The following is a 57,671-nucleotide window of genomic DNA, read 5'->3' as shown; positions in this document are numbered from 1 at the left end:
CGCCCGGTCGCCGTGTCGGTCAGGGTGATCCCGCCGCCGGTGGCGGTCGCCTGGAAGGCGAGCGTCGGCGTCGGGCGGGCGGCGCCGAGGGAGATGGTCCCGTCGGGCTGGAGCGTCAGGTACGGACCGTCGGTCACGCTGCGCAGCCCGAACGCTTCGGGTGGCACGACGTCGGAACCTTCAGCGGACTCCACCGCGACGTAGTCGAACGTGGCCTGGTGGCTGGTCGCGTCTGCCGCCGCGAGGGCGTACACCCCGACCTGGGTGACGGGGAACGAGACGGTCTGGGAGGACGCCTCGACCCATGCGCCGTCGACGACGTAGCTCGTCGTGATGACGTCCCCCACCCGCTGGATGCGCAGGGTCTCCGACGTCGAGCCGGTTCGGGGGACGAACGAGGATCCATAGACGGCGCCGGTCTCGATCCCGGTCTCCACCACGACCGGCCCGCCGGCGGCGAAGCTGACGTGGGAGAGGCCGAGGCGGACGTAGTTGTCGATGTCCTGCCACGCGATGAGACCCGCGCCCTGGAAGTCCTTGCTGACCGGCGCCCTCACCTGCGTGACGACGGCGAAGTCACCGACCGGGACGTCGACGAGCACGATGTTGCGGGCGGTGTTGCTGCCCTGCCAGGTGTCACCGGCCAGCGACGCGATGGTCAGCGCACTGTCTCCCAGCGTGACGTTCTCCGGGACGGCGTCGCGCACGGTCCAGCGGGAGTCGAGCTCGGTCCCGTCGAACTCGTCGACCCACGCGCCCGCGGGCAGCAGCTCGGGCTGCGCGGCAGCGCTCGCCGGCGGCGCCGTCGCGGGGACGGATACCGCGACGACGGTGCCGACGAGCGCGAGGGCGAGCGTCGAGGCCAGCGCACGTCCTCGCCGGTGTCGGGTGGTCTGTTCAGTGGTTCGCATGGGGCTCCTGCCACAGTCGAGAGGGGTGCTGCCGAAAACGATCTACATCGATGTAGATCGTGGGCACGACAAAAAACGTCGCCGTGCCTGGAGTGTGGAGCCGGCGCTACCTGCGCCGGAGGATGAGGGCTCGCTGGAGGACCACGAAGCCGAGGAGGACGACGCCGATGAAGACGCGGGTCCACCACGAGTCGAGGCCCTCACGAGCGATGAGCACCTGGATGAGTCCGTAGACCAGGACACCCGCACCGGTCCCGAGGACGTAGCCACCACCGCCGGTGAGGATCGTGCCGCCGATGACGACGGCCGCGATCGCGTCGAGCTCCATGCCGATGCCCGTGAGGTTGAACCCGGACTTCGTGTAGAAGGCGAAGAGGATCCCGGCGATGCCGGCGCAGGTGCCGCTTATCACGTACACCCACACCTGGGTGCGGGCACTCTTGAGCCCCATGAGCTCGATGGCGTTGCCGCCGTCGCCCACCCCGATGCCGTAGACGGACCGGCCGAACCGGGTGTAGTGCAGCATGTAGAAGGCGACCAGCAGCACGAGGAGCGCGACGACCATGGAGAGGTTGATCTTCCAGATGTCGCGCCCCTCGCCGAACTTCAGGCTCCACGAGGCCAGACCCGCGAACTTCTCGTCCTTGATCGCCAACGACTGCACGCTGACGACGTTGCACAGGCCCCGGGCGAGGAACATCGCCGCCAGGGAGGCGATGAACGGCTGTATCGCGAAGTACTGGACCATCACCCCGATGAGCAGGCCGAAGGCCGATCCGATGAGCACCCCGACCACGAGGACGACCGACAGCGGCAGGCCGAGCGGCAGGAGGGTCGCGATGACCAGTCCGACCAGCGCGACGACCGCCCCCACCGAGAGGTCGATGCCACCGGTCAGGATGACGAAGGTCATCCCGACGGCGAGCACCAGGAGATAGGAGTTGTCCACCAGGAGGTTGGAGAAGAGCTTGACGGAGATGAAGTGACGTTCGCCGCCGTAGCGCGCCTCCCCCACCGCGAGCATGATGACGAGGGTGAGGAGGGTCCCCACGACCGGCAGGAACCGGCGGTCGAGGACCCTGGAGAACAGCGCCGAGGTGGCCTTCTTGGCCCGCTCGGACGGGGTGGGCGAACCGGCGCCGGTCGGTGCCTTGGGCACTGTGGTCACGGACATCAGACGGTCTCCTCCACGGTCTTGCGTCCAGCCACCGAGGGCAGCCGGACGGAGCCGATCATCTCTCGCAGCTTGGGCGACTGGGCGACGCACACCGCGATGATCACGATGGCCTTGAACAACGGGGTGATCTGGGACGGGATGTGGAAGATGACCACGGCGCGCTCGATCGTGCTGAGGATCAGCGCCCCGACGACCGTTCCGCCGAGGTAGAACTTCCCGCCCGCCAAGGTCGTGCCACCGAGCACGACGCACATGATGGCGTCCATCTCCTTCATCAGGCCGATGTTGTTGGCGTCCGCCGCCATCGTCGGCGCTCCGTAGACCAGGCCGGCCAGGCCTGCGAGCAGCCCGCACAGGATGTAGACGAACCACGTGATGTTCCGCGAGGGGACGCCGGCCAGGCGGGAGGCCTCGCGGTTGATGCCGATGCTCTCGAGCAGCATGCCCAGCGCCGAGCGCCGGACGAGGAGGGCCACGAGCACGAACACGACCGCGGCGATGACGACCGGGGTGGGCACCCCGAGGATGAAGCCGGAACCGATGAACTTGAACGGGGCGCTCGTGACCGTGGTGATCTGGCCCTGGGTGATGAGCATCGCGATCCCGCGACCGGCGACCATGAGGATCATCGTCGCGATGAAGGGTTGGATGCCCAGGACCGAGACGAGGAAGCCGTTGAAGGCACCGAACAGGAGCGCGACCGCCAGCCCGATCGTCACCGCGACGAGGACCGTCGAGACGCTCCCGGCGGTCGGAGAGCTGTCGAGGTAGGTCAGGGACACCGCCAGCGAGATCGCCATGACGGCGCCCACCGACAGGTCGATCCCGCCCGTGGCGATGACCAGGGCCATCCCCAGTGCGAGCAGCAGCGGGGTCGCGCTGAACCGCAGGATGTCGATGATCTGGCCGAAGAGGTGACCGTCCTGTACGGTGATGCTCAGGAAGCCGGGGCTGCGGACACCGCAGGCCAGCAGCAGCGCGATGAGCGCGACGACCGGCCAGAACAGCCGGTGGTGGACCACCTGCTGCAGGCGGGCGCGCCCTGCGCTCGTGACACGGACCTGCACGTCGTTGCTCACGCCGCGCTCCCTTCGTTGGCTGCGATGCTGGTGAGGATCGTGTCGGGGGTGACGTCGGTACCGTTCTGGATCTGCTCGACCATCACCCGGTCACGCAGGATCCCGATCCGTTGGCTCACCCGCAGCACCTCTTCGAACTCGGAGGAGATGAAGACGACGGACATGCCGTCGGCCGCCAGGTCGGCGACGAGCTTCTGGATCTCCGCCTTGGCACCGACGTCGATGCCGCGGGTGGGCTCGTCCAGGACGAGGATCCGCGGCGACGTCGCGAGCCACCGGGCAAGGAGCACCTTCTGCTGGTTGCCGCCGGAGAGGTTCTTGATGAGCATGTTGGGGTTGGCGGGATAGATGTTCAGCGCGGTCATGTACTTCTCCACGAGCGCGTCGAGCTCTCGCTTGGGCACCGGCCGCCACATGCCGCGGATCGTCTGGACGGCGATGGCGATGTTCTCGCGCACCGTCAGGTCACCGATGATGCCTTCCTTCTTGCGGTCCTCGGAGGAGAAGGCGATGCCGTGCTTGAGGGCAACGAGGGGATCGGACAGCTTGACGGGCTTTCCGTCCAGCTGGATCTCTCCCTCGTCCGGCTTGTCAGCACCGACGAGCAGCCGAGCCGCCTCGGTCCGGCCCGAGCCGAGCAGGCCGGCGAGACCGACGATCTCGCCGGGGTAGAGCGCGAGGTCGTAGGGCGTGATCTGACCGTGCTTGCCGACTCCGACGGCGGCGATGGCGTGCACCTCACCGTCGTTGTGCACGCGGGCACCGGAGCGTGCACCTTCTTCGATGCTGGCCAGCTCCTCCCCCGTCCGCCCGATCATCTTCGAGATGAGCTCGAAGCGCGGCATCTCGGCGGTCAGGTAGCTCCCGACCAGCCGGCCGTTGCGCAGGACCGTCAGCCGGTCGGAGATCTCGTAGATCTGGTCGAGGAAGTGCGAGACGAAGAGCACCGCCACGCCCTTGGCGCGCAGGCTGCGGATCACCGCGAAGAGCTCGTCGACCTCGGCCTTCTGCAGGCTCGAGGTCGGCTCGTCCAGGATGAGGACCTTCGCCTCGACGACCGTGGACCGGGCGATCGCGCAGAGCTGCTGGACGGCGATCGAGTGGGCGGAGAGGGTCGAGGCGGGATCGATGTCGAGCCCGAGGTGCTGGAGGTAGCCGGCCGCCTCGGCACGCATCTTCCGCCAGCTGATGAAGGGACCGGTCCTCGGCTCGTGCCCGAGCATGACGTTCTCGGCGACGGAGAGATTCGCGCACAGGTTGACCTCTTGGTAGACCGTGCTGATGCCGGCCTTCTGGGCTTCGCTCGGTCCGCTGAAAGACTGTGGTGTCCCAGCGACGAGGATGCGACCAGAGTCGATCGGGTACACCCCGGTCAGCGCCTTGATGAGGGTCGACTTGCCCGCACCGTTCTCTCCCATGAGGGCGTGCACCTCGCCCGGGTAGAGCGTGAAGTCGACTCCGTCGAGGGCCTTGACCCCAGGGAAGGCGATCGTGATGCCGGTCATCTCGACGGCGGGGGGCGCTGCTGACACTGATGTCTCGGACATCGTTGTCCCTTCTCCTGCTATCTGCTGGACGCGCCGTGCGCGCACGCGGGTGTGACGAACAGCGTCGATCGATCCGTGGGCGGGCCCGCAGGCCCGCCCACGTGGTGCTCGGTCTGGCTCAGCGACGCTGAGACTCAGAAGGAACGACCGTCGATGACTTCCTGCGTGATGGTCTGGTCGAAGGCCTGGTCCGTCACGATCGTGGACTTCTCGACCGTCTCGCCCGCTGCGACCTGCTGGATCAGCTCGAGGAGCTGGTCGCCGAAGGCCGGGTTGCACTCGACGACGAAGTTGAACTTGCCCTCGAGGAGCGCGACGAGCCCGTCGTGGACGCCGTCGACCGTGACGATCTTGATGTCGACGCCGGGAACCTTGCCCGCAGCCTCGATGGCCTCGATCGCGCCGAGTCCCATGTCGTCGTTGTGCGCGAAGATGAGGTCCAGGTCGGGGTAGGCCTGGAGCGCCGCCTCGACGGCCGCCTTGCCCTCGGTACGGGTGAAGTTGCCCGACGCCTCGCCGATGACGTTGTCACCGACGACCGAGCGGAAGCCTTCCTGACGGTTGGCCTGCGCACCGGAACCCATGGTTCCCTGGAGCTCGAAGATCTTGGCGTCGGGGTGGTTCTCCTTGACCCACTCGCCGGCGGTCACGCCCTCGGCCGTGAAGTCGGCACCGATCCAGGTGACGAAGGGGTCCTCGACCGTGGTGTCGACCGTGCGGTCGACGAGGACCACGGGGATTCCCGCGTCCTTGATGTCCTGGAGGACCTCGTCCCAGCCGGTCTCGATGACCGGGGAGAAGGCGATGACGTCGACGTCCTGGTCGATGAAGTCGCGCAGCGCCTTGATCTGGTTCTCCTGCTTCTGCTGGGCGTCGACGAAGGTGAGGTCGATCCCGTTCTCGGCCGTGAGGTTCGCCTTGACGGACTCGGTGTTGGCGGTGCGCCATCCGCTCTCCGCGCCCAGCTGGGAGAAGCCGACCTTGATCGAGTCGCCTCCCCCGGTTCCGGCGTCAGCCGTGTCGTCGTCGGCCCCACAGGCTGCCAGCGACAGCAGGGAGAGGGCGGCAATGGCACCGACAACTCCGCGTGTGAATGACTTGGTCATGTCTCCTCCTTGAGAACAGCCTGATCATCGATGATCGATCAAGCGTGGGTCGGCGGCCGTCGTTGGCCTCGCTTGCTTGAATGTTAGCGCTCACACTTGCTCGAATGCACCAGGAGTGGGTAACTCTTTCGTAACGGAAGTCTGGCGTCGATCCAGGACGTCCTCACCCGTCCCGGTCATTGCCCTCGCCAGGGGCGGGAGCGCCCGCTGCTGACAAGTGGGACACGAGCCGGTCCCTCTCCTCGCTCGAGATCGCGGTGATCGAGCCGTGACGCGGGCTGGCGGGCAGCTGGACCCCCGCGCACAGGGTCCACGGACCGGCGGCCAGGTCCGTCGTCTCGAAGGGGAGGTAGCCCCGCTCGCCGTACTCGTCGATGAACAGGTACCAGCGCTCCTCGGTCAACGACTTCACGATGCAGGGCCCCTCGCCGCGGCTGATCCCCACCGCGGGGTCCGGGTGGATGCCGATCGCCCCGGCCAGGTACTCCCACCGGGTGCTCAGCAGGTCGGTGCTGCGCTCGAGCAGGACGGACTTGCCGTCAAGCCCGCCCCCGCCGGCCCCGCCGACGTCCCGCTCGTCCTTGGTGAACCGGTAGAAGGCGCCGTCGTGGGCGATCACCGTCGAGTCGATCACGGAGTGCCCCGGATCGATCCAGACCCGGGCCGGGGTGAACGAGCGGAAGTCCGTCGTCGTGGCGAGCAGCATCCGGTTGTAGCTCGTTCCCGCGTGCTCGGCGTCGCCCGGGGGATAGAGCATCGAGGCCCAGTACACCGCGAAGGCGCCCGACTCCTCGTGCCAGGTGACCTCGGGGGCCCACACGTTGCCGGCCTCCGGTCCGGCGACCTCGGCCAGCCACGGCTCGCTCCAGCTGACCAGGTCCGGGGACTCCCACACGACGATCGACCGGCTGCCCGTGCGCTGGCACGTCATCCAGTCGTCGCCGGGGTGGATGCGCAGGTCGGTCGCGATGAGGAAGAACCGGTCCCCGGCCGGGTCACGGACCAGGAACGGGTCACGGACACCGCCCTGCCCGATCGTCGAGGTGAGCACCGGCCGGCCACCGTTGAGCTCGTCCCAGGTGAGCGGGCTCTCCCCGCGGCTGACGGCGAAACGCACCTGCTCGCCGTCGGGCAGGTGCTCGCCGGTGAAGTAGGTGAGGAGGAAGGCGGCATGGTCGCTCATGGTGGTCCTGTCGTGAGAAGGGTGCGGCAGATGGCAACGGCGGGGCCGCAGCTCGCGCTGCGTCCCCGCCGTCGTGGCTGCGCCCCCGGGCGCAGCGGTCTCAAGAGCCCTGCTGTGTCAGAAGCCCTGTGCCAGGCGGTAGTAGGCCTGGTTCCAGCGCAGCTCCTGGGCGAACTGGCGGGCCTCGGTCTTGTCGTTGATCGTCACGAGCTCGGTGCGAGCCATGTCGGAGAAGTCCTGGAAGGCCTCCAGGCCCACAGCCGTGCTCATCACCGTGTGGTGCGCGGCGCCGGCCAGCAGCCAGGCCTGGGCGGACGTGGCGAAGTCGGGCTGCGGCTTCCACACGGCGCGGGCCACGGGCAGGTTCGGCAGCTCGTGCGCCGGCTCGATGACGTCGACGACGTTCACCGTGAGGCGGAAGCGCTCGCGCATGTCCGACATCGCCACGACGACGGCGGGGCCTGCGTCGGTGTTGAAGACCAGGCGGACCGGGTCCTCCTTGCCGCCGATGCCGAGCTCGTGGATCTCCAGGCTGGGCTTGGACGTGGTCAGCGAGGGGCAGACCTCGAGCATGTGCGCGCCGAGGATCTTCTCGTCGCCGGGGGTGAGGTCGTAGGTGTAGTCCTCCATGAGGGAGGCGCCACCGGGAAGGCCGTGCCCCATGACCTTGGCGACGCGGACGAGGACGGCGGTCTTCCAGTCACCCTCGGCGCCGAAGCCGTAGCCCTCGGCCATGAGCCGCTGCACAGCGAGGCCGGGCAGCTGACGCAGGTCGCCCAGGTCCTCGAAGTTCGTCGTGAAGGCCCCGAAGCCTCCGGCCTCGAGGAAGGAGCGCAGGCCTGCCTCCTGGCGGGCGCCGTAGCGCAGCGACTCGTGGCGGTCCCCGCCGGCGCGCAGCTCGGGTGCGACGTCGTACAGCTCGTCGTACTCGGCGACGAGGGCGTCGATGACGGACTCCTCGACGGCGTCGACCGCGGCGACGAGCTCGTTGACGCTCCAGGTGTTGACCGAGACGCCGAGGCTGATCTCGGCCTCGGTCTTGTCGCCCTCGGTGACCGCGACGTTGCGCATGTTGTCACCGAAACGGGCCACGCGGAGGTTGCGGACGGCGTCGAAGCCGGCGGCCGCGCGCGACCAGGTGCCGATGCTCGCGATGACTGCCGGGTTGGACACGTGCCCGACGACGGTCTTGCGCACCGCACCCATGCGCGTCTGGATGTACCCGAACTCGCGGTCGCCGTGGGCGGCCTGGTTGAGGTTCATGAAGTCCATGTTGATGTCTGCCCACGGCAGCTCGACGTTGGCCTGGGTGTGCAGGTGCAGCAGCGGGGTGTCGAGGGCGTCGAGGCCGCGGATCCACATCTTGGCCGGGGAGAACGTGTGCATCCAGGCGATGAGGCCGATGCAGTTCTCGTCCGCGTTGGCGGCCAGCGCAAGCGCCTTGATCGAGTCGGAGTCCTTGAGGACGGGCTTCCAGACGACCTTGACCGGGACCTCGTCCGCGGCGCCGATCGCGTCGGCGATGGTCCGGGACTGGCTCGCGACCTGGAGGAGGGTCTCCTCGCCGTAGAGGCCCTGCGATCCGGTCAGGAACCAGATCTCTTTTCCTTCGAGCGGGTTCTTCATGGTGTGTCCTTTGCTGGCGGGTGGGCCCCTGAGGGCAGGTGCTGGTCGTGCGAAGCGAGTGCGCTACTTGCCGTAGACGTTCTGGTAGCGGTCGTAGAGCGAGTCGATCTGCTCCTGGGGGATGCGGGTGGGCTCACCGAGCTGGCGGGAGATGTGCACGGTGCGCGCCACCTCCTCGACCATGACGGCCGCCTTCACGGCTGACTTGGCGTCCTTGCCGATCGTGAACGGGCCGTGGTTGCGCATGAGGACCGCCGGGGAGCGGCTCGTCGAGAGCGTGTCGACGATCCCCTTGCCGATCGAGTCGTCGCCGATCAGCGCGAACGGACCCACGGGCACGTCGCCACCGAACTCGTCGGCCATCATCGTCAGCACGCACGGGACCGGCTCGGCCCGCGCGGCCCACGCCGTGGCGTAGGTGGAGTGGGTGTGCACGACGCCGCCCACCCGGTCCATGTTCCGGTAGACGTAGGCGTGGGCAGCGGTGTCCGAGGACGGGTTGCGGGTCCCGTCGACGAGGTTGCCGTCCAGGTCGCAGACCACCATCGACTCCGCGGTGAGCTCGTCGTAGGTGACGCCCGAGGGCTTGATGACGAACAGGTCCGCCGACTTCAGGCGCTGGGACACGTTGCCCGCGGTCCACACCACGAGCTCCCACCGGGGCAGCTCGGCGTGCAGGCGCGCCACGATCTCACGGACCTCGGCGACCTCGGCCTGGACCTCGGCGGGGTAGCCGGCGAGCCCGGAGGCGGTCATGCCTGGGCTCCGGTCGTGACGGCGCTGGTCTTGACGGCGCGGCGGATGCCCTTGAGGCGGTGCATGACCTCGTTGGCCCCGCGTCCGAAGTAGTCGTGCAGCAGCGTGTACTCGGCGAAGAGCGCGTCGTAGCGGACCGCGTTCTCCTCGATCGGGGTGTACGCGGCGACGGTGCGCTTGCCCATGACCTTGGCGGCCTCGCGGACGTCGGCGTAGGCGCCGGCGGCGACCGCTGCGTGGATCGCGGAGCCCAGGGCGGGGCCCTGGTCGGAGGCGATCGTGGAGAGGGAGAGCCGGGTGACGTCCGAGTAGATCTGCATGAGCAGCGCATTCTTGAGCAGTCCGCCGGCCACGACGAGCTCGGTCACCGGCACGCCGGAGGTGTTGAACGCCTCCACGATCGTGCGCGTCCCGAAGGCGGTCGCCTCCAGGAGCGCCCGGTAGGTGTCCTCCGGCTTGGTCGCGAGCGTCTGCCCGACGACGATCCCGGACAGCTCATGGTCGACGAGGACCGAGCGGTTGCCCGAGTGCCAGTCGAGGGCGACCAGACCGTGCTCGCCGATCTGCTGCCGGCTGGCCAGGTCAGTCAGGTGCTGGTGGACCGAGATGCCCGCCGCGGCGGCCGCGTCGACATAGGCCGGCGGCACGCAGGAGTTGACGAACCAGCCGAAGATGTCACCGACGCCGGACTGGCCGGCTTCGTAGCCCCACAGGCCCTCGACGATGCCGCCGTCGACGACCCCGCACATCCCGGGGACCTCGTGGAGCTCCTCGCCGTTCATCACGTGGCAGGTCGAGGTGCCCATGATCGCGGTCATCTGACCGGGCTCGACGGCGTTCGCGGCCGGGGCGGTCACGTGCGCGTCGACGTTGCCGACGGCCACGGCGATGCCCTGGGGCAGTCCGGTCCAGGCGGCGGCCTCGGCGGTCAGACGGCCCGCGACGGCGCCGAGCTGGCCGATCTCGTGGTCGACCTTGTCCTCGACGAAGGAGGCGAAGTCGGGGTTGAGCGCTCCGAGGAAGTCGGCGGAGGGGTACTCGCCGTCCTGGTAGATGCCCTTGTAGCCGGCCGTGCAGGCGTTGCGCACGTAGGCGCCGCCGAGCTGCCAGACGATCCAGTCGGCCGCCTCGACCCAGTGGTCGATACGGTCGTAGACCTCACGGTCCTCCTCGAGGATCTGCAGGCCCTTGGCGAACTCCCACTCGGAGGAGATGAGGCCGCCGTAGCGGGAGATCCACGTCTCCCCGCGGGCGTGAGCCAGCTCGTTGATGCGGTCCGCCTGCCCCTGGGCGGCGTGGTGCTTCCACAGCTTGACGTAGGCGTGCGGGCGGTCGGCGAATCCGTCGAGCTCGCACAGCGGCGTGCCGTCGGTGGTCGTGGGCACCATGGTGCAGGCGGTGAAGTCGGTGCCGATGCCGATGATGTCGTTCACGTCGATGCCGTGCTCGGACTGCGCCTGCGCGATCGCGGCAGGCACAGCGATCTTGAGCACGTCGACGTAGTCGGCCGGGACCTGCAGGGCCCACTCCGGCGCCAGGGCGACGGGCGACCCGGAGGCTGACGCGGGGCCGGCGGTCAGGACGTGGTCCATGACGGCGTGCGGGTACTCGTGCACCCCCGTGCCGAGCTCGGCACCGTCGTGCACACGCACGATCACCGCGCGGCCGGAGAGTGTTCCATAGTCGACGCCGACGACGAGGGCGCGCTGCGGGTCAGTCATTCGAAGCCCCATTGCTACTAGGTCCTGCTGTGAACTGTGGACTGCCATACCTCATGGTCGATGACCACCGGCGAGCACGCCCGGCATGGAGGCCGTCGCGTCCGCCGAGCTTGGGCGACGACGAACGCGACGACAGCCCAATGTTAACGTTCACAACCCCCAGAAGCAACACCCCACCCCACCCCCGCCCACCCCCGCCCTCCCCCTCCCCTGTCAACCCTCCCGCTGAGTGCTGGGTTGTCCGGGGAAACGCCGGGGCAAAGTCAAGTAGTCAGGACAACGGGGTGGGCTATGCCGCCAGCAGCAGGTCGTTGAGGCGGTTGGCGGGGGTGTCGAGGTTGAGGGTGGGGCGGGGCCGGCGGTTGAGCTTGGCGGCGACCTGGCGGAGGTCGTCGGGGGTGTGAACGGACAGGTCTGAGCCTTTCTCGAACCAGAACCGCAGGAGCCGGTTGGTGTTCTCGTTGGTGCCCCGCTGCCAGGGCGAGTGGGGGTTGCAGAAGTACAGCTGCAGGTCCAGGGCCGTCTGGATCTGGGCGTACTGGGCCAGCTCGGTTCCGCGGTCCCAGGTGATCGAGCGGCGCAGGTGGTCAGGGAGGTCCTTCATCTCCTCGATCATCGCAGCCGCGACCGTCTCGGCGGTGTGGTCACCGGGCAGGTGCAGCAGGATCGTGAACCGCGTGGCCCGCTCCACCAGGGTCCCGATCGCGGTCCCGTCGCACCCGATGATCAGGTCCCCTTCCCAGTGCCCCGGGACCGCCCGGTCCTGGACCTCGGCGGGCCGGTCACTGATCTTCAACGCGTCCTTGTAGGGGCTGTTGTTGGGCCGGGTGTCGATGTTGGGGACGCGTCTGCGGCGCTTCAACGACAGCTTCTGGGCCAGGTCCGCCCGCAGACCCCCGCGGGTCTGGACGTAGAGGGCCTGGTAGATCGTCTCGTGACTCACCTGCATAGTCTCGTCGCCGGCGAAGTAGAACTCCAGCATCGACGAGATGAGCTTCGGGCTCCAGCCGTCGTCCATCCAGACCGCGATCAAGTCGCACAACGGCGCGTTGTCGACGAGCTTGAGCGCCTTGGGGCGCCGGCGCTCCTGGAACGCCGTGCGATGGGCGACCGAGGCGTAGTAGACGCCGTCGGGGCTGGTGTTGCGCTTGACCTCCCGCCAGATCACCGACTTGTTGCGACCCGCGAGCCGGGCGATCTTGGCGTAGCTCCAGCCGTCATGCAGGCCCGCCTGGATCATGCCGCGCTCGGCCAGCGTCACCTCCCGGCCCCCAGGCTCAGCAGGAGGAACCGGACCAGCCAAACCACCAGTGGCACCACGCGAGATCTCCATGCCACCAGACTGAGCCCACCACCTCGAGCCACTGGCCGGATGAGCCCCGACACGCTGAGCAGCGACCTGAACGGACACCCCCGAACACACCAGATCCACGAACTTCGTCCGAGTCCCAGCAGGGAACAACTTGACCATCACACGCTCCATTCAGACGAGCGTTGCTCTGACCATATGACTTTGCCCCGGCGTGTCTGCGGAGGATCCCGCACTCAACGGTGTTGGGGCGGGCTGGGGTCGGACGGCAGCCGGAGAGGGGAGGTGGGGTCGGCGGTTTGTGTCCGGGGACGACGAAAGCCCACCCCCGAAGGGGTGGGCTTTCGTTGAAAGGTTGTCCGGCAGCGACCTACTCTCCCACACAGTCACCCGTGCAGTACCATCGGCGCAGTGAGGCTTAGCTTCCGGGTTCGGAATGGGACCGGGCGTTTCCCTCACGCTATGACTGCCGTAACTCTATTAGGTTATCAGACCGGGAACTCACGGCCGTACCCTAAGAACTGCACAGTGGACGCGTAGCACACAAAATTTGAGTGTTATCAAGTTATCGGCTTATTAGTACCGGTCAGCTCCGAAGGTCTTTCGTCCCTTCTTCCACATCCGGCCTATCTACCCAGTGGTCTTCTGGGAGCCTCTCGGGACGAATCCCGTGGAAACCTCATCTTGAAGCAAGCTTCCCGCTTAGATGCTTTCAGCGGTTATCTCTTCCGAACGTAGCCAACCAGCCGTGCTCCTGGCGGAACAACTGGCACACCAGAGGTTCGTCCGTCCCGGTCCTCTCGTACTAGGGACAGCCCTTCTCAAGTTTCCTGCGCGCGCAGCGGATAGGGACCGAACTGTCTCACGACGTTCTAAACCCAGCTCGCGTACCGCTTTAATGGGCGAACAGCCCAACCCTTGGGACCTACTCCAGCCCCAGGATGCGACGAGCCGACATCGAGGTGCCAAACCATGCCGTCGATATGGACTCTTGGGCAAGATCAGCCTGTTATCCCCGGGGTACCTTTTATCCGTTGAGCGACGGCGCTTCCACAAGCCACCGCCGGATCACTAGTTCCGACTTTCGTCCCTGCTCGACTTGTCAGTCTCACAGTCAAGCTCCCTTGTGCACTTGCACTCGACACCTGATTGCCAACCAGGCTGAGGGAACCTTTGAGCGCCTCCGTTACATTTTAGGAGGCAACCGCCCCAGTTAAACTACCCATCAGGCACTGTCCCTGATCCGGATTACGGACCGAGGTTAGATATCCAGAGCGACCAGAGTGGTATTTCAACGTTGACTCCACACACACTGGCGTGCATGCTTCATAGTCTCCCACCTATCCTACACAAGCCGCACCGAACACCAATACCAAACTATAGTAAAGGTCCCGGGGTCTTTCCGTCCTGCTGCGCGTAACGAGCATCTTTACTCGTAGTGCAATTTCGCCGAGTTCACGGTTGAGACAGCGGAGAAGTCGTTACGCCATTCGTGCAGGTCGGAACTTACCCGACAAGGAATTTCGCTACCTTAGGATGGTTATAGTTACCACCGCCGTTTACTGGGGCTTAAATTCTGAGCTTCGCACAAGTGCTAACCCGTCCTCTTAACCTTCCAGCACCGGGCAGGCGTCAGTCCGTATACATCGTCTTGCGACTTCGCACGGACCTGTGTTTTTAGTAAACAGTCGCTTCTCCCTGGTCTCTGCGGCCCTTGCACGCTTCCCCAGCAAGTGGGTACACGCTCCGGGCCCCCCTTCTCCCGAAGTTACGGGGGCATTTTGCCGAGTTCCTTAACCATGATTCTCTCGATCGCCTTAGTATTCTCTACCTGATCACCTGAGTCGGTTTAGGGTACGGGCGGCTAGAACCTCGCGCCGAGGCTTTTCTTGGCAGCATAGGATCACCCAATCATCGTCCATACGGACTCACCATCAGTTCTCAGGATATGTGAACAGCGGATTTGCCTACTGTTCTCCCTACAACCTTGGACGTGGACAACCATCGCCACGCTGGGCTACCTTCCTGCGTCACCCCTGTTAATGCGCTTACCTACTACCAGCTCGGGTCGTGCGCTCCCCTGAGTCCTCGGCCCCGAAGGGCGTGCGGACCAGGCTTGGGCACTTAGCATCACCAGATTCGGTATGGGCGGTTCTTCGCCGGTAGGAGAATATCAACTCCTTGTCCATCGACTACGCCTGTCGGCCTCGCCTTAGGTCCCGACTTACCCAGGGCGGATTAGCCTGGCCCTGGAACCCTTGATCATTCGGCGGACGGGTTTCTCACCCGTCATTCGCTACTCATGCCTGCATTCTCACTCGTGTAGCCTCCACCGCTGGGTTCCCCCGCGACTTCACTGGCCACACGACGCTCCCCTACCCATCCACACACCTGGACCACGAAGGCCTGGTTATTATGTGAATGCCACAGCTTCGGCGGTATACTTGAGCCCCGCTACATTGTCGGCGCGGAATCACTTGACCAGTGAGCTATTACGCACTCTTTCAAGGGTGGCTGCTTCTAAGCCAACCTCCTGGTTGTCTGTGCAACTCCACATCCTTTCCCACTTAGCATACGCTTAGGGGCCTTAGCTGGTGGTCTGGGCTGTTTCCCTCTCGACTATGGAGCTTATCCCCCACAGTCTCACTGCCACGCTCTCACTTACCGGCATTCGGAGTTTGGCTGGCGTCAGTAACCTTTTGGGGCCCATCGGCCATCCAGTAGCTCTACCTCCGGCAAGAAACACGTGACGCTGCACCTAAATGCATTTCGGGGAGAACCAGCTATCACGAAGTTTGATTGGCCTTTCACCCCTACCCACAGGTCATCCCCCCAGTTTTCAACCTAGGTGGGTTCGGTCCTCCACGCGGTCTTACCCGCGCTTCAACCTGCCCATGGGTAGATCACTTCGCTTCGGGTCTAGACCCAGCGACTCATTCGCCCTATTAAGACTCGCTTTCGCTACGGCTTCCCCACACGGGTTAACCTCGCCACTGAGCACTAACTCGCAGGCTCATTCTTCAAAAGGCACGCTGTCACCCCTGCTAGGGAGGCTCCAACGGATTGTAGGCACACGGTTTCAGGTACTATTTCACTCCCCTCCCGGGGTACTTTTCACCTTTCCCTCACGGTACTTGTCCGCTATCGGTCACTAGGTAGTATTTAGGCTTATGAAGTGGTCTTCACGGATTCACACGGGATTTCTCGGGCCCCGTGCTACTTGGGATCCCCTTCGGGAGGCCACGTCATTTCGTCTACGGGGGTCACACCCTCTACGCCGGGCCTTTCAATGCCCTTCGACTATAACGCGGCTTTCTGACTCCCTGAAAGTTCGGCAGAACAATCTGAAAGGTCCCACAACCCCGCCCATGCAACCCCTGCCGGGTATCACACATGAACGGTTTGGCCTCATCCGCTTTCGCTCGCCACTACTCACGGAATATCTCTTCCTGTCGGTACTGAGATGTTTCACTTCCCGACGTTCCCTCCACACACCCTATATATTCAGATGCGGGTAACTGGACATAACTCCAGCTGGGTTTCCCCATTCGGAAATCCTCGGATCACGGTTCGTTTGCCAACTCCCCGAGGCTTATCGCAGGCTACTACGTCCTTCATCGGCTCCTAGTGCCAAGGCATCCACCCTGTGCCCTTAAAAACTTAATATCACTAAATTGCAGAACAAAGACTCGTAAGTCCTTGATCGCAAAGATGCTCGCGTCCACTGTGCAGTTCTCAAGCTACGGACGATCCCACCGAACACCACCGCCTACACACCCCAGGGGCATGCGGTTCGGATGGATCACGGTGACCCGCGTGCAGCAACCCCGGTCGATGAGACCAGGGCTGCCTGAAGTTCGTTCGCCTTTCGGCGCCCGTACCTTCAGGACCCAACAGTGTGCTTGCGTCCACCCACCTCACTGGCCACAGGTTCCACCCGCTCCCCGAAGGGGGCGACGTACTTCCATGACCGGCGCTGCCGGCATCCATAGTCAATGTTCCACCCGTGAGCAACCACCCACCCCCTCATTCGGAGAGTGGACGTGGCCACCTGACCACTTCCGGGGTAGTCCCCGAACAGCGCCAGCATGTAGCTCCTTAGAAAGGAGGTGATCCAGCCGCACCTTCCGGTACGGCTACCTTGTTACGACTTAGTCCCAATCGCCAATCCCACCTTCGACGGCTCCATCCCACAAGGGGTTAGGCCACCGGCTTCGGGTGTTACCGACTTTCGTGACTTGACGGGCGGTGTGTACAAGGCCCGGGAACGTATTCACCGCAGCGTTGCTGATCTGCGATTACTAGCGACTCCGACTTCATGGGGTCGAGTTGCAGACCCCAATCCGAACTGAGACCGGCTTTTTGGGATTCGCTCCACCTCGCGGTATCGCAGCCCTTTGTACCGGCCATTGTAGCATGCGTGAAGCCCAAGACATAAGGGGCATGATGATTTGACGTCATCCCCACCTTCCTCCGAGTTGACCCCGGCAGTCTCCTATGAGTCCCCACCATAACGTGCTGGCAACATAGGACGAGGGTTGCGCTCGTTGCGGGACTTAACCCAACATCTCACGACACGAGCTGACGACAACCATGCACCACCTGTACACCAGTCCGAAGACGCACACATCTCTGCATGATTCCGGTGTATGTCAAGCCTTGGTAAGGTTCTTCGCGTTGCATCGAATTAATCCGCATGCTCCGCCGCTTGTGCGGGCCCCCGTCAATTCCTTTGAGTTTTAGCCTTGCGGCCGTACTCCCCAGGCGGGGCACTTAATGCGTTAGCTGCGGCGCGGAACTCGTGGAATGAGCCCCACACCTAGTGCCCAACGTTTACGGCATGGACTACCAGGGTATCTAATCCTGTTCGCTCCCCATGCTTTCGCTCCTCAGCGTCAGTAGTGGCCCAGTGACCTGCCTTCGCCATCGGTGTTCCTCCTGATATCTGCGCATTCCACCGCTACACCAGGAATTCCAGTCACCCCTACCACACTCTAGTCTGCCCGTACCCGATGCAAGCTCAAGGTTGAGCCTTGAGTTTTCACACCAGACGCGACAAACCGCCTACGAGCTCTTTACGCCCAATAATTCCGGACAACGCTTGCACCCTACGTATTACCGCGGCTGCTGGCACGTAGTTAGCCGGTGCTTCTTCTGCAGGTACCGTCACTTTCGCTTCTTCCCTACTGAAAGAGGTTTACAACCCGAAGGCCTTCATCCCTCACGCGGCGTCGCTGCATCAGGCTTTCGCCCATTGTGCAATATTCCCCACTGCTGCCTCCCGTAGGAGTCTGGGCCGTGTCTCAGTCCCAGTGTGGCCGGTCGCCCTCTCAGGCCGGCTACCCGTCGACGCCTTGGTGAGCCATTACCTCACCAACAAGCTGATAGGCCGCGAGTCCATCCTTGACCGAAAAACTTTCCAGACACAGACCATGCGGTCGCATCTCATATCCGGTATTAGACGTCGTTTCCAACGCTTATCCCAGAGTCAAGGGCAGGTTACTCACGTGTTACTCACCCGTTCGCCACTGATCAAGAAGAGCAAGCTCCCCCATCACCGTTCGACTTGCATGTGTTAAGCACGCCGCCAGCGTTCGTCCTGAGCCAGGATCAAACTCTCCGTAAATGTTTGATATCAACCCCTCCGAAGAGAAGTTAACAACCATACGAAGCAAGCACCCCTGCAAAGAGGCACCTGATTAATCAAGGCTACAAACCGAAAACTTGCGTTTTCAATTCATACCAAATAAACCTTGCTGCGAATCAGCCACCAGATCGAAGACCCGGCAACCAACACCAGACAAGGGGTCTTGGCATTGACTATTTAAGCACACTGTTGAGTTCTCAAGGAGCGGACGCGCACCACTTCCAGACCATTCGGTCCTTCTCTTGGGGCAACCGTTCAAACTTACCCGACTCCGCTCGCCCTGTCCAATCCGCCGTTCCCGGCGCACCACAACAACACAAACTGAAAAGCTAGGATTTTCAACCCTCGGGACCAGCCACTTCGCGGCGGCTCTCACGAGCTTCGCAGTGGTGTCTGTGTCTCCCTGTCGGGCTGACTTCGTAAACACTACGTTACGCAGAGGTGTCTTGACCAATCGCTCCCCCGCTCACGCGCGCGGGGGCCCCGTGCTCGCTCGGACCACCAGCTCTGGGTCGAGCACAGCCGGTCCCATCGCCTGCCCGTCCAGCACCGCGAGCAGCGTCTCGATGATCCGTGTGCCGAGGGCGTCGAAGCCCGGCCGGACCGTGGTGAGCGGCGGGATGAAGTTGTCTGCGCCGGTGATGTCGTCGAACCCGGCGACGGAGACGTCCTCGGGGACACGCAGGCCGGCCTCGTGGAAGGCCCGCAGCAGACCGAGGGCAAGCTGGTCGTTCGCGGCGAACACCGCGGTGGGAGGTCCGGAGCGGGCAAGCTCCCGGCCGACCTCGTAGCCCCTGCTCGCCGACCAGTCCCCCTTGATCGGCGCACTCACCGGGAAGCCGAGGCGTGTGCACTCGTCGGCCCAGGCGGAGGACCGCGCGTCCGCGTCGAGCCAGTCGTGGGGTCCGGCAAGGTGGACGACCTCGCGGTGGCCGAGGTCGGCGAAGTGGCGCACCACCAGTCGCGCCCCCATCCGCTGGTCCACCGACACGGTGGTCACGGACTCGGGCGGGTCGGGGATCGCGGCGACCACGACCATCGGGAGCCGGTCGTGGAAGGCGCGCACGGCGTCGACCACCTCGGCGTGGGGGGCGATCACCACGATGCCCTCGACCGCCTGGTCCATGAGGTGCTCGAGCACCATGTTCATGGACGAGGAGTCGACCGTCCGCAGGGTCGCGACGGAGATGTAGTAGCCGGCCTCGCGGGCGGCCTCCTCGATCGCGACGAGCGTGCGCGAGGGGCCGAACTGGAGGGACCCGGTGGTCACGACGCCGAGCGACCCCGAGCGCCGGGTGACCAGGGCTCGTGCGGCGCTGTTGCGCCGGTACCCGAGCTGGGCGATCGCCTCGAGCACCCGGTCGCGGGTCTCCTCGCGCACGTTGGGGTGGTCGTTGAGCACCCGCGAGACCGTCTGGTGCGAGACGCCAGCCGCCTGGGCGACGTCGTTCATCCCCGGGAGCCGCCGGCGTGGGGGGGTCACAGGCTGTAGGCGAGGTAGACGTTGCGGATGTCGGCCGCGGGGCCGCTGGCGTGCAGGACGAGGGTCCCGTTGGTCCACACGGCGTGGGCGGGCTCAGTCGTGGAGTCGCCCTCGCCGAAGAGGGAGAACGCGCCGGTGACCGTGCCGGCCACGAGCACCTCACCCGTGGACGACGCCGTCCCGAGGGTGGCGCTCAGCGCCGCGGCGGCCGCGGCCGCCTCCTCGGGAGTCGCCCACTGCACGACCTGGACGGTGTAGGTCGCGTCGACGTCGGCCAGGGCACCGGCATAGGTGAGGTCGTAGGCCTCGAGCGCGCCCACCTGGGCGGCCAGGTCCCCGGGGGTGATGGCGGTCAGCACGTACTGCCGCACGGTGTCGGGGAGGGTGGCGAAGAGCACCGTTCCCTCGCCGCGGGCGATCGGGTCGGTCGTCGCGGTCGGCGCGGGAAGCGTGCGGGTGACGGTCGGAGCGGGAGCCGCACCTGGGGTGGGGTCGTCGCCGCGGAGCAGCAGGAAGGCCGTCACGGCCACCGCCACCAGGACGACGCCCCCCACGACCGACCAGAGCAGCACCGGGTTCTGGGTGATCCGGCGTCCGCTCGTCCCCCGCGCGGAGGACCGTGAGGGGGCCGCGGGCGACGGCTTGGCCCCGCCGTGCCCGGCGTCGGCGTCGGCGTCGGCGTCGGCCGAAGCGTCGGCAGCGTCGGCAGGCCCCGTCCCTGGCCAACGGTTCTCGTGCTCGCTCATGTCTCTCCCTCGTGCGTGCGCAGCTCGCGCGTCTGATCGGGCGAGCCTGCGCCAGCCTACGACGCGCGACGGTGCCGGGACACGTGCCACGTCGATGTGTCCCACCATCCGTTCCGATGCGAAGTGGGAGAGATGTTCCGGGCCACCTTCACAGATCACGTCGAGGTCGGTTGGTACACGAACCTCTCCAGGTGGGCGGTCGTCGTCGTCGGGCGCCCGTTGCTGGTGGCGTACGCGCCGATCCACAGCCCCAGGAAGCCACCGGTCGAGATGGAGTCGAGCGTCCGCCCGTCGACCACGGCGACCGTCACCGGCTCGCTGCAAGCCTCCCCGTAGCCCCCGAGACACGCGAGGAAGGCGTAGTCCTGCCCGCGGGCGCGCAGGCTCAGAAGCACGGGCACCTCGTCCCCGTCCGCGTCCAACGTCACCTCGCCGAGCGTCGTCTCGACCGCGTCCTCACGGTGCACCACGACCACCCGGCGTCCCCGAGCGGCGCCGGGACCGGCGACGAACATCCGGACGTGGTGGTCCTCGGACTGGCGGACCGCGAGACCAGCCTCTTCGCCCTCGGAGAGCTCGACGCGGATGGCGATGCGCACGTCGACGTCCTGGTGCTGCTGGCGCACGCCGAGGAACGCCGGGGTCGCCGGGTCGCTCAACCTGCTCGGGCGCAGCTGCAGGTCCCAGCCCTCTCCCCGGGGTGATGCGAACTGGGCAGCAGGCCCGCGCAGCGAGGTCCACCGCAGGTCACCGGGACGTATCACCCCCGAGACGGCAGGACCGGGTCGGGCCGGCGCGGCGAATGGAACCTCAACCTCGGCAGGGACGCAGCCCATCCCCGGCGCGAACACCGGCCATCCGTCCTCCCAGACCACCGGGACGAGGAAGGTCTCGCGGCCGAGGTTGTAGTGACCGCCGTAGGGCCGCATGCCCAGCACCGTCGCCCACCAGGTGCCGTCAGCCGCCTGCACGAGATCGCCGTGCCCGACGCCGACGACGTCTGCCGATCCGCCCAGGTGGCGGTGGGTGAGGACCGGGTTCTTCGGGTTGCCCACGTACGGCCCGGTGACGGAACGGGCCCGGGCGACCGAGACCGCGTGGTTCGCCTCGGTGCCGCCTTCCGCTGCCAGGAGGTAGTACGTCCCATCCACCTTGTACAGGTGCGGGCCCTCCGCCCACACCACGTCCCGCAGCGCCCCGGTCCAGACCACGTGCTCGGTCCCGACGAGCTCCCTCGACACTGGGTCGAGCTCACGTACCCACACCTCGGTCTGGTCGTGCCACTGCGGCTCGGCGACCAACCGGGTTCCGTGCATCCACACGCGTGAGTCGTCGTCGAAGAAGATCGACGGGTCGATGCCGCCCACGTCCAGCCAGACCGGGTCGGACCATGGACCGGCAGGGTCGGTCGCCGTCATGAGGAAGTTCCCGCCACGACTGTCGTCCTGCTGGTCCACCAACGTGCAGACGAGCCAGAACAGACCGTCGTGGTGGCGCAACGTCGGCGCGTAGAGCCCACCCGAGGACGCGATGCCGTCGTAGTCGAGCTGGCCGGCCCGGTGGACCACGTGACCGATCTGATCCCAGGTCACCAGGTCGGTGCTGTGGAACACCGGCAGCCCAGGGAAGTACTCGAACGTCGAGGTGACGAGGTAGTAGTCGGCGCCCACGCGGCAGATCGTGGGGTCGGGGTAGCACCCCGTCAGGATCGGGTTCGTCGCCAGGCTCATCCGGCGGACACCGCGGCCACCGGGTCCTCCTCGTCCACAACCACGCTCGAAATGGCCGACACCGTCGTGCGCGCCCATCGCGGGTCGGCGGTCGTGACCACGTGGACGGCTCCGGTCACCGCGATCACGGACCGACGGGTCGCCGACCCAGGGATCTCCCGCCGCGTCGTCGCCTTGTCGTTGGAGATGGCGCCACCGGTGAGCTCCTCCGTGCTCGCGCCGGTCCGGGAGGCCTCGGCATGCGACCCGACCCACACCTCGACGTCACCCGGCTCGACGATCTTCATCATCCGCCGGTCGGTGAAGGCGAGCCTCGTGGTGGGAACCGTGAACGTCACGCGACTGGACTCACCGGGGCCGAGCGTGGTCCGGGCGTAGGCGATGAGCTGGACCACCGGGCGCGCGATCGTGCCCAGCACGTCGTGGGCGTACAGCTGGACCGTGTCGGACCCTGAGAGCGCACCGGTGTTGGTCACCGTGACTCCGGCGGTGAAGGTCCCGCCTGCCTCGACGGCAGCGTCCACCACGAGGTCGGAGTAGGCGAAACTGGTGTAGGACAGGCCGAACCCGAAGGGACGCAGCGGGGTCGAGTCGCTCGACGTCACGTCGGAGGGCCCACCGAGGACCGGCTGGAGATAGGAGTAGGGCTGCGCGCCCGTGGAGCGCGGCAGGGACACCGGAAGGCGACCCGAGGGGTTGACGGACCCGACCAGCACATCGGCGATCGCGAGCCCGCCCCCTTCCCCCGGGAAGAACGCCTGCAGGACTGCGTCCGGCGCATGGCCGGAGGCGGCTAGCGCCCAGTCGATCGCATAGGGGCGGCCGGTCAGCAGGACCAGGACCACCGGCGTGCCGGTGGCCAGAACCTCCTCGACGAGCCGCCGCTGGACCCCGGGCAGCTCGAGCGACTCGACATCGTTGCCCTCTCCCACGGTCCCGCGACCGAACAGGCCAGCCTGGTCGCCCACGACGACGATCGCGACCTCAGCACTCGCGGCCGCGGCGACGGCCTCGCCGAAGCCTGAGGTGTCCTCCCCCTCGGCTGTGCACCCCTGGGCGAACACGAGTTCCGGCTGGTCCATCCCGGCCGCCGCGAACGCTGAACCCAGCGCGTCGAGCACGGTCGGGATCTCGAAGCCGACGGGGACCTCAGGGTGGTGGGCCAGGACGTGGTTGGCGAAGGAGTAGCAGCCCATGAGCGCCTCGGCTCGGTGTGCGTTGGGACCGATGACCGCGATCCGCGCCGGAGGGCGGTCCCACCGGTTCAGCGGCAGCACGCCGTCGTTGGTCAGCAGCATCACCGACTCCTCCGCCAGCTGGCGGGCCAGCTTCTGGTGCCGGGGCGAGTCGAGCTGGATATCGGTCGGAGGTTCACCCTCGTAGGCGTCAGCGTCCAGCAGACCCAGGTCCTCCTTCTGCTGCAGCGCCCGCAGGACGGCACGGTCGACATAGGCCTCGTCCAGCTGGCCGCGTCGCACGCGCTCGGCCAACGGCTCCAGGTACGCGTCGCCGGTGGGCAGCTCGACGTCGACGCCCGCTACGAGCGCCAGCGCAGCCGCCTCGCCGCGATCGGCCGCCACCCCGTGCATGACCTCGAGGAACGCGACCGCGAAGTAGTCGGCGACCACCACACCGTCGAAGCCCCACGTCTCACGCAGCAACGTTGTCAGGTGCTCGTCGCTCGACGCCATCGGCACACCGTCGACGTCGGTGTAGGAGTTCATCACCGAACGGGCGCCAGCATCGAGGATCGCCATCTCGAAGGGCGGGAGAAAGACGTCAGCCAGCTCGCGTGGCCCCACCCTGACCGGGGCATGGTTGCGTCCCGACGTCGACCCGGAGTATCCGACGAAGTGCTTGAGCGTCGCATGCACTCCTGCATCTTGGAGGCCTCGCACATAGGCGGACCCGATGGTCCCGACCAGGTAGGGGTCCTCCCCGATGCACTCATCGACCCGACCCCAGCGAGGGTCGCGGATGACGTCGAGCACCGGGGCCAGGCCCTGGTGGATTCCGAGCTCCCGCATGGAGTCGCCGATGGCCCGCGCCGCTTCGGCGACGAGACCAGGGTCGAAGGACGCCCCCCAGGCCAGCGGTGTGGGGTACGTCGCGGCCTGCCAGGCGGCCAGCCCGGTCAGGCACTCCTCGTGGACGAGTGCAGGGATGCCCAGCCGGGTCTCGCGCTTGAGTCGGCGCTGCTCCGCCCACAACCAGGCAGCACGCTCGACCGGGTCAACGGGGCGGGTGCCGTACACCCGCGTGTAGTGCCCGATCCCGTGCCGGGTGATCTCGTTCAGCTTGCTGGCATCCTGCTGACCGGCGGCCATCTCGGACTGCATCGGCGCGACCGTGCCGTTCTGGTCGAGCCAGTAGCCCACGATCTGGGCCAGCTTCTCCTCGAGGGTCATCCGCGCGTGGAGCGCGCGGACGCGCTCGCTCACCGCGGGCATGGCAGGGACGACGTGGGACACGGGGCACGCTCCTTCGTTCTGACGTATGTGTGCGGTGACCGTGGTGCTGTCTGATGCATGGTCACCTTCGGTCGCCCGGTCTGCACCTCACGGTGCGCCGGGACAGCCCGACGACGGCGCGCGCCACCGCCGTCGGGCATGATGCTCAGCCCTTGACCGCTCCGGTGAGCCCGCCGACGATCCGCCGCTCGAAGAGCGAGAAGAAGATCAGCGCAGGGATCATCGACAGCGAGGTGAAGGCGAGGACCGCCGCGGTGTCGACGGAGTACTGCGAGGCGAACGACTGGACTCCGAGCGGCACGGTGTACATGTCCGAGTCGTTGAGGATGAACAGCGGCAGCATGTAGCTGTTCCAGCTCGCGACGAAGGCAAGGATGCCGACGGTGACCACTCCGGGCAGGGACAGGGGGATGACCATGCGGAAGAAGAACCCCAGCCGGCTCGCCCCGTCGATCGACGCGGCCTCCTCGAGCTCCATCGGGATGGCCCGAAGGAAGGGCACGAGGATGATGATGGTCACCGGGAGCGAGAAGGCGATCTGCGGCAGGATGATGCCCCAGTGGGTGTTCATCAGGCCGAGCTCACGCACGAGGATGTACAGCGGCGTGATCGCCACCGTCATCGGGAACATCAACCCTGCGGCGAACAGCGAGTACATCGCGCCGCTGGCACTGAACTTGTATCGCGCGACGACGTAGCTCGCCATGACACCCAGGACGACGACGCCTATGGTCGTGAGGATTCCGACGAATGCCGAGTTCCCCATCTGTCGCCAGAAGGTCGGGTTGGTCAGCACGTCTGCATAGTTGACCAGCTCCCACGGGCTGGGGAAGCCCGAGGGGTCCGTGATGATCTGCGAGTTCGACCGGAATCCGCCGAGGACGATGTACAGCACCGGTGCGATGCAGACGCCGACGAACACGTAGGCGACGAGGTAGGTGTACCAGCGGGCGTTGCTGAGCGCCGAGCCCTTCTTCTTCGTGGGCTTGACGGGCACCTTGGTGGCTGGCGGAGAGACCGCGATCGTTGCCATCACTTCTTCCCTTCGGTGAGTGCGCCGGCCATGTCGCGGCGGAGCACGAAGCGCTGGTAGACGAGCGCGATGACGAGAGAGATGAGGAACAGCACGACCGCGACGGCGTTTCCGTAGCCGTAGTTCCCCGACATGCGGCCCTCGCTCACCATGTAGATGGCCATCGTCGACACCCCGGCTGTGGCCGAGACGTACTGGCCCCAGATGATGTAGACGAGGTCGAACAGCTGGAGCGAGCCGATGATGGACAGGAACGCCCAGATGCGGATCGTCGGGCCGAGCAGCGGGAGCGTGATGCTCTTCTGCATGTTCCAGTAGGACGCGCCGTCGATGGCCGCAGCCTCGAACAGCTCCTCGGGGATGCTCTGCAGACCGGCGAGGAAGAGGATCACGGCGAAGCCGATGTACTTCCACGAGATGATGAGCATGAGCGACCAGATGGCCACGTCAGGGTCGGACAGCCACTCGACGGTGCTGTCCGCCAAGCCCATCTTGATGAGCAGGTCGTTGACCGCGCCGGTGGTCTGGAGCATGAGGCCCCAGCCGGTCCCGACGATCACCTCGGAGATGACGTACGGGACGAAGATGAGGACGCGGATGATCGACCGCCCGCGCATCTTCTGATTGATGAGCAGCGCGAGCCCGATGGCCACCGGTCCCTGGATCACCAAGGACGCGACGACGATGAAGCCGTTGTTGAGGACCGCCTCGTGGAAGGCCGAGTCCTTGAAGATGATGAGGTAGTTGTCGAGGCCGACGAAGTCGGTGGGAGGTCCGATGCCCTTCCACTTGAAGAAGCCGTAGTAGGCCGCCATCACCACCGGGAAGATGACGAACGCGAGGAAGACGACGATGGCAGGGCCCGAGAGGAGTGCGATCTCGAAGTGCTTGCGCCAGTCCGTCTTCCTGCGGCGCCGCGGCGCCGCGGCGGGGGTCGGTGCCTTGTCTGCACCGTCCCCCGCCACCGCGCGCTCCCCAGGCGGGAGGGTCAGTGGTGCTGTTGAGTTCTCGCCCGAGGAGTCGCTCATGGTTGTCGACTATCCCTTGGCGGCGGCGTCGTTGATCGCCGTGACGATGCCGGCGGCGTCGCCGTCACCAGCGAGCATCTCGACGACTGCTGCGTTGAGCGCGTTGCCGACGTTCTGACCGAGTGCGGAGTCGAGCCACAGGGCGACGTAGGGCGCCTCGTTGTAGGCCTCGAGGACCGAGACGAGAGCCGGGTCCTCGACGACGCCCTGCGCCGCACTGTTGGCGGGCACGGTGTGGAACGCGGTGGCGTAGCCCTCCTGAGCCTCCTTCGACATGGAGAAGTTGAGGAAGTCGGCGCACTCCTTCGGCGCGTCCACGAAGCAGGAGTAGCCGTCGATCCCACCCATGAGGGCTGCGGGGTCACCCTTGCCACCGGTGACCTCGGGGAACGGGAACCACTTGAGGTCGGGGAGCGGCTTCTTGTCCGGCGTGAGGTCCGCGGTCACGCCGATGTTCCAGGCACCCATGAGCTCCATGCCAGCCTGGTAGTTGGCGAGGAGTCCCGCCGACGAGCCGGCGCTGCCCTGTGCGGACGTCGTGAGGAAACCGTCGTTGAAGGGCTCGGTCTCGGCGAAGGCCTGGAGGTCCTCGCCAGCCTTCAGCCAGCACTCGTCCGAGAAGTCGAGCTCGTCGGCTGCCTCGAAGACAGCCTGCGGGCACTCCCGCAGAGCGAAGAAGTAGTACCAGTGCGCAGCGGGCCAGGCGTCCTTGCCGCCGAGCGCGATGGGCTGGATCCCCGCTGCGTCGAGGGAGTCGGTGACCGTGACCAGCTCGTCGATCGTGGTCGGGGTCGCGGTGACACCCGCCGTGTCGAACAGGGACTGGGTGTAGTACATGCCGCCGGGCAGGATCGCCATGGGCATGCCGTAGATCTTGTCATCGATCGTGAAGGCGGAGAACGCCGGCTCGGGGACCTCGGCTGCAACGTCGTCGGAGACGAGGTCCGTGATGTCCATGACCTGTCCGGCCTCGACGACGTCCTTGAGCTTGCCGCCACCGCGCGCCATGAAGATGTCCGGTGCGTCGCCCGAGTTGAGCGCGGTCTGGAGCTTTCCGTCCATCTCTTCGTTCTGGATGGCCTGGATCTTGATCGTGACGCCGGGGTTGGCCTTCTCGAAGTCTGCGGCCGTCTTCTCCCAGTACTCCTTGCCCGGACCGGTCGTGGAGTTGTGCCAGAAGGTCATCGACACGTCGCCGTCGCCGCCGGACCCGCCGGACCCGCCGTCGCTGCTGCTGCAGGCGCTCAGTCCCGCGGTGGCCATCATCATGACGGCAGAGACCGCCAGGATCTTCTTTGCGTTCATTGATCTGTCCTCTTTCGTAGAGCGATACAGAGGTGGAGAGATCGCCGGTGACGGCGACCGGGGAGGTGCGGGTAGGTCAACCCGCAGCCGGCTGGTGCTGTTCGGTGCCCCGGCTTCGGTGCCGGCGCGTCCCGTGCTGCGGGGTGTTCCCCACCGCGAGGACGGTGGTCGTGCGTGGATCAGGTCTCATCGTTGAGCACTCCTAGTCGTCGTCGACAGCAGGTACGAACAGAACTATCGCAGCGCTCCCACGAGCGTGTCAATCGTTATCGATAACGTTTTACAAACGGTATGGTCGAGACATGAACCGACGGGTCACCATCACGGATGTCGCAGACGCCGCAGGCGTGTCCGTCGCGACCGTGTCCAAGGTCATCAACTCCCGGTACGGCGTAGCCGCCGCGACCGCCGCCCGCGTGCAGGAGGTGATCGACCAGCTCGGCTACGAATCGAGCCTCGTCGCCCGAAGCATGCGCTCGCACCGCACGAACGTGATCGGCATCCTGGTGGCCGAGTTCGAGCCGTTCAGCACCGAGATCCTCAAGGGCGCCGGGTCGGCCCTCGCCAAGACCGGCTACGAGCTGCTCGCCTACACCGGGGCCAGCCAGAGCGGTGGCCCGGGCTGGGAGCGTCGCTATCTGTCTCGTCTGAGCGGCACGCTCATCGACGGTGCGCTCATCGTCACCCCGACCGTCGTCGACGCGAGCGTCGGCATCCCCGTCGTGGCCATCGACCCGCACGAGGGCCCGCTCGGTCCGCCGACCGTCGACTCCGACAACCTCACCGGCGCCCTCCTGGCGACCCGGCACCTTGCCGAGCTCGGGCACAGGCGGATCGCCTTCATCTCCGGTCGTGAGGACCTCGCGTCGTCCGCGCTGCGCGAGGCCGGCTACCGCCAGGCGCTCGACGAGGCATCCATCCCCTACGACCCGACCCTCGTCCGCTCCGGCGACTACCGCCTGGATCCTTCCCGCACCTCCGCCACCGAGCTGTTGAGCCTCCGTGACCGCCCGACCGCCCTCTTCGCCGCCAACGACATCTCCGCGATCGGCGCGATGGAGGTGGCCAAGAGCATGGGGATCGACGTGCCCGGCGACCTGTCGATCGTCGGCTTCGACGACATCCCCGAGTCGATGGCCACGACTCCCCAGCTCACCACGATCCACCAGCCGATCCAGGCGATGGGTGCCGCCGGGATCGCCATGCTCCTGGAGCTGCTGGACGAGCAGCTCCTGGCGACCACCCACGTGCGCCTGCCCACCTCTCTCGTGGTGCGCGGGACGACGCGGGCGATCTAGGCACCTGCCCCCTCTGTCAGTGCCACCCGATACCGTTCCCTCATGGCTTCCACCCCTCGCACCCCGGGCGCATCGTCCCGCGCCGCCCGCCCCGGCTACCGCTGCACCGAGTGCGGCTGGACCACGTCCAAGTGGGTGGGCCGGTGCGGGGAGTGCCAGGAGTGGGGCAGCGTCACCGAGACCGCCGCCGCGTCCTCCGGCCCCAAGACGACGGCCTCCGCGCCGACCCGCGGGTACGCCAAGCCGATCGGTGAGATCGACGTCGACGCCGCCCAGGCCACCCCCACCGGGATCAGCGAGTTCGACCGCGTGCTCGGCGGCGGGATCGTCCCGGGCGCCGTGGTCCTGCTGGCAGGCGAGCCGGGCGTGGGCAAGTCGACCCTGCTCCTCGACGTCGCCGCCGCGGCCGCACGCGGCGGGAAGCGCGTCCTCTACATCACCGGCGAGGAGTCGGCCGGTCAGGTCAGGCTGCGCGCGGAGCGGATCGGCGCCCTCGCGCCCCGGCTGCTGCTCGCCGCGGAGACCGACCTGGGACTCGTGCTCGGGCAGATCGAGGCCACCGAGCCGGACATGCTCATCGTCGACTCGGTCCAGACGATCGCATCCGCCCAGGTCGACGGCTCTCCCGGCGGCGTGAGCCAGGTCCGGGAGGTCGCGGCGTCCCTCATCGCGGTCGCGAAGGAACGCAACATGCCCGTCATCCTCGTGGGGCACGTGACCAAGGACGGCTCCGTGGCGGGGCCGCGCACCCTCGAGCACCTGGTCGACGTCGTGTGCCAGTTCGAGGGTGACCGGCACTCCCGGCTGCGCATGGTGCGCGCGGTGAAGAACCGCTACGGCCCGACCGACGAGGTCGGCTGCTTCGAGCTCACCGAGACCGGTATCACCGGGCTGGTGGACCCGAGCGGTCTCTTCCTGTCCCACATCAACCTCGCGGTCCCGGGCACCTGCATCACCGTCACCCTCGAAGGACGACGGCCGCTCGCCCTCGAGATCCAGTCCCTCGTCGTCGCGACCACCCTCGCCAACCCGCGCCGCACGACCGCCGGGATCGACTCGAGCCGGCTCGCGATGATCCTCGCCGTCGTCCACCGCCACGTGAACGTGCCGCTGCACAACCAGGACGTCTACGTCTCGACGATCGGCGGCGCGCGGGTCACCGAGCCTGCGGCCGACCTCGCGATCGCGCTGGCTGCCCTGAGCGCGATCGCGGACACGCCGGTCCCGGTCGGCACCATCGCGATCGGCGAGATCGGCCTCGCCGGCGAGCTGCGGTCGGTGACCGGGATCTCGCGCCGTCTGAGCGAGGCGGCACGGCTCGGCTTCACCCGCGCCATCGTGCCGATCGGGACCGACGTCAAGGCTCCCGACGGGCTCACGCTGCTGCCGGCCGCGAACCTCAGCGAGGCGGTCCAGCTCAGTCAGCCGGCCGTCCGCGTCCTGACGCCCGTCGACGCGTAGGATCACCCCGTGGCCAACTCCCCCGCACACATCGACGAGCTCCTCCGCGAGACCCTGGCGGCAGTCGCACCAGGGACCGAGCTTCGCGACGGCCTCGAACGGATCCTGCGCGGCCGGACCGGGGCTCTCATCGTGCTCGGGTTCGACAACACCGTCGAGACGATCAGCTCAGGCGGGTTCGTGCTCGACGTCGAGTTCTCCTCCACCCGCCTGCGCGAGCTGGCCAAGATGGACGGCGCGATCGTCATGGACCGCGACGCCAACCACATCCTGCGCGCAGCCGTCCAGCTCCTCCCCGACCCCACGATCGAGACGACCGAGTCGGGGACCCGGCACCGCACGGCCGAGCGCGTGGCGAAGCAGACCGGCTTCCCGGTGATCTCGGTCAGCCAGTCGATGCGGATCGTCGCGCTGTACGTCGGCGGGTCCCGCTACGTCCTGGAGGACCCGGACACGATCCTGTCCCGCGCCAACCAGGCCCTGGCCACGCTCGAGCGCTACCGTGCCCGCCTCGACGAGGTCAGCGGGACGCTCTCCGCCCTGGAGATCGAGGACCTCGTCACGGTGCGCGACGTGTGCGCCGTGGTGCAGCGCCTGGAGATGGTCGGGCGGATCTCGGAGGAGATCGCCGGATACGTCGTGGAGCTCGGGACCGAGGGGCGCCTCCTCGCGCTGCAGCTCGACGAGCTCATCGGCGGGCTCGGGTCCGACCGGGAGTTCGTCATCCGTGACTACGTCGAGGTGGGCCGCAAGGACCGCTCCGTCCAGGACGTGCTGGCTGCTCTCGCCGTCCTCGACTCGACCGAGCTGCTCGACTTCGGCCTGATCGGCCGGGTGCTCGGGCTGCCCGGCGGCGGGGAAGCCCTCGACGCCGCGGTCGCACCGCACGGGTACCGGCTGCTGTCGAAGGTGCCGCGCCTGCCCGGGACCATCGTGAGCCGCCTGGTGATCCACTTCGGCGGGCTGCAGAAGCTCCTCGCGGCCACGATCGAGGACCTCACCGCCGTCGACGGCGTCGGCGAGCAGCGCGCACGCGCGGTCCGTGAAGGACTGTCCCGCCTCGCCGAGTCGAGCATCCTGGAGCGCTACGTCTGAGCAGCACACCCGCACCGGGCGACGTCAGCCGATCGTGAAGGCGATCGGCGCGGAGCTCACGGTCCCGGCCGTGACGACCGCCTGGTAGCTGCCGGCCGCCGGGGCAGGCAGGTCCGCGGGGCAGCCGGGGGCCGAACGGTTCGTCGCCCAGGCCACGCTGCCCGGGTACTGGTCCCCCGGGGCGAGCAGCAGCGGCGTCGACCCGGAGTCGCAGTCCCCGCTCGAGAAGATCCGGTCCTCGCCCGAGGTGATGACCAGCTGACGTCCGGCGTTCCCGGCGTCGATCGTGCACGGGAGCGTGCCGATGTGGGTGATGCCGATGTCGAAGGTCGCCGTGCGCCCCAGCCGGTAGGAGGACGAGTCGGCCGTGAGGGTGATCTGCACCTCGGCGCTGGTGCAGGCGACCGGGCGCAGCGGTCCGGTGTCGGTGGGGGTCGGCGTGCTCGCTGCCGTCGCGGCGTTCGAGATCGCCTCACCGACGGTGCTGAACAGGGCCTTGAGGCCGATGACCGCCCCGACGAGGACCGCCCCGACCACGGTCAGCAGGACGAACCAGCGGATGACGAGCTGACCGCGGGTGGGACGGGGACGCCGGTGCGGGCGTCCCCGGTTCGCGGTGGAGGGTCGCCGGTTGGCGGCGCCACGCTGCGAGCCCGACGGCGCGGATGCACCGCGAGGGCGACCCGAGCGCTCGCGTTCCATGCCTGACCGTCCTGTCGTGGATGCACCGGCCCGACCCGGTGGCACCTTCACGGTACGTGGCCCGCCGATCCCCCCGGCGAAGACACGCGAGAATGGACCGGTGACCTCCACACCACCCGCCCACCTCCACCACGCGCAGTCCGTCCCGGACGCCCGCCCGCCCGAGGGCGCTCACCCGGACCTCACCGGAGCCCTCGCGGAGTGGTTCCTGGCCACCGCCCGCCCGCTGCCGTGGCGCTCACCCGACCGCACCGCGTGGGGCGTGCTGGTCAGCGAGGTCATGTCACAGCAGACCCCGGTCGCCCGGGTGGCCCCGATCTGGCTGGACTGGATGGACCGCTGGCCGACCCCCACGGCCTTCGCCGACGCACCCACCGCGGCGGTGCTGCGCGCCTGGGGCTCGCTCGGGTACCCGCGCCGGGCGCTGCGCCTGCAGGAGTGCGCCCGGGTGATCGTCGACCGGCACGGCGGGGAGGTTCCCGCCGACGAACCGGCCCTCCGGGAGCTGCCCGGGATCGGGACGTACACCGCGGCCGCGGTGATGGCCTTCGCCTTCGGCCGCCGCTCCGTCGTCGTGGACACGAACGTCCGACGGGTGCTGGCTCGCACGGTGGGCGGGGAGGCGCTGCCGTCCCCCGCGCTCACCGCCGCCGAGATGTCCCGGGCGGCGACCCTCGTCCCGGCCGACGACGCCGGGGCCGCGCTGTGGGCGGCGTCGTCCATGGAGCTCGGCGCGGTGGTCTGCACCGCGCGCGCCCCGCGCTGCACAGACTGCCCGGTCACCGCCCTGTGCGCCTGGCGCGCTGCGGACTATCCGGCCGACCCCCACGCTGCCCGACGCCGCTCGCAGGCCTGGGCGGGCACCGACCGGCAGGTGCGCGGCAAGGTCATGGCTGCGCTGCGCGCAGCCCACGAACCCGTGCCCGCCGCGGTCATCGACCTCGTGTGGCCCGATGGCACCCAGCTGAACCGGTGCATCGCCGGGCTGGTCACCGACGGCTTGATCGCACGGACCGGGCAGGACTACCACCTGCCGGTCGAGCTGGCGTAGCAGGGCGGGGTGGGCTGCCCTAGAACTCGATGAGCATCCGGGAGTTGCCCAGCGTGTTGGGCTTCACCCGGGCGAGGTCGAGGAACTCCGCGACGCCGTCGTCGTGCGAGCGCAGCAGCTCGGCATAGACGTCCGGGTCCACCGGGGTCCCCTCGATCTCGTGGAATCCGTGCCTGGTGAAGAAGTCGACCTCGAAGGTCAGGCAGAACACCCGGCGCAACCCCATGTCCCGGGCCCGCTCGAGCAGCCGCTCGACGATCGCATGGCCCAGCCCGGTGCCCAGGACGTCCTTGGAGACGGCGAGGGTGCGGATCTCCGCGAGGTCCTCCCACATGACGTGCAGCGCGCCGCAGCCCACGACCACCGGCGCCTCCAGGGTGCCCTCGTCGACGACCAGGAACTCCTGGACGGACTCGTAGTAGGCGACCATCTCCTTCGCGATGAGGATCCTGCGGTCGGCATAGGGCTCGACGAGCGCCCGGATGGCGCGGACATCGCCCGGGCGCGCCGGCCGGATCCGGGGCGCTGTCGGGCTGTCGGTCTGCGCATGCACGGTCATCTGGACAACCTACTCCAATACTCATTCCGCCGTATACATTCCCACTCTGGTTCAGGCGCCCCCGGAGCGCGACGACCGCTCCACCAGGCGCGTCACCCCTCGACGAGCAGCCTCGTCGCCGTGACCTCGTCGATCACCAGGTGCGTAACGACCCGTGCGCGCAGCGCGGCACGCAGCGGAGCGACCTTGTTGTCCCCAGCCACCGCGCACACCCGGCGGGGGATGTTGCGCAGCTCGTGCGGCATCGGCCCGGTGGCCCGGGCGTTGAGCTCGACGTCCCGGTAGGTGCCGTCCTCACGCAGGAACACGGTGCACACGTCCCCCACCACGCCTTCCCGGTCGAGCTCGGCGACGTCGTCGGCCTCGAGGTAGCCCGCCGAGTACACGTGGCTGGGCAGCCCGCCCGCGAGCGCACCCACCGAGAACAGGGCGATGTCGGCCATGCGCTGGAGCTCCAGGACCCGGCGCACCGACCGCTCGCGCCACATGGCCTCGCGGGTGCGGGCGTAGTCGAAGAAGGCGGGCACTGGGAAATAGTGCACCCGCGCCTCGAAAGCCTGCCCGAAGCCCGCGATGAGGTCCCCTGCATACTCGACCCCGCTGGTCCGGGTGTTGGCCGCCCCGTTGAGCTGGACGACGGCGCTGCCCCGGGTGGTCTTGCGGCTCAGGTGCGGTGCGATCGCGCTCAGCGTGGTGCCCCACGCCAGCGCCAGGATCATGTTCGAGTCGAACCAGTTGCCGACGAGTCGGGCGGTCGTGAGCGCCACCTGGTCGAGCCGTTCGATCTCGGTGCAGCCGTCCGGCACGGCGACCACGTAGGCCTCGATCCCATAGATCTCGCTGATGCGTTGGCCCAGCCCAGGCGCATTGGAGCGAGTAGGGCGAAGATTGATCTCAACGAGCCCGGTCTCACGGGCGAGCTTGACCATCCGCGAGACCGTCGACCGCGAGGTGCCCAGGTGCTTGGCGATCGTCTCCATCTTCATGTCTTGGAGGTAGTACATCGAAGCGGCCCTGAGAACGTCCTGGTCTCGCATACCCATACCGCACCTTCCCTCTGGTCAACGTCGACCGACGGCGCTTTGCACATACGTGCAAACGGCTTGCGCAAACGTTCTGACAGTGTGACCTTAGTCCCCTGACACCTAGCGAGTCGAAAGGTCAAGCATGCCAACCTCCGGTACGTCATCCAAGCTCACCCCCCAGTCCCGCGAGCGCTCTCTGGACGCTCTCCGCGGGACCGTCCAGGGCGACCCTCTCGACGTGCTGGTCATCGGCGGCGGCGTGACCGGCGCCGGGATCGCTCTCGACGCGGTGACCCGCGGGCTGACGACGTCGATCGTGGAGTCCCAGGACTGGGCCTCGGGCACGTCGAGCCGGTCGAGCAAGCTGGTCCACGGCGGGCTCCGCTACCTGCAGATGCTCGACTTCCACCTCGTCCACGAGGCGTTGACCGAGCGCGACCTCCTCCTCACCAAGCTCGCGCCGCACCTGGTCCGTCCCGTGTCCTTCCTCTACCCCCTGGAGCACCGGGTGTGGGAGCGCGGATACGTCGGAGCCGGCGTCATGCTCTACGACACCCTCGCCAGCCTCGCCCCCGGCAAGCGCCCGCTGCCCTTCCACAAGCACGTGACCCGCAAGGGCATGGAACGCCTCTTCCCCGACCTGCGCCACGACGCCGCAGTCGGCGCGGTGCGCTACTGGGACGGATCCGTCGACGACGCCCGCCTGGTGAGCACCCTGATCCGCACCGCGGCCTCCTACGGCGCCGGCGCGGCGAGCCGCACCCAGGTGGTCAAGCTCACCAAGGACGTGAGCGGCCGGATCGACGGCGCCGAGCTGGTCGACCTGGAGACCGGGGACCGCTTCCCCGTCAAGGCACGCCACGTCATCAACGCCACCGGCGTGTGGACCGAGGAGACCGAGGCGCTCGCCGGCGGCACAGGTGGCCTGAAGGTCCTGGCGTCCAAGGGTGTGCACATCGTCGTCCCCCGCGAGCGCATCAAGGGCAAGGTCGGCCTGATCCTGCAGACCGAGAAGAGCGTGCTCTTCGTCATCCCGTGGTCGCGGTACTGGGTGATCGGCACGACCGACACCCCGTGGACCCAGGAGCTCCAGCACCCGGTGGCCACCTCCGCGGACATCGACTACGTGCTCGAGCACGCCAACGCCGTGCTGGCCGACCCGCTCACCCGGGACGACATCATCGGCACCTGGGCCGGCCTGCGCCCGCTGCTGCAGCCCGGGACCAAGGAAGGCACGTCGTCGGCCAAGGTCTCTCGCGAGCACACCGTCGCCTCACCGGCGCCCGGACTGACGGTGATCGCCGGCGGCAAGCTCACCACCTACCGGGTGATGGCCGAGGACGCGGTCGACTTCGCCCTCGGGGAGGGCGCCAAGTCCCGCCCCTCGATCACCTCCAAGGTGCCGCTGCTCGGCGCCGTCGGGCTCGCCGTCCAGCAGAACTGGGGCCGGCGTCACGCGGCCACCTACGGCTGGACGCCCGCGCTCGTCGACCACCTGCTGCACCGCTACGGCGGGCTGCTCACCGACATCGTCGCCCTCTGCGAGGAGGACCCGTCGATGGCCAGGCCGCTCGAGCACGCACCGGCCTACCTGCGGGCGGAGATCGCCTACGCCGTGAGCCACGAGGGAGTTCTGCACCTCGAGGACATCCTGTTGCACCGGACCCGGCTCAACTACGAGATCCTCGACCGCGGCCTGGCCGCCCTCGAGGAGATCTCCCAGATCGCCGCCGCCGGCCTCGGCTGGGACGAGGAGACCCGGCTCGCCGAGGTCGCCGCGTACACCGCGCGCGCCGAGGCGGAGGCAGCCGCACAGGACCAGCCCGACGACGCGTTGGCGGAGCACGTGCGCCTCGCAGCCCAGGACGTCAGCCCGCTGATCGACCTCACCACGAGCAGCTGACCATCAGGGACAGCTGACACCGAACCTGCCAACCACAAAAGAACGCCGATGTGCCTCGCAGCAGAGCCGCTGCGAGGAGGTGACAACGAAGTCCACCAAGAAAGTGAGCCTGTGATGGATTCCATTCTAGTAAACGCCTTCTGGTCGGAGGTCCTCGGGACCGCCACCCTGCTCCTCCTCGGAGGAGGTGTCGTCGCGACGGCTCTGCTGCCCAAGTCCAAAGGGTTCAACGGTGGTTGGCTCCTCATCAACTGGGGATGGGGCCTCGCGGTCTTCACCGCCGTGTACGTCGCCTACAAGTCGGGCGCCCACATCAACCCGGCCGTGACCCTCGGCCTGTTCGCGGCCGACCTTCCGTTCGCGAATCTGACTGGCCCGGAGGGCATGGTCACCGCGACCATCGAACCGACAGTGTCGAACATGTTCATGTACTTCGGCGCGCAGATGCTCGGTGCGTTCATCGGAGCGGTGCTCATGTTCGTCGTGTTCAAGAAGCACTTCGACGAAGACCTCGACGCCGGTTCCAAGCTCGCGGTGTTCTCGACCGGACCGGCCATCCGCTCCTACGGCTGGAACTTCATCACCGAGGTCATCGCGACCTTCGTGCTCGTGTTCTTCGTCGTCATCTCCGGCAACACCCCCACGCAGATCGGCCCGCTCGCCGTCGCCCTCGTCGTCGTCGGGATCGGTGCCAGCCTCGGTGGCCCGACCGGATACGCCATCAACCCCGCACGTGACCTCGGCCCGCGCATCGCCCACTTCGTCCTGCCGATCCGCGGCAAGGGCTCGAGCGACTGGGCCTACTCCTGGGTCCCGGTCGCCGGGCCGCTCGTGGGCGCTGTCCTGGCCGGCTTCGCCGGCGCCGCGTACATCTGATCCACCGCCTGAGAAGTCCTTGCTCACCGCCGGCCACCTCGGCCGGCACCCCCGCACAACGACGTGAAGGAATGACCAATGACCGCACAGTACGTCCTGGCCATCGACCAAGGAACCACCAGCTCGCGTGCCATCGTGTTCACCCACGCCGGCACCATCCACTCCCAGGGTCAGCTCGAGCACGACCAGATCTTCCCGCGCGCCGGGTGGGTCGAGCACAACCCCGAGCAGATCTGGAACAACGTCCGTGAGGTCGTGGGCATCGCCCTCACCCGCGGGAACCTCACCCACGACGACATCGCGGCGGTGGGCATCACCAACCAGCGCGAGACCGCCGTCGTCTGGGACCGCACGACGGGCAAGCCCGTCTACAACGCCATCGTGTGGCAGGACACCCGCACACAGGCGATCGTCGACGAGCTCGGCGGGTCCGAGGGACCCGAGAAGTACAAGGCGCGCGTCGGGCTGCCGCTGGCCACGTACTTCTCCGGGCCCAAGGTGAAGTGGATCCTCGACAACGTCGACGGCGCCCGGGCGGCCGCCGAGCGCGGGGACCTCATGTTCGGCAACACCGACTCCTGGGTGCTGTGGAACATGACCGGGGGCACCGACGGCGGCGTGCACATCACCGACGTCACCAACGCCTCGCGCACCATGCTCATGAACATCGACACCCTCACCTGGAACGAGGACATCGCCGCGGACATGACCATCCCGATGTCGATGCTCCCCGAGATCCGCTCCTCCTCCGAGGTGTACGGCCACGGCCGCGAGCGCGGGATGGTCCCGGGCGTGCCGATCGCCGGCATCCTCGGCGACCAGCAGGCGGCGACCTTCGGCCAGGCGTGCTTCGAGAAGGGCACCGCGAAGAACACCTACGGGACCGGCAACTTCATGCTGCTCAACACCGGCACCGAGCCGGTCGCGAGCAAGAACGGGCTGCTCACCACGGTCTGCTACAAGATCGGTGACGCCCCCCAGGTCTACGCGCTCGAGGGGTCGATCGCCGTGACCGGGTCGCTCATCCAGTGGCTGCGGGACAACCTCGGCATGTTCGAGGACGCCCAGGACGTGGAGTACTACGCCGGCAAGGTGGACACCAACGGTGGGGCGTACTTCGTCCCGGCGTTCTCCGGCCTGTTCGCCCCGTACTGGCGCCCGGACGCCCGTGGGGCGCTCGTGGGCCTCACCCGGTTCGTCAACAAGAACCACATCGCCCGCGCGGCTCTGGAGGCCACCGCCTTCCAGACCCGTGAGGTGCTCGACGCCATGAACGCCGACTCCGGTGTGGACCTCACCGAGCTCAAGGTCGACGGCGGGATGGTCGCCAACGAGCTGCTCATGCAGTTCCAGGCGGACATCCTCGACGTCGACGTGGTCCGGCCCCAGGTCGCCGAGACGACCGCTCTCGGCGCGGCCTACGCGGCGGGCATCGCAGTGGGCTTCTGGAACGGCGAGCAGGACGTCATCGACAACTGGGCCGAGGACAAGCGGTGGACCCCGAACATGGAGACCACCGAGCGGGAGCGTCAGTACCGGCTCTGGAAGAAGGCCGTCACCAAGACCCTCGACTGGGTCGACGCCGACGTCGTCTGACCGACAGCATCTCTGCCGCACGGCCGTGGCCCGGCTCCCTCGGGGGTCGGGCCACGGCCGTGCGGCATAGGGTTGGCCGCAGCTCGCACGCGGTGTGCGCTGCCCCCGAACCCGAGGAGATCGCGTGATCAGCTACACCGTCCCCGGCATGCACGTCACCGACCACGAGCTGACCGTCCCGCTCAACTGGTTCGACGACCGCGACGCAGCCACCATCACCGTCTTCGTCCGAGAGGTCGTCGCACCGGCCAGGCGCCACGAGGACCTGCCGCTGCTGGTGTTCCTGCAGGGCGGCCCCGGCGGCAAGGGACCACGCCCGACCGGCCCGGAGGGCTGGCTCGGGCACATGCTCGCCACGCACCGGGTGATCCTCCTCGACCAGCGCGGCACCGGCCGTTCGAGCGCGATCCGCGGCGCGCGGCTGGCGGCCCTGGGCACCCCCGCGGAGCAGGCGGAGCACCTCACCCACTTCCGCGCCGACTCGATCGTCGCCGACGCCGAGCACGTGCGCCGCACCCTCTACGGTGGGAAGCGATGGGAGTCCCTGGGCCAGAGCTACGGCGGCTTCCTCACCCTGACCTACCTGTCCCGGGCCCCGCAGGGGCTCTCCGCCTGCTACGTGACCGGTGGGCTGGCGGGCCTGCGCGCCGACGCACGCGAGGTCTATCGACGCACCTACCCGCGCACCGCCGCGAAGAACCGCGAGCTGTTCGCCCGCTTCCCGGGCGACGCCGGTCAGGTGGCCCGGATCGCGGACCGGCTGGCCGCGGGCGACGTGCGCCTGCCCGACGGCGACCTGCTCTCGGTGCGCCGCTTCCAGACCCTGGGGATGGACCTCGGGATGAAACCCGGCGCCGAGCGGCTGCACTGGCTGTTCGACGAGGCCTTCGACCCGGGCGAGTCCGAGCTCTCCGACACCTTCCTCACCCAGGTGATGACCCAGACGTCCTACCGCGAGCGGCCGCTGTACGCGGTCCTCCAGGAGTCCATCTACGCCTCCGGCGACGCCGTGACCGGGTGGGCGGCGCACGCCGAGCGGGCCGTCCATCCGGACTTCGACCCCGGCCACCGCCCGCTGCACCTCACCGGGGAGATGATCTACCCCTGGATGTTCACCGAGATCGCCGCGCTGCGACCGTTTGCGGCCGCAGCCGACGAGCTGGCCCGGCGTGAGCGCTGGACCACGCTCTACGACGACGAGGTGCTCGCGGCCAACGAGGTGCCGGTCGCGGCCGCCGTGTACTTCGACGACATGTTCGTCGACGCCGGGCTCAGCCTCGAGACGGCGGCGGCCGTGGGCAACGTGCACACGTGGGTGACCAACGAGTTCGAGCACGACGGGCTGCGCACCGGTGACGTGCTCGGTCGGCTCACCCAGCAGGTCCGTGACACCGGCGGGCCCCTGCGGGACTGAGCACACAGCCCGGCCCGGGACCGTCGAGACGGTCCCGGGCCGGGCCTGCCGACACGACCTCAGGAGCGAGCAGGCTCCGGCACGTCCGTGGCTGTCGTGGCGCCGCGCTCGAGGGCGGCGCCCTCGATGTCGACGTTCGGCACCAGGCGGTCCAGCCAGCGCGGCAGCCACCAGGCTGACTTCCCCAGCAGCGCCATGACCGCGGGGATCATCGTCATGCGGACCACGAGCGCGTCGATCGCCACGCCGAAGCCCATCGCGAAGGCGATCGGGCTGATCGTGGAGTTCCCGGAGAAGACGAAGCTCGAGAAGACCGCGATCATGATGAGCGCGGCGGCCAGGACCACCCGGGCGCCGTGGGCGTATCCCGAGCGGACCGCCACGAGCGGGGCGTCGCCGTGGACGAAGTCCTCACGCATCCGCGAGACGAGGAACACCTGGTAGTCCATCGCCAGGCCGAAGAGCACGCCGACGAGCAGCACGGGCATGAAGCTCAGCAGCGGCGCAGGGGTCGCCACCATGAACACGTCGGAGAGCCACCCCCACTGGTACACGGCAGTCGTGGCGCCGAAGGCCGCCGCGACGGTCAGCAGGAACCCGAGCACCGCGGTCACCGGGACGAGGATCGAGCGGAAGGCGACGAGCAGCAGCACGAGCGCCAGCCCGACGACGATGGCCAGGAACAGCGGGAGCGCGTCGGAGAGCTTCTGGGTGATGTCGATGTTGGCCGCGGCGGCCCCGGTCACCCAGACCTGGGTCCCGGTCGCCTCCTCGATGTCGGCGCGCAGGCCGCGGATGTCGTGGACGACCTCCGCGGTCTCGGCGTCGTTGGGGCCGGTCGCCGGGAGCACGACGACGAGCGCCGCGTCTGCCTCGGGGGTTCCCTCGGGCGCGGGCAGGTCCGGGCCGAGCATGCCGCCGACGGCGCCGTTGGGGGCGGCCGGTGCGACGTAGGCGATGTTCTCGACCCCGGCGAGGGCCTCGCTGATCAGGGCCGTCGCCTCGGCGAGCGCGGCCGGGTCGTCGGCGGCGTCGATGAGCACCACGAGCGGGCCGTTGATGCCGGGACCGAAGTTCTCCGCGAGGAGGTCGTAGGCCTGGCGCTCGTTGGAGGTGGCAGGTTCCTGGCCGGCGTCGGGCAGGCCCAGGCGCATGGAGGTGACCGGGATCGCGATGGTGCCCAGCACCAGGACCCCGGCGACCAGGGTCCACACGGGGTGACGCGTGATGAGGTTGCCCCAGCGGTTCTCGGCGTTGGTGGAGCGCTGGGCGCGGACGGCCGCGCGCCCGCGCGGGACGAGCCGGGTGCCGGCGAAGCCCATGAGCGCAGGGAGCAGGGTGATGGCGATGAGGACCGCGACGGCCACCGTGGCGGCGGCGGCGAAGCCCATCGCGGCCAGGAACGGCACCCCGGTCACGGCGAGACCGGAGAGCGCGACCACGACGGTCAGCCCGGCGAAGACGATCGCGCTGCCGGCGGTACCGACCGCACGCCCGGCGGACTCGGCCGGCTCGACGCCCTCCGCGAGCTGCTGGCGGTGCCGCGAGAGCAGGAACAGGGCGTAGTCGATGCCCACGGCGAGCCCGAGCATGAGGGCCAGGGTGAGGGTCGCGGAGGAGATGGTGACCAGGGCGGACAGGGAGAGGACCCCGGCGAGCCCGATCCCGACGCCGAGCACCGCGGTGAGGATGGGCATCCCGGCGGCGAGCAGGGAGCCGAAGGTGACCAGCAGCACGACGAGGGCGACGAGCACACCCACCGCCTCGGTGGGTGAGAGGAGCTCGAGGGGTTCGGTGAACGGACCGCCGGACAGCGCGACGGTGTAGCCGTCGGCCTCGAGCTCGGCCTGGGCGGCCTCGATCGTCTCCAGGGTGGCGGCAGGGACGGCGTCGGCCGGGACGGCGAACTGCACCTCGACGTAGACGGCGGCGCCGTCCGGGGAGATGGTGCCGGTCGTGGCCGGGTCGGAGAGCGAGGCGACGTCGTCGGCCGCGGTCACCGGGGCGAGGGCGCCGAGCACGACGGCGAGCCCGCCGTCGTCGATCAGGCTGGTCCCCTCGGGGGCCTCGACGATGACGCGCGCCGAGGCGGGCAGGTCGACCTCGACGCCGGCACCGGCCGAGCCCGAGGTGCCCGAACCGACACCGCTGGCCGCGTCGCCGAACCGCTCTTCGAGGATCTGCTGGGCGTTGGCGGACTCGGTCCCGGGGATGGTGATCGCCTCGGTCATCTTCATCCCGGAGGCGATGGCGCCGCCGCCCGCGGCGGCGAGGATCACGAGCCAGGTGATGAGGACCACCCAGCGGCGCGTGTAGGAGAAGTGTCCTACCCGGTAGAGAAACGAAGCCATGGTGGTCCCTTGATCGTCCAGGTGGTCCCCGGAGGTGAGCAGTACGGCCGTGCACGGTCGCACACCCTCGGACGACAGGACCACACTAAACAACGATCGTAGGTTAGGCAACGGGTGTTGCTTAACTGCTGGCGTGAGCGTCCCCCGACTGACACAATGGAGCCATGGACCCCCGGATCGCCCGCACGCGCACCCTGCTCCAGGACGCGCTGCTCTCCCTCGCCCGGGAGCGCGACCTCGACGAGATCAGCATCGCGGACATCGCGGACCGGGCCACCATCAACCGTTCCACGTTCTATCAGCACTACGCCGACAAGGACACCCTGCTCGCCGACGCCCTGGACGCGCAGGCCCGCCGCGCCGGAGCCGACCTCACCGACCTGGCCCACCCGGCGATGCTCGAGATCGGGGAGGAACCGCCCGAGATGCTCGTGCGCTACGCCGAGCACCTCGCCGAGAACGCCGCCCTGTACCGCCGGGTGCTCGGGGAGCACGGCTCGCCCGCCGCGACGGCACGCCTGCGCCGGCGGATCAGCGCGATCGTCATGACCGGGGTCTGCGCCCACCCCAACGACCTCGACGTCGTCGGGATGCCGGTCGAGATCGCCGCCGCGAGCATCACCGGGTCGCTCATCGGCGTCCTCACCACCTGGCTCGACATGGACCCGATGCCCGCCCCGGAGCGCGCGGCCATCTGGGCCTGGACGATGCTCGTGCCGAACCACCAGCCGGCACAGGCGTAGCGCGGAGCGGCCCCGATGTGTCCCGCACCCCAGGCCCCGCTCCAGCCGGGACGGCCACCGACGGGCCCGGCCGCCATCATCTACAACCCCTCCCGGGTGGACCCGCGCAGGCTCCGGGCCGTGGTGTCCGGAGCCGAACGCACGCTCGGGCTCGCGGAGTCCTCGTGGATGCCCACCCCCGCTGCGGGGAGCGCCCGGCCCCTCGTGGAGCGCGCCCTCGCCGGGGGCGCGCGGGTCGTGGTCGCCGCGGGCGGGGACGGCACGGTCCGTGCCGTCGGCGCCGCGCTGACCGGCGGCGACGTCCCGCTCGGCATCATCCCGGCGGGGACCGGGAACCTGCTCGCCCGCAACCTCGGCCTGCCCGTGTCCAGTCCGCGCGCAGCCGCGCTGATCGCGCTCGGGTCCACCTCACGCCGGATCGACGCGGCAACCATCACCTTGTCGCTGCACGGCGAGGTCGTCCGCCGTCAGACGTTCTTCGTCATGGCCGGGTTCGGGGTCGACTCCGACATGGCCGGAGCGACCGACCCGGTGCTCAAGCGTCGCATCGGGTGGACGGCCTACGTCCGCCCGGTCCTGACCTCGTTGTCCCGGCGTCGGCGTACCGCCGCCATCTACCGCCTCGACGGCGGCGAGCCCATCCGGGCCACCGTCCACACGATGCTCGTGGGCAACTGCTCCACCCTGGCCGGCGGGCTGCGGATCCTCCCGGACGCCCTGGTCGACGACGGCCTGCTCGACGTCCTCACCCTCGTCTCGATCAAGCCGTACCACCTGGCCCGGACCGTGCGCTGGCTCGGCGGCCGGCGGCTCGCCGGGCGCCGGGCGACTCCCCCGGTGGCGGAGGAGTCCTTCCCGGAGAGCTTCCGGTATGCCACCGCGCGGGAGATCACCGTGAACCTGGCCCACCCGACCGAGGTCGAGGCCGACGGCGACGTCCTCGGCACGGCCTCGCAGGTCCGGTTCGCCGTGCTGAGCGGGGCCCTGAAGGTCTGCGTGCGGTGACGACGCGCGGGTGAGGGCGGGTGGTGGCAGCTGATGGACGGTGGCAGCGGGGACACTGGTGGCATGCACGTTGCCGTCGTCACCGCCGCCCCCGACCGGGTCCTGGTGCACGACCTCGACGACGACGACGCGGTCGTGTCCACGGTCGAGATCGACCCGGTCGACCTGCCCGCCCTCGTCCGCGAGCGCGAAGCCGCCGACGCCCCGCGGTGGGTGTGGTCGGACACCGCCACCTGGTACCCGGCGCTGCTCGCCGCGCAGGTCACCGTCACCCGGTGCTGGGACCTGCGGCTGTGCCACGCGATCCTGGCGGCCAGCGCGCTGACGGCGCGCACCCCCCTCGCGCTCGCCCCGCCCTCGGCCTGGGACCAGCCGCGGATCCCGGTCGGGGCGGACCGGCTCTTCGACCTCGACCCCCCGGTCCGCCTCGACCCGCTCGAGGAGCTGCGCCGTCAGCGCCGCGCCCTCGCGGGCGCCACCGGCCTCGGGGGCGAGCCGGCGTCGGGCAGGCTGTGGCTGCTGCTCGCGGCCGAGTCGGCCGGGTCGCTGGTGGCTGCGGAGATGACGCACGCCGGTGTGCCGTGGGACGCGTCCGAGCACGACCGGATCCTCGCCGCGGTGCTCGGCACGCGCCCGGTGGCCGGGTACCGCCCCGCGCTGCTCGAGGCCAAGCTCGCCCAGGTGCGGACCGCTCTGGACACCCCTGACCTCAACCCGGACTCCCCCGGCGACCTGCTGCGCGCCCTGCGCCAGGCAGGCCTGCCCGCCACCTCGACACGCTCCTGGGAGCTGCGGGAGATCGACCACCCGGCGATCGCGCCGCTGCTGGAGTACAAGAAGCTGTCCCGGCTGATGACCGCGAACGGCTGGCACTGGCTCGACACGTGGGTCGCAGGCGGACGGTTCCGGCCGGTCTACGTGCCCGGCGGGGTGGTCACCGGACGGTGGGCCTCCGACGGCGGGGGCGCGCTGCAGCTGCCCCACCAGATCCGCGGCGCGGTGCGCGCCGACCCGGGGTGGACCCTCGTGGTGGCCGACGCCGCCCAGCTCGAGCCGCGGATCCTCGCCGCGATGTCCGGCGACCGGGCGATGGCCCGCGCCGGCCAGGCCGCCGACATGTACGAGGGGATGGTCGCCGCCGGTGCGGTCGAGACCCGTCAGCAGGCCAAGTACGGGATGCTCGGAGCCATGTACGGCGGGACCCAGGGCGAGAGCGGACGGATGCTGCCGCGGATGATCAAGGCGTACCCGCAGGCCCTGGCCCTCGTCGAGCACGCGGCCCGGGCCGGGGAGCGCGGGGAGGTGGTCTCCACGTGGTTGGGTCGCAGCTCCCCGCGCCCCGGGGACGACTGGCGCCTCGCCCAGGGCGAGGCGTCGGGAGAGGGCGCGACCGGCGTCGAGCAGGACCGGGCGCGCAGCCAGGCACGCGGGTGGGGACGGTTCACCCGGAACTTCATCGTCCAGGGGACAGCCGCGGAGTGGGCGCTGTGCTGGATGGCGTTGCTGCGGCTGAGGCTGCGTGAGCTCACCCCGCCCACTGGGCTCGGCGACGTGACCGCAGGCCCGCACCTGGCGTTCTTCCTGCACGACGAGGTCATGGTGCACACGCCGGTGCACCTCGCCGAGCAGGTCGCCGCGATCGTGCGTGAGTGCGCGACCGAGGCCGGGCGGCTGCTGTTCGGGCCGACCGGGGAGGGCGGCGTGGAGTTCCAGGTGAGCGTGGCCGTCGTGGAGTCATATGCGGAGGCGAAGTAGTCCCTCGCGGGCCGGACTAGGATCGCTCCATGACACCCCGGGTGACGCTGACCGACGTGGCGCGCGAGGCCGGTGTCTCCCTCGCGACGGCGAGCCGGGCCATCAACGGCAACAAGAACCGCACGGTCCGCGAGGACATCCGCGAGCGGGTGCACGCCGCGGCCGAGAAGCTCCGGTACTCCCCCGACGCGAACGCCCAGGCGATGGCGCGCGGTGAGACCAAGCAGCTGGGGCTCATCGTCCACTCGATCACCGACCCCTACTTCTCCGCGATCGCCTCGGGGGTCATGGTGGCCGCCGAGCGGCGCGGTTTCGTGGTCACCCTCGCCAGCACCCAGTCCAACGCCCACCGCGAGCTCGAGCTCGTCGAGCTGCTGTCCTCCCAGCGCGCCCAGATGCTCGTGGTCGTCGGCGGACGGCGCGACGACGCGACGACGCTCACCGCCATGGGCGGCGCCCTCGCCGAGCACCGCAGGACCGGCGGCTCGACGGTCCTGGTGGGGCAGGCCCTCCTCGGCACGGACACCGTCGTCATCGACAACGTCGACGGGGCACGGTCCCTCGCCCGGGCGCTGCACGCCCGCGGGTACCGGGACGTGGCGATCCTCGCCGGACCGGCCGACCACCTCACCGCCCAGGAACGCGCACGCACCTTCGCCGAGGAGCTCGAGCGCCTCGGTGGGACCCGGACCACGCTCACCCACTCCCGCTTCACCCGGGACGGCGGGCGGGACGCGATGCAGGAGGTGCTGCGCTCCCGGCGCCCCGAGCTGGTCTTCGCCGTCAACGACGTCATGGCGCTCGGCGCGCTCTCCGCCCTGAGCGAGGCCGGCCTGCGGGTGCCCGACGACGTGGGCCTGGCCGGGTTCGACGACATCGACGCCCTGCAAGACGTCACGCCGTCGCTGACCACCGTGCACCTGCCGCTGCACGACATCGGCATCGCCGCGACCGACCTCGCCTTCGCGGCGCCGGCGGCCGAGCCCCGCGTCGTCCGGGTGATCGGGACCGTGACGCTCCGCGACTCCACCCCCGGACCGGCACGGGGCTGAGCCGGCAGCCTCGGCCTCCGCGCCAGTCCACGGCCTCCGCGTCAGTGCAGCCGCAGCCCCAGCCGGTCGACCCGTTCCGCGTCGCCGGACTCGAGGGACCTGTTCGCCGCGATCCCCACGGCGAGGGACCGCAGGCCGTCGACCGGGCCGGCTCGCAGACCGAGCGGGTCGTCGCCCCCGCCCCGGAAGACGTCCGCCAGCAGGGCTGCGTCGCCGCCGCCGTGCCCACCCGAGCCCTCCACGACGGGCACCGACCGCGCCTCGTCCCAGTGGCGCTGGACGACCAGCCGGTTGCCCCGCACGCGCACCGGCTCCGCGCCGGAGGTCTCGGCCGAGCCCGCTGCGTCGAGGTCGTGGGCGCTCGCGTCGAGCACACCTGATCCCCCGGTCGCACCGGTCGCACCACCGGGGAACGGCGCGACCGAGGTCCGCTCGACCACCGTGAGCTCGGCCCGCCCGCCGGTGCCGTTCACCGCGACCGTGTACCCCTCCCAGGGGCCGTGGGCGTTGAGGGAGTAGGTCAGGGTCGCCCCACCCTCGTAGTCGACCAGCACCGCGAGGTTGTCCTCGATCGTGATGGGGCCGGTGAACACGTCGACGTCGCGCCGGTAGCCGTCGTGGTCCTCGGCGAGCAGGTAGAGGTCCCGCAGACGCGGGTCGTCGCGCAGGTCGAGGGCGAAGGGGTCGGAGGAGGAATGGGCTCCGGTGCCGCGGTCCGGGCGCGGTCCGAGTCCGCGCGCCGCGGCGTTCTCCGGGCCGTAGAAGCGCAGCCCACCGCTCGCGAACACCCGCGCCGGGACGTCGTCGAGCCACCAGTTCACCAGGTCGAAGTGGTGGGAGGACTTGTGCACGAGGAGGCCGCCGGACTGGTCTTTGAGCCGGTGCCAGCGGCGGAAGTAGTCGGCCCCGTGCCGGGTGTCCAGGACCCACTCGAAGTGCACCGACGTGACGGAGCCGATCGCGCCGCTGCGCAGCAGCTCCTTGAGGGCGCTGTTGCGCGGGGAGTAGCGGTAGTTGAACGTCACGGTCAGCGTGCGCCCGGTCGCCGCGCGCGCCGCCTCGATCGCCAGGGCGCCGGCCAGGTCGATCGTCAGGGGCTTCTCCACCACGACGTCGGCCCCGGCGTGCATCGCCCGGGTCACCAGGTCGGCGTGGGTGTAGTCGGGGGTCGTGACGATGACGACGTCCACCCGTTCCCGCGCGATCATCTGCTCGAGCGCGTCCGGCTCGTAGCGCGGCAGGGGGTCCGCGGAGATCCCCAGGTCGGCGCACCGCGCGTCGTAGTAGGCGGCACGGGTGGGGTTCGGCTCGCACCAGGCGACGAGCTCGGCGACGTCGCTGTGGGGTCCGGCGATGGCCTCCACGAACATCTCGGCTCGGTTCCCGAGCCCTGCGACGGCGTACCTGCGGCGGGTGGGCATGACGGACTCGCTTCCAGTTCGGGTGGTCCAGCTCAGGTGAGGTCGAGCCCCAGGTCCGCGATGCGCACCGGCAGCCCGATGCGCAGGGACGACGTCGCCGCGATCCCCACCACGACCGAGCGCAGCCCGTCCTTGTAGTTGGCCGGGCGGCCCAGCGGGTCCGGGGCAGGTCCCCGGAAGACGTCCGCGAGCATCTGGGTGTCCCCGCCCCCGTGCGCACCCCCCTCGCTGTGGATCGCCACCTCCCGGGAAGCCTCCCAGTGGCGCTGGACGAGGATGCGCTCCCCGCGGGGTCGCAGCTCACCCGGGGCGTCCTGGTGCCCGGTCTTCGAGGCGTCGAGGTCTCGGCGGCCGTCCGGTCGGGGCACCAGCGCGCCGCGCTCGACGACCTCCAGCTCGACCCGGCCCTGGGTGCCGTTGATCCCCACCCGGTAGCCCTCCCACGGGCTGTGCGTGTTGAGGGAGTACGTCAGCGACGCTCCCCGCGTGTAGTCGACCAGGACGGACATGTTGTCCTCGATCGTGATGCCCGCGGAGAACACGTCCCGGTCGCGCAGGTAGCCGTCGTGCTGCTCGGCGTCGAGGTACAGGGCCTTGAGCCGGGGGTCGTCGCGCAGGTCGAGGGCGAAGGGGTCGTTGCTCGGCGGCGTCGTCGTGCCGCGCTCGGGGCGTCGGCCGAGGCCGCGCGCCTTGGCGTTGGTGTCGCCGTAGAAGCGCAGCCCACCGCTGGCGAACACCCGGGAGGGGAAGTCGTCCAGCCACCAGTTGACGAGGTCGAAGTGGTGGGAGGAGTTGTGGACGAGCAGCCCCCCGGACCGGTCCCGGTCGCGGTGCCAGCGCCGGAAGTAGTCGGCTCCGTGCATGGTGTCCAGCAGCCACTCGAAGTGCACCGACGTCACCTCGCCGATCTCCCCCGAAGCGATGACCTGCTTCAGGGCCGAGTTGCGGGCCGCGTAGCGGTAGTTGAAGGTCAGCACGAGGGACCTGCCGGTGTCCTCGAGCGCCTCGATGAACCGCCGGCTCCCGGACAGGTCGGTCGTGAGCGGCTTCTCGATGACGACGTCGGCGCCCGCGCGCATGGCCCGGGTGGCCATCTCGGCGTGCGTGTCGTCGGGGCTGGTGACGATCACCGTGTCCACGCGCTGCTCCGCGATCATCAGTTCGACGTCCGCCGGCAGGTACCGGGGTACGGCGGGCAGGCCGCCGGCGGTCAGCAGCGCGTCGAAGTAGTCGGCGCGGACCGGGTTGGGCTCGCACCAGGCCACGATCTGTGCGACGTCGGCATGGTCGGCGAGGATCGAGTCCACGTACATCTGCGCGCGGTGCCCCGTCCCCACGACGGCGTACCGTCGCACTGCATCCGCTGCTCTGGCAACCACCTGGACTGCTCCTTCGAGATCGTGTCGGGGGCCGTCGGCCCGGACCCACCAGGGCCCGGGCCGACGGTAGTACGTCGGGTCAGCTGGTCGCCTGGGTGACCTCGGCCATGAACTGCTCAGCTGCCTCGGCCGGGGTGATCTGACGGAACAGCACCTGCTCGTTGATCCGCTTGATGATGTTCACCACCTCACCCGAACCCACCGGCGGGGTGGAGAGGGAGTCGATGATGACCGGGCCGAGGTCGGAGAGGAACGTGGCCGCCTGCTTGTCCACGTCCGTGAAGCTGCCCTGGACCGCCTCACGCACGGCGGTGTTCGCCGGCAGTCCGCGGTCGGAGAGGATGATCTTGCCGGCCTCGACGTCGTTGAGCATGAAGTCGACGAACAGCGCGGCCTCTTCCGGGTGAGCGGTCTTGGCCGAGATGGAGTAGTACATCGAGGGCTTGAAGTACATGCCGGTGCGGTCGCCGTCCGCCTCGCCCGGGTGGCGCATGAGCTTGAGCTCGTGGCCCGCCGCGCTCGTCAGCGCTGCGAGCTGGTTGGTCCAGAACAGCGAGTGGGCGCCCTGCCCGGTCCCGACCAGGGACATCTCCGGGCCACCGTTCTCCACCTCGACGCTCTTGGTCGCCGGCGGGGTCGCCCCGGCGTCCTGGAGCTCCAGTGACATCTCCCACCACTCGGCGAGCGTCTCCTTGGTGAAGCCCAGGCTGCCGTCCGGGTTGTACAGCTCCTCGCCCTTCTGACGGGCGAAGATCGCGAACCCGGGCTCGTTGAACCCGTAGTCCTGGGCTCCGAACACGCCCTCGGGCGAGTTCGCGGAGATCTCCGTGGTCACTGCGATGAAGTCGTCCCAGCTCCAGGTGGTGTCGTCCGGCATCTCGACGCCCGCGGCCGCATACACCGCAGGGTCGGCGACGAAGGCGTAGGTGTTGATGCCCGTGGGCACCCCGAACTGCCCGTCGTCGAAGTTGCCGGCGGACAGGATCTCCTCCTCGACCCCGGTCAGGTCGAGGCTGGTGAGCGCCGACATGTCCTGGACCACTCCCTTGCTGGCGTACTCACGCAGGTAGCGCTCCTCCTGCATCATGACGTCGGGGGCGTCGCCGGCGGCCACGGAGGTGGACAGCTTGTCCCAGTAGTCGCCCCAGCTGGTGTAGTCGGCGACGATCGTGATGTTCGGGTGCTTGGCCTGGAAGAGGTCGATGACCTCCTGGTTGAGGGCGTGCCGGGTGTCCGAGCCCCACCAGGAGAACCGCAGCTCGACCTTCTCGTCGCTGCTGGCCGCGGCGGCGGCCTTGGGGGTTGCCTCTGACGGCGCGAGGCCGCCGTCGCCGCTGCAGCCCGCGAGGAGGAGGCCTGCGACGGCGAGGCCGGCGCTCGCGGTGACCGACCGGCGTCGGGCTCGGGGTGGGGTAGACGGGGCGAACTGAGAGGTGCTGTGAGACATCATGCTCCTTTGCTTGTGCCTTGCAGTGCTCTGACGGGTCGTTCCGGGAAGGCGTGCGTCGTCGGGGTCCGGGCGGTCCGAGCGGTCCGGGAGTTGCCGGATCACTTGATGCCGGTCGTGGCGATGCCCTTGACCAGGTACTTCTGGCCGAAGAGGAACACCAGGAAGATGGGGATGAGGGAGACGATCGACATGGCGAACAGCGGACCCCAGCTGGTCTGGCCGGTGGCGTCGACGAAGGTCCGCAGGGCGACCGGGACCGTGTACATGTCCGGTCGGGTGAGGAAGATCAGCTGGCTGAAGAAGTCGTTCCAGGTCCAGATGAACGTGAAGATGGCCGTCGTGGCCAGGGCGGGGACCGAGAGCGGCAGCATGATCTTGACGTAGGTGCGGATGTGGCCGCACCCGTCCAGCCGCGCCGCCTCGTCGAGCTCCTTGGGGATGCCGCGGAAGAACTGCACCATGAGGAAGATGAAGAACGCGTCGGTCGCGAGCAGCTTCGGCACGATGAGCGGCAGGAAGGTGTTGATCCACTGGAGCTGGGAGAACAGGATGTACTGCGGGACGATGATCACGTGGATGGGCAGCATGATCGTCATGAGCATGATCGCGAAGAGCAGCTTGCGGCCGCGGAAGTTGAGCCGGGCGAAGGCGTAGGCGGCCATCGAGCAGGCGACAAGGTTGCCGAGCAGCGACCCGGCCACCACGATCGCGGAGTTCATGATGTAGTGCCCGAACGGGTGGGACAACGCGTTCCAGCCGCCGGTGTAGTTGCTCAGGTCCACCGTGGACGGGATGAGCGAGGGATCGCGGAAGATCAGCGAGGTCGGCTTGAAGGAGCTCGCAAGCATCCACAGCAGCGGGTACAGCATGATCAGCCCGAAGGCGATGAGCAGCGTGTGCTTGAGCGCCGCCTTGGCCCGGCGCTTCGCTGCGGAGGGCTTGCGGTGCTGGCGCCCCGTGTCCGGGGCGGTCTGGTCGGGGCTCGCGGGCGTCTTCTCGGCGAGGGCCAGGGAATCAGTCATTGTAGAACACCCAATACTTCGAGGCGAAGAAGTTGACGGCGGTCAGTGCGGCGATGATGCCCAGGAGCAGCCAGGCCATCGCCGAGGCGTACCCCATGTCCAGGTTTCCGAAGCCCTGCTGGTAGAGGTACAGCGTGAAGAAGAGCGTCGAGTCGGCCGGACCGCCCGAGCCTCCCGAGACGATGAACGCCTGCGTGAAGGACTGGAACGCACCGATCACCTGCAGCACGAGGTTGAAGAAGATGATCGGGGTGAGCAGCGGGATCGTGATGGAGAAGAAGAGCCGCACCCTGCCGGCACCGTCGATGGCGGCCGCCTCGTAGTACATCTCGGGGATCTGGCGCAGCCCGGCGAGGAAGATCACCATGGGCGCCCCGAAGGTCCACACGTTGAGGATCATGAGGGTTTCCAGGGCGTAGTCCGGGTGGGACACCCACCCCTGGCCCTCGATGCCGAAGAAGGCGAGCATCTGGTTGACCAGCCCGTCGGTCCCGAACACCTGGCGCCAGAGGATGGCCACCGCGACCGAGCCGCCGAGCAGGGAGGGCAGGTAGTACATGGAGCGGTAGATCGCGAGCCCGCGGACCCCGCGGTCGAGCACCATCGCCAGCGCGAGCGCGGCGATGAGCTGCAGCGGCACCGAGATGAACACATAGCGGAAGGTGACGGCGAGGGCCGTGTGCAGGCGGGCGTCGTCGACCATCCGCTCGTAGTTCTCCAGGCCGATCCAGCTGGGCGGCGCGAGCAGGCTGTAGTCCGTGAAGGACAGGTAGAGGGAGGCGAGGATCGGCCCGACGGTGATGAGGACGAGTCCGACGGCCCAGGGGGCCAGGAAGAAGACTGCGGCTCTGGCGTCCCTCTTCTCGGAGGCGGTCGCCGGTCCACGTCTCCCGCGCCGCCGGACGGCAGGGGTCGTGGTGCGCGGCTCAGTGGCTGCGGACATGGTGCCTCGGCAATCTTCGTTGACAGACCGGGGTGTTGGAGAGCGCTCTCCAACGCGTGTAGTATTTTTAGCAGTGATGCACGCCACATGTCAACGCAGACGTCGTGAACGTGTCACATGCCCCCAAGCACCCCGCGAGTCAGGAGCACACCCCGTGCACGTCGCACCCATCCCCGCACCCCCCACCGTCCGGCCGCTGACGGTTGCGCTCCTCGGCGCTGGCGGCCACGGCAGGTCGCACCTGAGCGCCATCGCTTCGCTGTCCGCGAGCCCCGGCCGCCCGGCCGCCGTCGAGCTGATCGCCGTCGCCGACCCGGCCCCGCCCGCCACCCTCTCCGACTCCCTCAGCGCCGACCGCGTCTTCTCCAGCGCCGCGGACCTGTTCGCGGTGCACTCCCCCGACATCACGATCATCTGCACGCCGATCGGCACCCACCTCGAGCTGGCCGAGCTGGCCTTCGCCCACGGCAGCCACGTGCTCCTGGAGAAGCCGACCACCCCCTCGCTGGCGAGCTTCGAGCGTCTGCTCGCCGCAGCGACGGCGTCCGGGCTGGCCTGCCAGGTCGGCTTCCAGTCCCTCGGCTCGCACGCCCTCGTCCGGGTCCGCGAGCTCGTCGCCTCCGGGGAGCTCGGGACGGTGCGCGGGATCGGCGCCGTCGGGACCTGGCTCCGCGACGAGGCCTACTGGGGCCGCGCCCGCTGGGCCGGGCGACGCATGCTCGACGGCGTGCCCGTCGTGGACGGCGTGGTCACCAACCCGCTCGCGCACGCAGTGGCCACCGCGCTCGCCGTCGACGGGTCGACCCTGGTCGAGGACGTGGTCGAGGTCGAGACCGACCTCTACCGCGGCAACCGCATCGAGGCGGACGACACCTCGAGCGTGCGCATCCGCACCCGCTCGGGCGCCGTCGTCGCCCTCGGCCTCACGCTCTGCGCGCCGGCGCAGTCCGAGCCGCGCATCGTGGTGCACGGGTCACAGGCGAGCGCGACGCTCTTCTACACGAGCGACACGGTGCAGATCCGCCGCGACGAGGTCGTCACGACCGAGCAGCACGGCCGCACCGGGCTGCTCGCCAACCTCGTCGACCACATCCGTGACGGCGTCCCGCTCCTGTGCCCGGTCGCCCGGACGGGTGCCTTCATGCGCGTCCTGGAGGCTGTGCGCACCGCCCCGGCCCCCGCCGAGATCTCCCCGGAGCACCTGAGGACGGCCTTCCCGGCGCCACCGTCCGAGCGCATCCCCGCGCATCCCGACGCACCGCAGCCGCCCACCTCTCCGCACATCGTCGTCACCGACGTCGTGGACTGGTGCGAGCAGGTCGCCGAGCGGCTCGAGACCTTCACCACCCTCGGTGCCCCGTGGACCGTCCGGACCCCCGACCGCGCCGACACCGTGCTGGCGACCGCGCGCCTCGCGGGTGTCGACGTCGCCCGGTACGTCGACGGGTCCGGGTCGAAGCCCTCCGACTCCCCCCGCCCGTTCCTGCACCCGGTGCGCACCCTCGCCGGTCTCACCGTGACCGACGCCCGCCCCGCCGACCACACGTGGCACGCCGGCGTGGGCATCGGGGTGCAGGACGTCGACGGGAACAACCTCTGGGGCGGACGCACGTACGTGCGCGACCACGGCTACGCCTGGCGCGGCGACCACGGCTCGATCCGCCACGACCGCACCGTCTCCCACGACGACCAGCACATCACCGACGAGCTCACCTGGGTGGCGCACGACGGCGCAGCCCTGCTCACCGAGACCCGCACCACCCGCTGGTGGGGGCTGGGCGAGGACGCGTGGGCGCTCGAGATCACCTCGACGCTGCGCACGGTGGACTCGGGCACCGCTGCGCGCGACGTCGTGCTCGGCAGCCCGGGGTCCCACGGGCGCCCGGGCGGTGGGTACGGCGGGTTCTTCTGGCGGCTACCCCCGTGCACCTCGGTGCAGGTGTGGACGCCGGACGCCACCGGCGAGGACGCCGTGCACGGCTCCCTCGCGCCGTGGGTCGCCTGGCAGGCGTGGGCGCCCGCGCCGGGCGGGGAGAACGCGCCGTTCACGCTCGTGCTCGCGGCCGGCGACGCGCGCACGGCCGCCGACCCGTGGGTGGTGCGGGCCGCCTCCTATCCCGGCCTCGGGTCGGCGATCGCCTGGGACCGCCCCACGACCGTCGCCGCCGGTGAGCCGCAGACCCGGACCGTGCGGGTCGCCGTCGCGGACGGGATCCTTCCACCGGAGCGGGTCCGGGCCCTCGGCGCGGACCTGGCCGGGACGGCATGAGCGAGACTTGAGCCACCTGCCCGCGCACCACGTTCGAGGAGCCCCGATGACGTCCCCTTCCCTCCCGTCCCTCACCTTCGGCGCCTACGCCCTCACCCCCGGCCCTGACGCCGACGACGGCCGCGCCGAGGAGGACTTCTACGCCGGGCTGGCTGACCTCCCGATCACCACGATCGAGTTCCCGCTGCTGGGCGAGGGGGCACCGAGCCTGGACCCCGCGTGGATCACCCGCACCCTGCGCCCCGAGTGGGACCTCATGGTCACGTGCATCCCGCGCACCATGATGCGGCTGGCCGGCGCACCCGCCTACGGCCTCGCCTCGAGCGACCCCGACGCCCGGCGCGCGGCGCTGGCCGACGTCGCCGTGGCCCGTGACCTCGCACTCGCGCTGGCCACCGCCGCAGGCCGGCCGCGGGTCGTCGCGATCGAGGTGCAGAGCGCACCCGGGCCGCTCCTCGGGTCCGCGGAGGCGTTCGCGGAGTCCCTCGCCGAGCTGGCGACCTGGGACCTGGGCGGCGCGGAGATCGTCGTCGAGCACTGCGACGCCCTCGTCACCGGGCAGGCGCCGGTCAAGGGATTCCTGCCGATCGAGGATGAGATCGCCGCGATCAGGACCGCTCGGGCCGCCCACCCGGCCGCGCGGCTGGGGATCGGGATCAACTGGGGCCGGTCCGCGATCGAGGGCCGCTCGGCGCAGGTGGCGACCGACCACGTCCGGCTCGCGGCCGAGGCCGGCCTGCTGCGCTCGATCATCTTCTCCGGGGCCACGGACCAGATGACCGCGTGGGGTCCGGCCTGGGACGACACCCACATGGCACCGCGCGGCACCAGCCCCGCGCTCGCCGCGTCGTCGGCCTCCCTGCTGGGCGTGGACGAGGTGCGCGCGGCGCTGGCCGCCGCGGGAGACGCACCGGGCTTCGTCGGGGCGAAGGTCACGGCCCGGCCCGACGACGCGACGGCCCACGACCGGTTGGCGCTCGCGCGGGAGACCCTGGCGCTGCTGGTGGAGGCCGGGCTGGAGATCGCCGGCTCGGGTGACGCCGTGTGGATCGGGTGAGCTGCGGATCCGATGGCAGAATCGTCGGGTGACTGCCACCCTGCCGAGCGACCTGCCGAGCATCGCCTTCCACGAGCCGCGCATCCCCCAGAACACCGGGAACGCGATCCGGCTCGCGGCGGTCACCGGAGCGCGTCTGCACCTGGTCGAGCCGCTCGGCTTCGACCTGTCCGAGCCCAAGCTCAAGCGCGCGGGCCTGGACTATCACGACCTCGCCAGCGTGAGCGTGCACGCCGACCTCGAGGCGCTGCTCGCGATCGATCCGGGCGCCCGCGTCTACGCCTTCACCACCAAGGCGACCACGCGCTACTCCGACATCGTCTACCAGCCCACCGACATCCTGCTCTTCGGCCCCGAGCCGACCGGGCTGTCCGACGAGGTCCTCG

At 68.9% G+C, this 57,671-nt stretch carries 41 protein-coding genes and 3 rRNA genes (2 of these 44 cut by a window edge); 15 read left to right on the top strand and 29 right to left on the bottom strand.

All coding sequences use genetic code 11. The features are described from left to right. The 20 genes from ACWA15_RS03205 to ACWA15_RS03110 form a co-directional block, all read right to left on the bottom strand. A protein-coding gene (locus ACWA15_RS03205) for an alpha-L-arabinofuranosidase C-terminal domain-containing protein (protein ID WP_464058014.1) crosses the window boundary here: on the bottom strand, positions 1–911 show its beginning. The gene continues 2,929 nt to the left of window position 1, outside the view; the window shows 911 of its 3,840 coding nt (coding positions 1–911); it begins with the start codon at positions 909–911; its stop codon lies off the left edge, out of view. Positions 912–1,017: 106 nt separating this feature from the next. After that, positions 1,018–2,085 (bottom strand): ABC transporter permease subunit, encoded by a 1,068-nt coding sequence (locus ACWA15_RS03200; protein ID WP_464058013.1) that lies wholly within the window; start codon positions 2,083–2,085, stop codon positions 1,018–1,020. Continuing rightward, on the bottom strand, positions 2,085–3,167 hold the full coding sequence (locus ACWA15_RS03195) for an ABC transporter permease (RefSeq protein WP_464058012.1): 1,083 nt from the start codon (positions 3,165–3,167) through the stop codon (positions 2,085–2,087). The genes ACWA15_RS03200 and ACWA15_RS03195 overlap by 1 nt, the downstream gene beginning before the upstream one ends. Beyond that, positions 3,164–4,714 carry a sugar ABC transporter ATP-binding protein gene (locus tag ACWA15_RS03190; RefSeq protein WP_464058011.1) on the bottom strand — a complete coding sequence of 517 codons (1,551 nt, stop codon included), beginning with the start codon at positions 4,712–4,714 and terminating at the stop codon, positions 3,164–3,166. Before ACWA15_RS03190 ends, ACWA15_RS03195 begins: the two co-directional genes overlap by 4 nt. A 134-nt stretch (positions 4,715–4,848) precedes the next feature. After that, a complete protein-coding gene (locus tag ACWA15_RS03185) occupies positions 4,849–5,820 on the bottom strand; it encodes an ABC transporter substrate-binding protein (protein ID WP_464058010.1) in 972 nt (323 codons plus the stop codon). A gap of 163 nt (positions 5,821–5,983) precedes the next feature. After that, positions 5,984–7,003, bottom strand: a complete 1,020-nt coding sequence (locus ACWA15_RS03180) for a glycoside hydrolase family 43 protein (protein ID WP_464058009.1) — start codon at positions 7,001–7,003, stop codon at positions 5,984–5,986. Positions 7,004–7,120: 117 nt separating this feature from the next. Continuing rightward, on the bottom strand, positions 7,121–8,629 hold the full coding sequence (gene araA / locus ACWA15_RS03175) for an L-arabinose isomerase (protein WP_464058008.1): 1,509 nt from the start codon (positions 8,627–8,629) through the stop codon (positions 7,121–7,123). Between the two features lie 63 nt (positions 8,630–8,692). After that, positions 8,693–9,385 (bottom strand): L-ribulose-5-phosphate 4-epimerase, encoded by a 693-nt coding sequence (locus ACWA15_RS03170; protein ID WP_464058007.1) that lies wholly within the window; start codon positions 9,383–9,385, stop codon positions 8,693–8,695. Further along, a complete protein-coding gene (gene araB, locus ACWA15_RS03165; RefSeq protein ID WP_464058006.1) occupies positions 9,382–11,106 on the bottom strand; it encodes a ribulokinase in 1,725 nt (574 codons plus the stop codon). The genes ACWA15_RS03170 and araB overlap by 4 nt, the downstream gene beginning before the upstream one ends. Positions 11,107–11,395: 289 nt before the next feature. Beyond that, entirely contained in the window at positions 11,396–12,577 is a 1,182-nt protein-coding gene (locus ACWA15_RS03160; RefSeq protein ID WP_464058005.1) for an IS30 family transposase, read from the bottom strand. 195 nt (positions 12,578–12,772) lie between these two features. Beyond that, positions 12,773–12,889: ribosomal RNA gene (rrf, locus tag ACWA15_RS03155) — 5S ribosomal RNA — on the bottom strand. Between the two features lie 82 nt (positions 12,890–12,971). After that, positions 12,972–16,081 (bottom strand): 23S ribosomal RNA (locus ACWA15_RS03150). 436 nt (positions 16,082–16,517) lie between these two features. Then, a 16S ribosomal RNA gene (locus ACWA15_RS03145) occupies positions 16,518–18,041 on the bottom strand. Together the 16S, 23S and 5S rRNA genes form the textbook arrangement of a ribosomal RNA operon. Before the next feature lie 487 nt (positions 18,042–18,528). Beyond that, positions 18,529–19,545, bottom strand: a complete 1,017-nt coding sequence (locus ACWA15_RS03140; protein WP_464058004.1) for a LacI family DNA-binding transcriptional regulator — start codon at positions 19,543–19,545, stop codon at positions 18,529–18,531. Then, a complete protein-coding gene (locus ACWA15_RS03135) occupies positions 19,542–20,291 on the bottom strand; it encodes a hypothetical protein (protein ID WP_464058003.1) in 750 nt (249 codons plus the stop codon). The genes ACWA15_RS03140 and ACWA15_RS03135 overlap by 4 nt, the downstream gene beginning before the upstream one ends. 155 nt (positions 20,292–20,446) lie before the next feature. Beyond that, positions 20,447–22,021: a glycoside hydrolase family 43 protein gene (locus ACWA15_RS03130; protein ID WP_464058002.1), complete on the bottom strand. Its 1,575-nt coding sequence runs from the start codon at positions 22,019–22,021 to the stop codon at positions 20,447–20,449. Beyond that, on the bottom strand, positions 22,018–24,471 hold the full coding sequence (locus ACWA15_RS03125; RefSeq protein ID WP_464059395.1) for a beta-xylosidase/alpha-l-arabinosidase: 2,454 nt from the start codon (positions 24,469–24,471) through the stop codon (positions 22,018–22,020). The genes ACWA15_RS03130 and ACWA15_RS03125 overlap by 4 nt, the downstream gene beginning before the upstream one ends. A 166-nt stretch (positions 24,472–24,637) precedes the next feature. After that, positions 24,638–25,525 carry a carbohydrate ABC transporter permease gene (locus tag ACWA15_RS03120; protein ID WP_464058001.1) on the bottom strand — a complete coding sequence of 296 codons (888 nt, stop codon included), beginning with the start codon at positions 25,523–25,525 and terminating at the stop codon, positions 24,638–24,640. Beyond that, a complete protein-coding gene (locus ACWA15_RS03115) occupies positions 25,525–26,553 on the bottom strand; it encodes a carbohydrate ABC transporter permease (protein ID WP_464058000.1) in 1,029 nt (342 codons plus the stop codon). Before ACWA15_RS03115 ends, ACWA15_RS03120 begins: the two co-directional genes overlap by 1 nt. Before the next feature lie 9 nt (positions 26,554–26,562). After that, positions 26,563–27,858 (bottom strand): ABC transporter substrate-binding protein, encoded by a 1,296-nt coding sequence (locus ACWA15_RS03110; protein ID WP_464057999.1) that lies wholly within the window; start codon positions 27,856–27,858, stop codon positions 26,563–26,565. A 302-nt stretch (positions 27,859–28,160) separates the two neighbouring features. Here ACWA15_RS03110 and ACWA15_RS03105 point away from each other — a divergent pair, with 302 nt between their 5' ends. Genes ACWA15_RS03105 through disA form a run of 3 tightly spaced genes read left to right on the top strand, consistent with a single transcriptional unit; the run spans position 28,161 to position 31,712 of the window. Next, positions 28,161–29,156 (top strand): LacI family DNA-binding transcriptional regulator, encoded by a 996-nt coding sequence (locus ACWA15_RS03105; RefSeq protein ID WP_464057998.1) that lies wholly within the window; start codon positions 28,161–28,163, stop codon positions 29,154–29,156. Between the two features lie 42 nt (positions 29,157–29,198). Then, positions 29,199–30,617, top strand: a complete 1,419-nt coding sequence (radA, locus tag ACWA15_RS03100; protein ID WP_464057997.1) for a DNA repair protein RadA — start codon at positions 29,199–29,201, stop codon at positions 30,615–30,617. Positions 30,618–30,626: 9 nt separating this feature from the next. After that, complete coding sequence (disA, locus tag ACWA15_RS03095; RefSeq protein ID WP_464057996.1) at positions 30,627–31,712, top strand: DNA integrity scanning diadenylate cyclase DisA; 1,086 nt, start codon at positions 30,627–30,629, stop codon at positions 31,710–31,712. 24 nt (positions 31,713–31,736) lie between these two features. Here disA and ACWA15_RS03090 read toward each other — a convergent pair whose 3' ends face one another. Then, positions 31,737–32,414: a hypothetical protein gene (locus ACWA15_RS03090; protein WP_464057995.1), complete on the bottom strand. Its 678-nt coding sequence runs from the start codon at positions 32,412–32,414 to the stop codon at positions 31,737–31,739. A gap of 100 nt (positions 32,415–32,514) precedes the next feature. Between ACWA15_RS03090 and ACWA15_RS03085 the strand changes: the two genes are divergently transcribed. Beyond that, positions 32,515–33,465 carry an HhH-GPD family protein gene (locus ACWA15_RS03085; RefSeq protein ID WP_464057994.1) on the top strand — a complete coding sequence of 317 codons (951 nt, stop codon included), beginning with the start codon at positions 32,515–32,517 and terminating at the stop codon, positions 33,463–33,465. Between the two features lie 19 nt (positions 33,466–33,484). Here the strand turns inward: ACWA15_RS03085 and ACWA15_RS03080 are convergent, their stop codons facing one another. After that, positions 33,485–34,024 carry an amino-acid N-acetyltransferase gene (locus ACWA15_RS03080; protein ID WP_464057993.1) on the bottom strand — a complete coding sequence of 180 codons (540 nt, stop codon included), beginning with the start codon at positions 34,022–34,024 and terminating at the stop codon, positions 33,485–33,487. Between the two features lie 92 nt (positions 34,025–34,116). Beyond that, positions 34,117–35,067 carry a sugar-binding transcriptional regulator gene (locus tag ACWA15_RS03075; RefSeq protein WP_464057992.1) on the bottom strand — a complete coding sequence of 317 codons (951 nt, stop codon included), beginning with the start codon at positions 35,065–35,067 and terminating at the stop codon, positions 34,117–34,119. A gap of 124 nt (positions 35,068–35,191) precedes the next feature. Here ACWA15_RS03075 and ACWA15_RS03070 point away from each other — a divergent pair, with 124 nt between their 5' ends. The 4 genes from ACWA15_RS03070 (at position 35,192) to ACWA15_RS03055 (ending at position 40,838) form a co-directional block, all read left to right on the top strand. Further along, a complete protein-coding gene (locus tag ACWA15_RS03070) occupies positions 35,192–36,952 on the top strand; it encodes a glycerol-3-phosphate dehydrogenase/oxidase (protein WP_464057991.1) in 1,761 nt (586 codons plus the stop codon). A 114-nt stretch (positions 36,953–37,066) separates the two neighbouring features. After that, positions 37,067–37,828, top strand: coding sequence for an MIP/aquaporin family protein (locus ACWA15_RS03065; protein ID WP_464059393.1), 762 nt, complete (start codon positions 37,067–37,069; stop codon positions 37,826–37,828). Between the two features lie 78 nt (positions 37,829–37,906). Then, a complete protein-coding gene (glpK, locus tag ACWA15_RS03060; RefSeq protein ID WP_464057990.1) occupies positions 37,907–39,424 on the top strand; it encodes a glycerol kinase GlpK in 1,518 nt (505 codons plus the stop codon). A gap of 148 nt (positions 39,425–39,572) precedes the next feature. Continuing rightward, positions 39,573–40,838 carry an alpha/beta fold hydrolase gene (locus ACWA15_RS03055; protein ID WP_464059392.1) on the top strand — a complete coding sequence of 422 codons (1,266 nt, stop codon included), beginning with the start codon at positions 39,573–39,575 and terminating at the stop codon, positions 40,836–40,838. A gap of 59 nt (positions 40,839–40,897) precedes the next feature. On the opposite strand, the gene ACWA15_RS03050 is transcribed toward ACWA15_RS03055, so the two are convergent. Beyond that, positions 40,898–43,189 (bottom strand): MMPL family transporter, encoded by a 2,292-nt coding sequence (locus ACWA15_RS03050; protein ID WP_464057989.1) that lies wholly within the window; start codon positions 43,187–43,189, stop codon positions 40,898–40,900. A 164-nt stretch (positions 43,190–43,353) separates the two neighbouring features. On the opposite strand from ACWA15_RS03050, the gene ACWA15_RS03045 reads away from it, so the two are divergent. From ACWA15_RS03045 to ACWA15_RS03030, 4 genes are all read left to right on the top strand, one after another. After that, a complete protein-coding gene (locus ACWA15_RS03045) occupies positions 43,354–43,932 on the top strand; it encodes a TetR/AcrR family transcriptional regulator (RefSeq protein WP_464057988.1) in 579 nt (192 codons plus the stop codon). 15 nt (positions 43,933–43,947) lie between these two features. After that, the gene (locus tag ACWA15_RS03040) at positions 43,948–44,937 is read left to right on the top strand and encodes a diacylglycerol/lipid kinase family protein (RefSeq protein ID WP_464057987.1); all 990 of its coding nucleotides are present in this window, start codon (positions 43,948–43,950) and stop codon (positions 44,935–44,937) included. A 63-nt stretch (positions 44,938–45,000) separates the two neighbouring features. Next, the gene (locus ACWA15_RS03035; RefSeq protein ID WP_464057986.1) at positions 45,001–46,692 is read left to right on the top strand and encodes a bifunctional 3'-5' exonuclease/DNA polymerase; all 1,692 of its coding nucleotides are present in this window, start codon (positions 45,001–45,003) and stop codon (positions 46,690–46,692) included. Positions 46,693–46,721: 29 nt separating this feature from the next. Further along, complete coding sequence (locus ACWA15_RS03030) at positions 46,722–47,744, top strand: LacI family DNA-binding transcriptional regulator (RefSeq protein ID WP_464057985.1); 1,023 nt, start codon at positions 46,722–46,724, stop codon at positions 47,742–47,744. Positions 47,745–47,785: 41 nt separating this feature from the next. On the opposite strand, the gene ACWA15_RS03025 is transcribed toward ACWA15_RS03030, so the two are convergent. From ACWA15_RS03025 to ACWA15_RS03005, 5 genes are all read right to left on the bottom strand, one after another. Beyond that, complete coding sequence (locus ACWA15_RS03025) at positions 47,786–49,165, bottom strand: Gfo/Idh/MocA family protein (RefSeq protein WP_464057984.1); 1,380 nt, start codon at positions 49,163–49,165, stop codon at positions 47,786–47,788. A 32-nt stretch (positions 49,166–49,197) separates the two neighbouring features. Beyond that, on the bottom strand, positions 49,198–50,544 hold the full coding sequence (locus ACWA15_RS03020) for a Gfo/Idh/MocA family protein (protein ID WP_464057983.1): 1,347 nt from the start codon (positions 50,542–50,544) through the stop codon (positions 49,198–49,200). Positions 50,545–50,623: 79 nt separating this feature from the next. Beyond that, positions 50,624–51,994 carry an ABC transporter substrate-binding protein gene (locus tag ACWA15_RS03015; RefSeq protein ID WP_464057982.1) on the bottom strand — a complete coding sequence of 457 codons (1,371 nt, stop codon included), beginning with the start codon at positions 51,992–51,994 and terminating at the stop codon, positions 50,624–50,626. A 98-nt stretch (positions 51,995–52,092) separates the two neighbouring features. Beyond that, positions 52,093–53,016, bottom strand: coding sequence for a carbohydrate ABC transporter permease (locus tag ACWA15_RS03010; RefSeq protein WP_464057981.1), 924 nt, complete (start codon positions 53,014–53,016; stop codon positions 52,093–52,095). Next, complete coding sequence (locus tag ACWA15_RS03005) at positions 53,009–53,959, bottom strand: carbohydrate ABC transporter permease (protein WP_464057980.1); 951 nt, start codon at positions 53,957–53,959, stop codon at positions 53,009–53,011. The genes ACWA15_RS03010 and ACWA15_RS03005 overlap by 8 nt, the downstream gene beginning before the upstream one ends. Positions 53,960–54,113: 154 nt before the next feature. On the opposite strand from ACWA15_RS03005, the gene ACWA15_RS03000 reads away from it, so the two are divergent. The 3 genes in view from ACWA15_RS03000 to ACWA15_RS02990 are tightly spaced (at most 46 nt apart) and all read left to right on the top strand, a layout consistent with a single transcriptional unit that may run on beyond the window. Further along, a complete protein-coding gene (locus tag ACWA15_RS03000; RefSeq protein WP_464057979.1) occupies positions 54,114–56,228 on the top strand; it encodes a DUF6807 family protein in 2,115 nt (704 codons plus the stop codon). Positions 56,229–56,274: 46 nt separating this feature from the next. Further along, positions 56,275–57,285 (top strand): DUF4862 family protein, encoded by a 1,011-nt coding sequence (locus ACWA15_RS02995; RefSeq protein WP_464057978.1) that lies wholly within the window; start codon positions 56,275–56,277, stop codon positions 57,283–57,285. A gap of 28 nt (positions 57,286–57,313) precedes the next feature. After that, a protein-coding gene (locus ACWA15_RS02990) for a tRNA (cytidine(34)-2'-O)-methyltransferase (protein ID WP_464057977.1) crosses the window boundary here: on the top strand, positions 57,314–57,671 show its 5' portion. Its footprint extends 131 nt past the window's final position; only the first 358 of its 489 coding nucleotides appear in the window; the start codon lies at positions 57,314–57,316; its stop codon lies beyond the right edge, outside the window.

This window comes from Sanguibacter sp. TS_SC_8, from assembly GCF_055361235.1.
Note: the sequence above shows the minus strand (reverse complement) of the source record. Positions and strands in the feature narration are given on the sequence as shown.

Bases quoted from the DNA above. Each gene is read 5' to 3' on its own strand.
- ACWA15_RS03200 (WP_464058013.1), bottom strand. From the start codon at position 2,085: ATGTCCGTGACCACAGTGCCCAAGGCACCGACCGGCGCCGGTTCGCCC.
- ACWA15_RS03190 (WP_464058011.1), bottom strand. From the start codon at position 4,714: ATGTCCGAGACATCAGTGTCAGCAGCGCCCCCCGCCGTCGAGATGACC.
- ACWA15_RS03185 (WP_464058010.1), bottom strand. From the start codon at position 5,820: ATGACCAAGTCATTCACACGCGGAGTTGTCGGTGCCATTGCCGCCCTC.
- ACWA15_RS03180 (WP_464058009.1), bottom strand. From the start codon at position 7,003: ATGAGCGACCATGCCGCCTTCCTCCTCACCTACTTCACCGGCGAGCAC.
- araA (WP_464058008.1), bottom strand. From the start codon at position 8,629: ATGAAGAACCCGCTCGAAGGAAAAGAGATCTGGTTCCTGACCGGATCG.
- ACWA15_RS03170 (WP_464058007.1), bottom strand. From the start codon at position 9,385: ATGACCGCCTCCGGGCTCGCCGGCTACCCCGCCGAGGTCCAGGCCGAG.
- araB (WP_464058006.1), bottom strand. From the start codon at position 11,106: ATGACTGACCCGCAGCGCGCCCTCGTCGTCGGCGTCGACTATGGAACA.
- ACWA15_RS03160 (WP_464058005.1), bottom strand. From the start codon at position 12,577: ATGGTCAAGTTGTTCCCTGCTGGGACTCGGACGAAGTTCGTGGATCTG.
- ACWA15_RS03135 (WP_464058003.1), bottom strand. From the start codon at position 20,291: ATGAGCGAGCACGAGAACCGTTGGCCAGGGACGGGGCCTGCCGACGCT.
- ACWA15_RS03130 (WP_464058002.1), bottom strand. From the start codon at position 22,021: ATGAGCCTGGCGACGAACCCGATCCTGACGGGGTGCTACCCCGACCCC.
- ACWA15_RS03125 (WP_464059395.1), bottom strand. From the start codon at position 24,471: ATGCCCGCGGTGAGCGAGCGCGTCCGCGCGCTCCACGCGCGGATGACC.
- ACWA15_RS03120 (WP_464058001.1), bottom strand. From the start codon at position 25,525: ATGGCAACGATCGCGGTCTCTCCGCCAGCCACCAAGGTGCCCGTCAAG.
- ACWA15_RS03115 (WP_464058000.1), bottom strand. From the start codon at position 26,553: ATGAGCGACTCCTCGGGCGAGAACTCAACAGCACCACTGACCCTCCCG.
- ACWA15_RS03110 (WP_464057999.1), bottom strand. From the start codon at position 27,858: ATGAACGCAAAGAAGATCCTGGCGGTCTCTGCCGTCATGATGATGGCC.
- ACWA15_RS03105 (WP_464057998.1), top strand. From the start codon at position 28,161: ATGAACCGACGGGTCACCATCACGGATGTCGCAGACGCCGCAGGCGTG.
- radA (WP_464057997.1), top strand. From the start codon at position 29,199: ATGGCTTCCACCCCTCGCACCCCGGGCGCATCGTCCCGCGCCGCCCGC.
- ACWA15_RS03090 (WP_464057995.1), bottom strand. From the start codon at position 32,414: ATGGAACGCGAGCGCTCGGGTCGCCCTCGCGGTGCATCCGCGCCGTCG.
- ACWA15_RS03080 (WP_464057993.1), bottom strand. From the start codon at position 34,024: ATGACCGTGCATGCGCAGACCGACAGCCCGACAGCGCCCCGGATCCGG.
- ACWA15_RS03075 (WP_464057992.1), bottom strand. From the start codon at position 35,067: ATGGGTATGCGAGACCAGGACGTTCTCAGGGCCGCTTCGATGTACTAC.
- ACWA15_RS03070 (WP_464057991.1), top strand. From the start codon at position 35,192: ATGCCAACCTCCGGTACGTCATCCAAGCTCACCCCCCAGTCCCGCGAG.
- ACWA15_RS03065 (WP_464059393.1), top strand. From the start codon at position 37,067: ATGGATTCCATTCTAGTAAACGCCTTCTGGTCGGAGGTCCTCGGGACC.
- glpK (WP_464057990.1), top strand. From the start codon at position 37,907: ATGACCGCACAGTACGTCCTGGCCATCGACCAAGGAACCACCAGCTCG.
- ACWA15_RS03055 (WP_464059392.1), top strand. From the start codon at position 39,573: ATGCACGTCACCGACCACGAGCTGACCGTCCCGCTCAACTGGTTCGAC.
- ACWA15_RS03050 (WP_464057989.1), bottom strand. From the start codon at position 43,189: ATGGCTTCGTTTCTCTACCGGGTAGGACACTTCTCCTACACGCGCCGC.
- ACWA15_RS03045 (WP_464057988.1), top strand. From the start codon at position 43,354: ATGGACCCCCGGATCGCCCGCACGCGCACCCTGCTCCAGGACGCGCTG.
- ACWA15_RS03040 (WP_464057987.1), top strand. From the start codon at position 43,948: ATGTGTCCCGCACCCCAGGCCCCGCTCCAGCCGGGACGGCCACCGACG.
- ACWA15_RS03035 (WP_464057986.1), top strand. From the start codon at position 45,001: ATGCACGTTGCCGTCGTCACCGCCGCCCCCGACCGGGTCCTGGTGCAC.
- ACWA15_RS03030 (WP_464057985.1), top strand. From the start codon at position 46,722: ATGACACCCCGGGTGACGCTGACCGACGTGGCGCGCGAGGCCGGTGTC.
- ACWA15_RS03025 (WP_464057984.1), bottom strand. From the start codon at position 49,165: ATGCCCACCCGCCGCAGGTACGCCGTCGCAGGGCTCGGGAACCGAGCC.
- ACWA15_RS03015 (WP_464057982.1), bottom strand. From the start codon at position 51,994: ATGATGTCTCACAGCACCTCTCAGTTCGCCCCGTCTACCCCACCCCGA.
- ACWA15_RS03010 (WP_464057981.1), bottom strand. From the start codon at position 53,016: ATGACTGATTCCCTGGCCCTCGCCGAGAAGACGCCCGCGAGCCCCGAC.
- ACWA15_RS03005 (WP_464057980.1), bottom strand. From the start codon at position 53,959: ATGTCCGCAGCCACTGAGCCGCGCACCACGACCCCTGCCGTCCGGCGG.
- ACWA15_RS02995 (WP_464057978.1), top strand. From the start codon at position 56,275: ATGACGTCCCCTTCCCTCCCGTCCCTCACCTTCGGCGCCTACGCCCTC.